Annotated in this window: 50 protein-coding genes; 47 read left to right on the top strand and 3 right to left on the bottom strand. The window is 47.3% G+C overall.

Annotated features, from left to right (window positions below; all coding sequences use genetic code 11):
* The first annotated feature begins 46 nt into the window (after positions 1 to 46).
* Positions 47 to 1,486: an extracellular solute-binding protein gene (locus KIK04_RS03070; RefSeq protein ID WP_232276869.1), complete on the top strand. Its 1,440-nt coding sequence runs from the start codon at positions 47 to 49 to the stop codon at positions 1,484 to 1,486.
* A gap of 82 nt (positions 1,487 to 1,568) precedes the next feature.
* Here the strand turns inward: KIK04_RS03070 and KIK04_RS03065 are convergent, their stop codons facing one another.
* A complete protein-coding gene (locus KIK04_RS03065) occupies positions 1,569 to 2,681 on the bottom strand; it encodes a hypothetical protein (RefSeq protein ID WP_232276868.1) in 1,113 nt (370 codons plus the stop codon).
* 97 nt (positions 2,682 to 2,778) lie between these two features.
* Between KIK04_RS03065 and KIK04_RS03060 the strand changes: the two genes are divergently transcribed.
* A complete protein-coding gene (locus KIK04_RS03060; protein ID WP_232276867.1) occupies positions 2,779 to 3,885 on the top strand; it encodes a class I SAM-dependent methyltransferase in 1,107 nt (368 codons plus the stop codon).
* A 154-nt stretch (positions 3,886 to 4,039) separates the two neighbouring features.
* Here KIK04_RS03060 and KIK04_RS03055 read toward each other — a convergent pair whose 3' ends face one another.
* Positions 4,040 to 4,276: a DUF2626 domain-containing protein gene (locus KIK04_RS03055; protein WP_232276866.1), complete on the bottom strand. Its 237-nt coding sequence runs from the start codon at positions 4,274 to 4,276 to the stop codon at positions 4,040 to 4,042.
* Positions 4,277 to 4,620: 344 nt separating this feature from the next.
* On the opposite strand from KIK04_RS03055, the gene KIK04_RS03050 reads away from it, so the two are divergent.
* The 34 genes from KIK04_RS03050 (at position 4,621) to KIK04_RS02885 (ending at position 42,697) form a co-directional block, all read left to right on the top strand.
* Positions 4,621 to 5,265 (top strand): RsfA family transcriptional regulator, encoded by a 645-nt coding sequence (locus KIK04_RS03050; RefSeq protein WP_232276865.1) that lies wholly within the window; start codon positions 4,621 to 4,623, stop codon positions 5,263 to 5,265.
* A gap of 176 nt (positions 5,266 to 5,441) precedes the next feature.
* The gene (locus KIK04_RS03045) at positions 5,442 to 6,440 is read left to right on the top strand and encodes a ketopantoate reductase family protein (RefSeq protein ID WP_232276864.1); all 999 of its coding nucleotides are present in this window, start codon (positions 5,442 to 5,444) and stop codon (positions 6,438 to 6,440) included.
* A 73-nt stretch (positions 6,441 to 6,513) separates the two neighbouring features.
* Positions 6,514 to 6,900, top strand: a complete 387-nt coding sequence (locus tag KIK04_RS03040) for a DUF3397 domain-containing protein (protein WP_232276863.1) — start codon at positions 6,514 to 6,516, stop codon at positions 6,898 to 6,900.
* Between the two features lie 87 nt (positions 6,901 to 6,987).
* Entirely contained in the window at positions 6,988 to 8,616 is a 1,629-nt protein-coding gene (gene bshC / locus KIK04_RS03035; protein ID WP_232276862.1) for a bacillithiol biosynthesis cysteine-adding enzyme BshC, read from the top strand.
* Positions 8,617 to 8,733: 117 nt separating this feature from the next.
* Positions 8,734 to 10,008, top strand: coding sequence for an adenosylhomocysteinase (locus KIK04_RS03030; protein WP_232276861.1), 1,275 nt, complete (start codon positions 8,734 to 8,736; stop codon positions 10,006 to 10,008).
* A 312-nt stretch (positions 10,009 to 10,320) separates the two neighbouring features.
* The gene (locus tag KIK04_RS03025; protein ID WP_232276860.1) at positions 10,321 to 11,487 is read left to right on the top strand and encodes a DUF4349 domain-containing protein; all 1,167 of its coding nucleotides are present in this window, start codon (positions 10,321 to 10,323) and stop codon (positions 11,485 to 11,487) included.
* A 137-nt stretch (positions 11,488 to 11,624) separates the two neighbouring features.
* Entirely contained in the window at positions 11,625 to 12,056 is a 432-nt protein-coding gene (mraZ, locus tag KIK04_RS03020) for a division/cell wall cluster transcriptional repressor MraZ (RefSeq protein ID WP_232278575.1), read from the top strand.
* Positions 12,057 to 12,139: 83 nt separating this feature from the next.
* Complete coding sequence (gene rsmH, locus KIK04_RS03015) at positions 12,140 to 13,090, top strand: 16S rRNA (cytosine(1402)-N(4))-methyltransferase RsmH (RefSeq protein WP_232276859.1); 951 nt, start codon at positions 12,140 to 12,142, stop codon at positions 13,088 to 13,090.
* 42 nt (positions 13,091 to 13,132) lie between these two features.
* Complete coding sequence (gene ftsL2, locus KIK04_RS03010) at positions 13,133 to 13,525, top strand: cell division protein FtsL (protein WP_232276858.1); 393 nt, start codon at positions 13,133 to 13,135, stop codon at positions 13,523 to 13,525.
* Between the two features lie 13 nt (positions 13,526 to 13,538).
* Positions 13,539 to 15,725: a penicillin-binding transpeptidase domain-containing protein gene (locus KIK04_RS03005; protein WP_232276857.1), complete on the top strand. Its 2,187-nt coding sequence runs from the start codon at positions 13,539 to 13,541 to the stop codon at positions 15,723 to 15,725.
* Positions 15,726 to 15,794: 69 nt separating this feature from the next.
* On the top strand, positions 15,795 to 17,723 hold the full coding sequence (locus tag KIK04_RS03000) for a stage V sporulation protein D (protein WP_232276856.1): 1,929 nt from the start codon (positions 15,795 to 15,797) through the stop codon (positions 17,721 to 17,723).
* 11 nt (positions 17,724 to 17,734) lie between these two features.
* The gene (locus KIK04_RS02995; RefSeq protein WP_332330014.1) at positions 17,735 to 19,219 is read left to right on the top strand and encodes a UDP-N-acetylmuramoyl-L-alanyl-D-glutamate--2,6-diaminopimelate ligase; all 1,485 of its coding nucleotides are present in this window, start codon (positions 17,735 to 17,737) and stop codon (positions 19,217 to 19,219) included.
* Positions 19,219 to 20,622, top strand: coding sequence for a UDP-N-acetylmuramoyl-tripeptide--D-alanyl-D-alanine ligase (locus KIK04_RS02990; RefSeq protein WP_232276854.1), 1,404 nt, complete (start codon positions 19,219 to 19,221; stop codon positions 20,620 to 20,622). The genes KIK04_RS02995 and KIK04_RS02990 overlap by 1 nt, the downstream gene beginning before the upstream one ends.
* Positions 20,623 to 20,651: 29 nt before the next feature.
* Positions 20,652 to 21,614 carry a phospho-N-acetylmuramoyl-pentapeptide-transferase gene (gene mraY / locus KIK04_RS02985; protein WP_232276853.1) on the top strand — a complete coding sequence of 321 codons (963 nt, stop codon included), beginning with the start codon at positions 20,652 to 20,654 and terminating at the stop codon, positions 21,612 to 21,614.
* A gap of 4 nt (positions 21,615 to 21,618) precedes the next feature.
* Positions 21,619 to 23,040 (top strand): UDP-N-acetylmuramoyl-L-alanine--D-glutamate ligase, encoded by a 1,422-nt coding sequence (gene murD, locus KIK04_RS02980; RefSeq protein WP_232276852.1) that lies wholly within the window; start codon positions 21,619 to 21,621, stop codon positions 23,038 to 23,040.
* Between the two features lie 45 nt (positions 23,041 to 23,085).
* Complete coding sequence (gene spoVE, locus KIK04_RS02975) at positions 23,086 to 24,183, top strand: stage V sporulation protein E (protein ID WP_232276851.1); 1,098 nt, start codon at positions 23,086 to 23,088, stop codon at positions 24,181 to 24,183.
* Between the two features lie 5 nt (positions 24,184 to 24,188).
* Complete coding sequence (gene murG, locus KIK04_RS02970; protein WP_232276850.1) at positions 24,189 to 25,295, top strand: undecaprenyldiphospho-muramoylpentapeptide beta-N-acetylglucosaminyltransferase; 1,107 nt, start codon at positions 24,189 to 24,191, stop codon at positions 25,293 to 25,295.
* Between the two features lie 336 nt (positions 25,296 to 25,631).
* On the top strand, positions 25,632 to 26,540 hold the full coding sequence (murB, locus tag KIK04_RS02965) for a UDP-N-acetylmuramate dehydrogenase (protein ID WP_232276849.1): 909 nt from the start codon (positions 25,632 to 25,634) through the stop codon (positions 26,538 to 26,540).
* Positions 26,541 to 26,556: 16 nt separating this feature from the next.
* Positions 26,557 to 27,840: a UDP-N-acetylglucosamine 1-carboxyvinyltransferase gene (gene murA / locus KIK04_RS02960; RefSeq protein WP_232276848.1), complete on the top strand. Its 1,284-nt coding sequence runs from the start codon at positions 26,557 to 26,559 to the stop codon at positions 27,838 to 27,840.
* Positions 27,841 to 27,914: 74 nt separating this feature from the next.
* Positions 27,915 to 28,697, top strand: coding sequence for a cell division protein FtsQ/DivIB (locus tag KIK04_RS02955; RefSeq protein ID WP_232276847.1), 783 nt, complete (start codon positions 27,915 to 27,917; stop codon positions 28,695 to 28,697).
* A 205-nt stretch (positions 28,698 to 28,902) separates the two neighbouring features.
* Positions 28,903 to 30,150, top strand: a complete 1,248-nt coding sequence (gene ftsA / locus KIK04_RS02950) for a cell division protein FtsA (protein ID WP_232276846.1) — start codon at positions 28,903 to 28,905, stop codon at positions 30,148 to 30,150.
* Between the two features lie 100 nt (positions 30,151 to 30,250).
* On the top strand, positions 30,251 to 31,363 hold the full coding sequence (ftsZ, locus tag KIK04_RS02945) for a cell division protein FtsZ (protein ID WP_232276845.1): 1,113 nt from the start codon (positions 30,251 to 30,253) through the stop codon (positions 31,361 to 31,363).
* 208 nt (positions 31,364 to 31,571) lie between these two features.
* Entirely contained in the window at positions 31,572 to 32,582 is a 1,011-nt protein-coding gene (locus KIK04_RS02940; protein ID WP_232276844.1) for a sigma-E processing peptidase SpoIIGA, read from the top strand.
* Between the two features lie 63 nt (positions 32,583 to 32,645).
* Positions 32,646 to 33,368, top strand: a complete 723-nt coding sequence (gene sigE, locus KIK04_RS02935; RefSeq protein WP_232278574.1) for an RNA polymerase sporulation sigma factor SigE — start codon at positions 32,646 to 32,648, stop codon at positions 33,366 to 33,368.
* 82 nt (positions 33,369 to 33,450) lie between these two features.
* Positions 33,451 to 34,233 (top strand): RNA polymerase sporulation sigma factor SigG, encoded by a 783-nt coding sequence (sigG, locus tag KIK04_RS02930; protein WP_232276843.1) that lies wholly within the window; start codon positions 33,451 to 33,453, stop codon positions 34,231 to 34,233.
* Positions 34,234 to 34,498: 265 nt separating this feature from the next.
* The gene (locus KIK04_RS02925; protein WP_232278573.1) at positions 34,499 to 34,798 is read left to right on the top strand and encodes a YlmC/YmxH family sporulation protein; all 300 of its coding nucleotides are present in this window, start codon (positions 34,499 to 34,501) and stop codon (positions 34,796 to 34,798) included.
* Between the two features lie 47 nt (positions 34,799 to 34,845).
* Positions 34,846 to 35,697 (top strand): peptidoglycan editing factor PgeF, encoded by an 852-nt coding sequence (pgeF, locus tag KIK04_RS02920; protein WP_232276842.1) that lies wholly within the window; start codon positions 34,846 to 34,848, stop codon positions 35,695 to 35,697.
* A gap of 5 nt (positions 35,698 to 35,702) precedes the next feature.
* Positions 35,703 to 36,389 (top strand): YggS family pyridoxal phosphate-dependent enzyme, encoded by a 687-nt coding sequence (locus KIK04_RS02915; protein ID WP_232276841.1) that lies wholly within the window; start codon positions 35,703 to 35,705, stop codon positions 36,387 to 36,389.
* Entirely contained in the window at positions 36,389 to 36,844 is a 456-nt protein-coding gene (locus KIK04_RS02910; protein WP_232276840.1) for a cell division protein SepF, read from the top strand. Before KIK04_RS02915 ends, KIK04_RS02910 begins: the two co-directional genes overlap by 1 nt.
* A 7-nt stretch (positions 36,845 to 36,851) precedes the next feature.
* Positions 36,852 to 37,127, top strand: a complete 276-nt coding sequence (locus KIK04_RS02905; protein ID WP_232276839.1) for a YggT family protein — start codon at positions 36,852 to 36,854, stop codon at positions 37,125 to 37,127.
* A gap of 24 nt (positions 37,128 to 37,151) precedes the next feature.
* On the top strand, positions 37,152 to 37,940 hold the full coding sequence (locus KIK04_RS02900) for a YlmH family RNA-binding protein (protein ID WP_232276838.1): 789 nt from the start codon (positions 37,152 to 37,154) through the stop codon (positions 37,938 to 37,940).
* 40 nt (positions 37,941 to 37,980) lie between these two features.
* A complete protein-coding gene (locus KIK04_RS02895; protein ID WP_232276837.1) occupies positions 37,981 to 38,463 on the top strand; it encodes a DivIVA domain-containing protein in 483 nt (160 codons plus the stop codon).
* A gap of 525 nt (positions 38,464 to 38,988) precedes the next feature.
* On the top strand, positions 38,989 to 42,084 hold the full coding sequence (ileS, locus tag KIK04_RS02890) for an isoleucine--tRNA ligase (protein WP_232276836.1): 3,096 nt from the start codon (positions 38,989 to 38,991) through the stop codon (positions 42,082 to 42,084).
* 313 nt (positions 42,085 to 42,397) lie between these two features.
* On the top strand, positions 42,398 to 42,697 hold the full coding sequence (locus KIK04_RS02885; RefSeq protein WP_232278572.1) for a DUF5665 domain-containing protein: 300 nt from the start codon (positions 42,398 to 42,400) through the stop codon (positions 42,695 to 42,697).
* Here KIK04_RS02885 and KIK04_RS02880 read toward each other — a convergent pair whose 3' ends face one another.
* Positions 42,698 to 43,462, bottom strand: coding sequence for a TraR/DksA C4-type zinc finger protein (locus tag KIK04_RS02880; protein WP_232276835.1), 765 nt, complete (start codon positions 43,460 to 43,462; stop codon positions 42,698 to 42,700).
* A 233-nt stretch (positions 43,463 to 43,695) separates the two neighbouring features.
* Between KIK04_RS02880 and lspA the strand changes: the two genes are divergently transcribed.
* The 11 genes from lspA (at position 43,696) to KIK04_RS02825 (ending at position 57,636) form a co-directional block, all read left to right on the top strand.
* Positions 43,696 to 44,202 carry a signal peptidase II gene (gene lspA / locus KIK04_RS02875; RefSeq protein ID WP_232276834.1) on the top strand — a complete coding sequence of 169 codons (507 nt, stop codon included), beginning with the start codon at positions 43,696 to 43,698 and terminating at the stop codon, positions 44,200 to 44,202.
* Positions 44,203 to 44,223: 21 nt separating this feature from the next.
* Positions 44,224 to 45,180: an RluA family pseudouridine synthase gene (locus tag KIK04_RS02870; RefSeq protein ID WP_232276833.1), complete on the top strand. Its 957-nt coding sequence runs from the start codon at positions 44,224 to 44,226 to the stop codon at positions 45,178 to 45,180.
* A gap of 210 nt (positions 45,181 to 45,390) precedes the next feature.
* Complete coding sequence (locus tag KIK04_RS02865; protein WP_232276832.1) at positions 45,391 to 46,644, top strand: LL-diaminopimelate aminotransferase; 1,254 nt, start codon at positions 45,391 to 45,393, stop codon at positions 46,642 to 46,644.
* Positions 46,645 to 47,092: 448 nt separating this feature from the next.
* Positions 47,093 to 47,635 (top strand): bifunctional pyr operon transcriptional regulator/uracil phosphoribosyltransferase PyrR, encoded by a 543-nt coding sequence (gene pyrR / locus KIK04_RS02860; protein WP_269670990.1) that lies wholly within the window; start codon positions 47,093 to 47,095, stop codon positions 47,633 to 47,635.
* A gap of 12 nt (positions 47,636 to 47,647) precedes the next feature.
* Positions 47,648 to 48,553, top strand: a complete 906-nt coding sequence (locus tag KIK04_RS02855; protein WP_442951156.1) for an aspartate carbamoyltransferase catalytic subunit — start codon at positions 47,648 to 47,650, stop codon at positions 48,551 to 48,553.
* Between the two features lie 67 nt (positions 48,554 to 48,620).
* Positions 48,621 to 49,925 carry a dihydroorotase gene (locus tag KIK04_RS02850; protein ID WP_442951155.1) on the top strand — a complete coding sequence of 435 codons (1,305 nt, stop codon included), beginning with the start codon at positions 48,621 to 48,623 and terminating at the stop codon, positions 49,923 to 49,925.
* Between the two features lie 183 nt (positions 49,926 to 50,108).
* Entirely contained in the window at positions 50,109 to 51,239 is a 1,131-nt protein-coding gene (gene carA, locus KIK04_RS02845; RefSeq protein WP_232276828.1) for a glutamine-hydrolyzing carbamoyl-phosphate synthase small subunit, read from the top strand.
* 1 nt (position 51,240) lies between these two features.
* Positions 51,241 to 54,459 carry a carbamoyl-phosphate synthase large subunit gene (gene carB, locus KIK04_RS02840; protein ID WP_232276827.1) on the top strand — a complete coding sequence of 1,073 codons (3,219 nt, stop codon included), beginning with the start codon at positions 51,241 to 51,243 and terminating at the stop codon, positions 54,457 to 54,459.
* A 251-nt stretch (positions 54,460 to 54,710) separates the two neighbouring features.
* Positions 54,711 to 55,445 carry an orotidine-5'-phosphate decarboxylase gene (gene pyrF / locus KIK04_RS02835; protein ID WP_232278571.1) on the top strand — a complete coding sequence of 245 codons (735 nt, stop codon included), beginning with the start codon at positions 54,711 to 54,713 and terminating at the stop codon, positions 55,443 to 55,445.
* On the top strand, positions 55,442 to 56,080 hold the full coding sequence (gene pyrE / locus KIK04_RS02830; protein ID WP_232276826.1) for an orotate phosphoribosyltransferase: 639 nt from the start codon (positions 55,442 to 55,444) through the stop codon (positions 56,078 to 56,080). Before pyrF ends, pyrE begins: the two co-directional genes overlap by 4 nt.
* A 194-nt stretch (positions 56,081 to 56,274) precedes the next feature.
* On the top strand, positions 56,275 to 57,636 hold the full coding sequence (locus KIK04_RS02825) for an MFS transporter (protein ID WP_232276825.1): 1,362 nt from the start codon (positions 56,275 to 56,277) through the stop codon (positions 57,634 to 57,636).
* The last annotated feature ends 35 nt before the right edge of the window (positions 57,637 to 57,671 follow it).

Genomic DNA, 57,671 nt, shown 5'->3' with positions numbered 1-57,671 from the left:
GTTGATTCCTGCTTCACCAAGCTAGGCACGACGAAGGGAGAGTTCGATGCCGAAATTAAAACACACCGTTACGGTAATCATTATGGTCGCCATCTCATTCGTTCTGTTGGTTCAATTTATGGGGATCGCCCCTAACGATGTAGAACGCCCTTTAGCGGTCGACAACACGACAACAGAACCGACAGTCGATGATCAAGCTGCAAATAGCGAGAAGCGTCTTACCGTCGCTGTCAGCTTATCTCCTGTGGCATATGATGAATTGCAGCGCTTAACCAAATCGTTTAGCGAAGAGACGCGCATTGCTGTTGATCTGGTTCATGTTGCAGAAAAAGAAGAAGCTGCGACGTGGACGAATCAATTGACATTGCGAGAAGGCGCGGATGTGCTACTTATCGATAGTAAAGATGTACAGGCTTATGCCAAACGGGGCTGGTTGTTACCAGTAGATTCGTTATCAAGTGGTGGCGAATCATGGCCAGATTGGTTAGGAAGTCAAGTGAAGTGGAACGGTGTCACGTGGGCAATTCCTGCTTACCTTGATCCTTATGTGCTTGTGTGGAATAAGGAAGCGTTAAAGCGTACGTTTGGGAAAGAACGGCCTCCAAATACTTCAAATGAATGGCAGAATTGGCTCGCAGCATTAGCAGGCCAGTCGCAAGTAAGCCAACCGCAAGCAGGCCAATCGCAGTCACACGTGGGCAAATCTATGCAACAAGTTAACAGGCCTGCATGGCAGCTTGCCCTGCACACGAATGAGCAGCCAAGCACGGCTGTACGGCCACCAGATCATTGGTTTGCATGGAACGAGGAAGATGAGTGGGCACTTATGTCGCTGTTATGGCGACTTGGCGCGCTGCATCCTGAGCAAGAGAACATTGTAAACACGCTCACGAATTGGCGGGGCGAGAAGCGAACCAGCCATACAGAAGCGGTCGTATGGACACAGAACATGTCCCAACTGGAAGCTTTTAGACCGCATATGCGTCCGTGGGCGCCGACTTTGAACGCCGCTGATAAATGGAGCCGACTAAAGTCAGGACAAGTGTTATTTACGGTAGTCCGCTATTCAGAAGCGATAGCTGAAGTGAATGCGGCGTTGATGATCGAGCCGCCTATGTATTCTAATTCGGCCGTTGCCCAGTGGGTCATTAGCCCAAGCTATGCGATTGCTGCCCACTCTGAGCGCACAGAGGAAGCGAAGCGCTGGATTACATATATGAATCAGGTGCATGTCCAACGACAATGGCTTGATGCGAGATCACTGTTGCCCGTTCATAAACAAGCGTACAGCGCTACCCATGCACCTGACTGGGCAGCACGCTTTATCGAGCGTGAGAAGAGTCGTATGTCGTATATCGTAAAGGACAACGCTACGTTGTTAGTAGGCATAGGTCTATTACGTCAGTGGCTGGATGGGACGATTCCGCTTGAACAACTGAATGTGCAGTGGAAAACAGTATGGGACCCGGTGCGCAACCGACAATAGGGAAGCATGGAACTAGATTGTGCCCAAGCTTCCTGCGTACCATTTCTCGCTTCCCTAATCGGAATCAAGCCTCAATAATGGTTTACAAATTTGTAGTTAGCTTAACGGTAATCTCGCCTTTGTCTACGGTTACTTCTTTTGCCACGATAAAAGACACGAGCTGCTGCGGATAAAAGCCAAGATCGAACTGGTCTTCTAAATCTTGAATCGTCGACTGTGGCAGCTCTAATCCGTTGAATTTCAAACGTTGAACATGGAAGCGGATAACATTTTGCGGCTCCGTTTCAATCGTATAGTTGCCCGCAATTAATACGCGCAGACCGTCACGCTCTCCTTCTGCAACAATGAGATCATCTTCAAATCGGAAGGCGAACGGTTTGAAGATTTCATTTTCCTGCCGCAAAAATTCGTTTAGTTGCTCGTCTTTAATTCGTACCGTGTAATTGAAGCCATCGATAGACATGTTGCCTTCTTTTTTAATGAACTGCGGTAAGTTGTGCATAGCTGATGCCATTGCCCGAAAATAATAACGAACCTCGTATAGGCCTACACTTTTCCAATATACGGTGAACTCATCAATCAGCTTGCTCATCGCCTCTGGATTACCGCTGCTTGCTAAATCTTTATCAAACTGTCGCTGCAACGATGCTACTCGATCTCGCTGTGCGACGAGTTGACTGCGCACACTGTTTAGTTCACGCTCACTTTTTTCATGTGTCACTTTTAACTCTTTTAAATGTTTCATTTGGTTATTATAGGCTTGTAGCACTTTGTGATCGGATTCGAAAAATAAATGAAAATAGTCAAATAAAGCTAACATGTCCTGCCATTGCTTGGCGGACAGCATCGCTTGCAACAGCATGTCCCGCTCACCTATGTAATAGCTGCGCAGTACGCGTCCTGCGCGTTCACGCTGCTTGGCAGCGAGCTGTTCATGCTCGATTAATTGTTGCTCAGTCGTACGTTTTTTATCTGAAGCCCCGCGCTCTCGTTGCCCGATGCGCTCGATTTCTTTATCTAACTCGGTGAGCGACAAGCTTTGTTGCAGCAATTTCAACTCTTCTGGTGAGGGCTGTTCGCTGCCCAAAAATGGAATAGTAGGTTGAGCTCGCATCGCACCCGGAATAATCGTGATTATGATGGAAGTGATCAACAGGGTAAGCAATGTGCGGGTTATCCGCTTCCCTCTAAACATAAGGACCTCCTTAACGCGTGTTGCATATTCATAGTCTTTGATTTGGCTGGACAAGCCATAACAAGTTGAAACAAAAGAGACGGAAAGGAAGAGTCCCATGTCCCATTATCAATTGAATAGGCCATTGGTTCAACACTTAATTTACCAAATGAATGAATCACCTCTTGGGGCGCTCTCATTTTCTACTTATATGGACGCTTGTCTGTACCACCCCACACATGGTTACTATATGAGCGATCGCTCCAAAGTAGGACGCGACGGTGACTTTTACACGAGTGCGTATATCGGGTCCATTATGGCAGATATGATAGGCAACTATGTGCAGCGAACGCTTCAAGCACGGGGATGGTCGGCAACGAACTTGACCGTTGTGGAATGGGGTGCAGGTACGGGGAGGCTTGCTGTACAGCTGAATGAAAGGCTCCAGCAATTGCAAATTCCTATCGGACAATATGCGATTGTTGAAACGAGCCCGTATCATCGTGCTCAAGCAGAGGCTGCATTGTGCCAACGGGGCTTTGCAGCCGCTTTTTGGGATGAACGCAACTATTTGCAATTTGTAGCGCATAACCCTGTAATTGTGATCGCGAATGAACTGCTAGATGCCTTTCCCGTAGAGAGGATTCGGTTTCGGAATCGTCAATTGGAACAGTGCTACGTCGTATGGAATGAGGACTGCGCGCAATTTCAAGCGATGTGGCGGCCGGCTTCTGCCCCATTACTGCGCTGGGTTGAAGAACAACAGCTATCATTGGCAGACAACCTTATTTACGAAGCAAGTGTCGTCATGAGCAATTGGCTGCAACAAATGGTCGCAGCGTCCACGCAAGCCGAATTCGTGTTCATTGATTACGGAGATACGACCGAGCATTTGACCGCCTCCTATAGGATGGAGGGCACTTTAATGTGCTATTACCGTCATCAAGCGCATGATGACCCGTTTAGTTACATAGGTGAACAAGATATAACCTCGATGGTGGACTTTGACATCAGTCAACGGGCTGCCCGTTTAGCAGGTGCAGCCACTGTCAATTTGATGACGCAGAAGCAGTTTTTGCTGGAGCAAGGCATTTTACAGGAGCTGCAAGCACATACCGAAAAGGACCCGTTTAGCGACAAGGCTCGGCGAAACCGATCCATTCGTCAACTGCTCTTGAGCGATCAAATGAGCGAACGTTTTCATGTGCTTACCGTGTCCAAGTAACTTCATGTGTAGCTCTGTAGCTCTGTGGCTCTGTGGCTCTGTGAAGGGTATTCAGCTTGATTCCCCATAAATTTAAAATGACCGATGTCAAATGACATCGGTCGTTACTGCGTTGAAATGTTAAGTTTACTCTTACTCGTGCTCAATCCGTTCATTAATAAGGCTTGCCCATAACGAAAACGGACCAGTACGAAAATCCAGTAAAGCAGACTACCATGTACCCCCAGAACAGGAGTATATATGTACGCTCGGTCAATTTCAAATAGCCCAAACCTACAAAGAAAGCAGTTTGCATGAAGAAGAGCAGCGCCATTTCAACCATGTGTCCTGCAAAAGCCATCAGGCCGAAGACTAATGTCCAGAAACCGAGTACGCGATACATCCGTGCCACGATTCATCCCCCTCTCGTTACAAACGGTGCAACCAACATTTTCTAAAGCCATTATAGCCTTCGTGTCACATGGTGTAAACTGCCAACCGTGACTAAATATCAAACATTTTGTGTACAACATCGTTATTGTGACATTGCGTATGGACATTAGCACGTATTTTTCCTAGGAAAAATGGATATACATTTTAGTATCCAATAGATTCTATGAACTCTACCATGGGCATAGAAATGGAATATGCGGTTTATAACCGACAGGTATCCCTGTTCGATTGATTCGGTTGCAATCGTTCAGAGGTGCTGTTCACAACCGGAACGAATGATGGATGTAGTTAGGAGGTTATCGTATGACGGCAATCAGACAAGATGCTTGGACAGCGGACGACGATTTAATTTTGGCAGAGGTGACATTACGACATATTCGCGAAGGAAGTACGCAACTAGCTGCTTTTGAAGAGGTTGGTGAAAAAATAGGGCGGACTTCTGCTGCATGCGGTTTTCGATGGAACAGTTTTGTGCGTAAAAAATATGAGGCAGCCATCCAACTAGCAAAAGCGCAAAGACAAAAACGCAATTTTATAAAAAAGCAGCCACTTGGTGCTCAAGTAGCGTCAATTGCATTGACAGACGGAGAAGATTTAGGTGTGAAGGTGGACGCCATAACGGAGGATTCACTGTCCTTAGACATGGTCATCCGGTTTTTACGGCAATGGCGTAATAGCTATCAAGATTTGGCACGTTACGTGAAGCAAATCGAAAAAGAGTTGCAAGACAAAGAGGAACAAATGTCACGTTTACAGGCAGAGAACAATGTGCTATCCAAGCAAGTAAATGAAGTGCAGAGCGACTACAGAACAGTAAATGATGATTACAAAGCGCTTATTCAAATTATGGATCGCGCACGCCGCTTAGCTATTTTAAGTGAAGAAGAGGAAGAAAATAAAACCCGCTTTCGTATGGATGCAAACGGCAATCTGGAACGAATAGAGTAGTCAATAGATGCTTTACCATATTCACATCTTGCCATCATGACCAATCCAGAAAATGTAGGGGACGTGAAAAGCGCCTTGCAAGCAGAAGCTTGTATAGGTGCTTTTTTGTGTTTTTGCAGCTTGTTTGTTATAAATGTAGGTACGTCTAAGTTGTAATGAAGTAAGGAGGAAGAAGTGTGAAGGTGGACATTATAGGGGCGGGCTCATTAGGCTTGTTGTTCACATCCAAGCTGCTGCTGGCCTTGAATGCAGATAACGAATCGAACGCCATGAGTGAAGCGGGTAAGTCTCTCGATCATGACACCCAAATTAGCGGGGTCCGGCTGTGGACACGAACGGAGGAACAAGCCCGAATCATTAGAGAAGAAGGTATTCGTATCGTGTCGTTGGAAGGTGAAGAGCGGACTGTATCGTGTCCAGAGACGTACTCATTTCAAACGGCTAAAGAACGGCTTATTTCCATGAATGAAAAAGTAGAGTGCCTATGGTTATTCGTCAAGCAAACGCATCTGGACGAGTCGTTTATGAAACAATTGGTTGAATGGCCACGTTATGCTAGTAAGGAAACGCTAGTATGTTTTCAAAATGGTGTTGGGCATTTGGAACGTTTGCGTAAGGAATGGCCACTTGTATTGGCCGCGGTCACAACAGAGGCGGCCAAAAGAGAAGGATCCAACGTTGTGCGCAGGACGGGTACGGGGACGACGTTTATCGGTGAAACGAGTGTTTCGGATGAAAAGGTAAGTGGATTTGTGAAAAATATGCTGAATTTGGCAGGATTTCAGGTATTTTTGTCGAACAACATCGAAGATATGATGTTTCGAAAATTAGTCGTTAACGCCGTAATCAATCCGCTGACGACAGTGTTAAGTATACAAAATGGGGAACTGTTAGCTACTGAGGAACGTATACAGCTAATGAAACTCATTTTGGCAGAAGTCGTCGCCGTCTTCACAGCTGCTCAGATTCCTATCAAGGAACACGAAGCTTGGGAGCAAATTGTGACGGTTTGCGAGCGAACGGCACGCAATACATCATCTATGCTTCAGGATCGCATAGCGGGAAACAAGACAGAAATAGATGCCATCACTGGCGCAATTTTGCGTATGGCGGCACAACATCATGTGCAAGTGCCGATGCAGCAAGCGCTATATCGTATCATCCAAGCGATGTAACGGTTCAAGTTTGCGCTTTGCACGCATTGAACAGCACTTGCGACATTTCGGGAGAGGAGCGTGCCTAGATACAATGTGGCAATTGTTATCTAACTCATTTGTACTTTTTTCGGTGTTGCCGTTTTTTCCTTTTATTATTGCATGGTTTATAGCTTCTTATTTTGTTCGACCACGGAAAAAAGCGTTTATGGTTGCGATGGACGTTACGACCGCGTTTCTTATTGCATCTGTATCGGGATTGTATAACGTTATATTTAACTCTCAGCTCGGTCTATATTGGTTTTTACTGTTGCTGCTCGTCTCGGGAGGACTATTAGGAAGTTTGCAGCAGCGTAAATACGGAAAAGTAGATATGCCTAAATTGTTGCGTACGATTTGGCGTATTTCATTTTTTGCATTTACTGTGCTATATCTTGTGTTGATGCCAATCGGTGTAATTAAATACATATCTACCATGTAATGATTTATGTATCGAGAACTTCGCTTTGACGGGTCCAAGCCGCATTGTGTACAATCAATACGAAACAGAAATGGAGGGCGGCTTATCATGAATTGGCCCGTGATGAACATTCCGGTACAGCAAGCATTAGTTCAACAATACATAGAACGTTCAACGTCTATTGTTCATAATTTATACGAATTCCATCCTGATGAAGATTGGGAACAGCGTGTGCAGTGGTTGCAGGATGCCGACCATTTGCGTGCAGATCGCGCTAGCTTGGTGGAGACGCTTAGAAACTACAACAAGGTATATAATGATCATCCTCGTGTTATGCAATCGCTAGATCGATTGGCTAACGAAGAAGCGGTAGTTGTCGTAGGTGGGCAGCAAGGTGGATTGTTTACGGGACCGCTGCTCGTTGTTCATAAAGCGATTTCGATTATCCGTATGGCGCAGGAGGCAGAGGAAAAGCTCGGCCGACCTGTAATCCCTGTATTTTGGATCGCTGGCGAAGATCATGATTACGATGAAGTTAACCATGCCTACCTGCTTTCAGCCGAACCGGCATTACAGCGAGTACGGTTGGAGAAGCCGACGGAGCTGCGAGCGCCAGTCAGCCGTATTAAGCTGACAGAGTCGGATTGGGAGCAAGTGCTGACTGCAGCGGAAGAATGGTTGCCAGCTACCGAGTTCAAGCCGGATTTGATGGAGCGAATGCGCCAAACGGCGCGTCGTTCGACTTCGCTGACAGATGCCTTCGCACATATGCTAAGCGACTGGTTCGGCCCATACGGTCTTGTCTTGCTTGATTCCGATGACCCAGCGTTACGGCGTCTGGAGAAACCGATGTTTCAATCGCTGATCCAAGGTAACGAGTGTTTGGAGCAGGCATTGTTGGCAAGTGAGCAGGATATTGCAGCACAAGGATTCGCTATTCAGGCAGAACGCGGTAGAAACAGTGCCAACTTATTCGTTGTACACGAAGGGGAACGGCGCTTGCTATATAAAGAAGGTGACCTCTTTCAGGATCGCAGCGGTACGGTAAGCTGGGATAAGGAACAGCTGCTGCTGCATTTGGATCAGCACCCTGAGCAATTTAGCAACAATGTACTTACGCGTCCATTGATGCAAGAATATTTATTCCCTGTGCTCGCGACTGTACTTGGCCCAGGTGAACTGGCCTACTGGGCGCAGACGAAGCGTGCGTTTCATGCGTTCCGCATGCGCATGCCAATGCTATGGTCACGCATGAGCTTTACGTGCATGGAAGGCACGCTGAATAAGCTGCTTACCAAGTACGAGCTAACGGCTGAAGATATTTGCAGCCGTTACGCGGAGAAGCGCGCTGAGTGGCTTACAGCGCAAGATGAATTGCGCCTAGATGAGAGATTCGCGGCGATGAAAGCAAATGTGGATGCTCAGTATGGTGAATTGCTAGATGCGTTATCCACCACGCTGCCTAGTCTCGGCAAACTAGGTGATACGAATCGTGCTAAAGTGCTGGAGCAGATCGACTTCTTGCGCAATCGTGCGCACGATGCACTGCACAAACAGCATGAGTCTGGTTTGCGGCAATGGGAGCGACTGAAACTAGCGTTGTGGCCGCTCGACAAACCGCAGGAGCGGGTATTGAACCCACTCATGTACGAATGTCGTTATGGAAAAGACTGGTTTAAGCCCCTGATGGAGGCTCCGGTCGTATGGCAAGGGGAACATCGTCTCGTACTGCTGTAACAGTCATGGACTATCATAGCAGCATGATCATACACCATGAATGAGCACAAATGACACGATACGGCGAAGCGAGATGTCCATATAATCTTTTGCAATGTGGGAAGGATGGTTCAGTAAATGAGTCAGTCAACAAAAGCAGCGCAAGACAGCATTATTCACGACATATCTTTAGCCCCAGAAGGTCACTTGAAAATTGATTGGGTTCAGGCGCATATGCCTGTATTGAATCGGATTCGCGAGCAATTTGAGCGCGAGCAGCCATTTAAAGGGTTGAAAGTTACGATTTCACTACACTTGGAAGCAAAGACAGCTTATTTGGCGAAAGTTGTGCAAGCCGGTGGTGCAGAAGTTACGATCACAGGCAGCAACCCGTTATCTACGCAAGATGACGTATGTGCGGCATTGGTGGAAGATGGCGTTACCGTGTTCGCAAAATATAACCCAGAACCTGAAGAGTATAAGCAATTGCTCATTCGTGCGTTGGAGAATAAGCCTGATCTCATTATTGATGATGGCGGCGATTTGATTTCCATTCTTCATACCGAGCGCCCCGATTTGCGGGTTAACGTTCGCGGTGGTGCAGAAGAGACGACAACAGGCATTTTGCGCCTGAAGGCGATGGAAAAGGACGGCACGCTTACATTCCCGATGGTTGCCGTTAACGACGCACAGTGCAAATATTTGTTTGATAACCGTTATGGAACAGGACAGTCCGTCTGGGACGGTATTAACCGGACGACGAACTTGGTTGTCGCTGGAAAAACAGTTGTCGTAGTCGGTTACGGCTGGTGTGGCAAAGGCGTTGCACTTCGTGCAAAAGGACTCGGGGCGAACGTTGTCGTCACCGAAATCGACGCGGTTAAAGGCGTTGAAGCTTACATGGATGGCTTTGCTGTGCTTCCGATGTCGGAAGCTGCGCGTGTCGGCGACATCTTCGTTACAGTAACGGGGAATCGCGACGTTATACGCGGCGAGCATTATGATGTGATGAAGGACGGGGCAATCTTGTCCAACGCGGGTCACTTTGACGTTGAGGTAAACAAGCTGGAGCTTGCAGAGCGCGCGACTAGCGTTCGTAGAGTACGCCACAACATTGAGGAGTACAGCCTCCAAGATGGACGCAGCATCTATTTACTTGCTGAAGGTCGTCTCGTTAATTTGGCGGCTGGTGATGGTCATCCTGCGGAAATTATGGATATGACGTTTGCCTTGCAAGCGATGTCCTTGAAGTATGTAAATGACCAACATGAGCAGATCGGCAATAAGGTTGTGAACGTGCCTTATGAGCTGGATGAGCAAGTTGCTCGTTATAAGCTTGAGTCGCTTGGGATCACGATTGACAAGTTAAGTGCGGAGCAAAGTGCCTACTTAGATAGCTGGCAGGAGCACTAAGCTCGAAGTTCTTAACAAGCTAACAAGCTAAAGAGCTACCAGAGCATCTAAGCCCATAAGCACGGTGTGGACTGATCTAATCCTATGCAATCGATATTGAATAGAGGCGTTTACGACTATGGTCGTGAGCGCCTTTTTTTTGCGCCTACGTTTCTATTTGAAATTAATCACAATGTTGTAACGATCTTATTTTTTAGCAACAAATGGGTTCGTTTGACCGTTATATGAAGTACAGCTCAGATTTGCATGATGATTAGAACTCATGACTAGAACTCATGGCTCATAAGAATGTAATAGAAAGAAGGGGTCAATATGAAAAAAGAAGTGAGAACGGCCACGTCATCGTCGTCGTTACTTGTAAGCCGCAAAGGGCGGCGCAACATCTGGACATCTATGCTATGGCTGGCGGCACTCTTCATCATTGGAGCGTGCAGCTCATCTCAGGGCAGTTCAAGCAATGCACAAAAAACGGAGGGGATAACCGCAACCGTACAAGAATCAGCTGCCAAAGCTGATGTAGAGGCCAAAGGACAACCTGGTATGAACAAAAGTAGCGTATCGCCTGTCGCCAAGCCGGAACGGAAATTAATTTATGAAGCGAACCTTTCGATGGAAGTTAAAGATTATGAGGCAACGAAACAACAAATGAATCGTTTGATCGAATTATCTGGTGGATATGTTTTGAAATTCGAGGATGAGCGTTCGGACTTTGAGCATGGTGGAAGCTACGAGATTAAGGTGCCCGCCCAAGGCTTTCATTCTTTTTTAGATAAGTTAGGGTCATGGGAGTATGTTAATTTTGATCGCAAGTATGCAGCGAATGATGTCACTGAAGAATACGTGGATCTAACGGCGCGCCTTAAAGCACGCAAAGTGGTTGAAGAACGTTTATTGTCATACATGGAAAATGCCAAAACGTCACAAGATCTCATTAAATTTTCGGATGAACTTGGAAAAGTCCAGTTGGAAATTGAACAGTTAACAGGCCGGATGCGTTATTTAGATAACAACGTGGCGATGTCCACCATTCATATCCGCCTGTATCAAATCATTAAACAAGTTCCTAAAGATGTGATTCAAGATGCATTTGGGACACAGATAGGAGATACATTAAAAGCAAGCTGGAGCGCACTTACTGCTGTCTTGAGATATACGATACTCCTTATTGTAGCTCTGCTACCATTTGCGATTGTGGGGGCTATTATTTGGATGCCTATATGGTACGTGATCAAAAAGGGGAGGCAAGTAAGAGGTGGAAAGCAGTATGGTGGTGGGAAGGCAGCCAATCCAGAGCGACAAAAGTCCTTGGATGTCTTGAATGCGAAGATTCAAGAAGTGGGAGCTAAAATAAAGGCAGGCGAAGTCAAAGAAAATGACCCAAAAGATGAACATCCAAATATGGATTCAACTAGTGAAAAAGTCATTGATTCTACCCAGAGTAGTGTAAAAGATGCCAAAAATGTGAACAAAGACAAATAAAAACTGGAAAAAAACTAGACGGTTTTGTAAAAATCCTGCCACAGTAGCAGGATTTTTTGTTTTTTTGGCGAAATTATATTGCGTTGGTGGTGGAAAGTGGAGTGAAGTGGTGAATGACTAAGGGGAGTGGTGGCAGGATGTTCATGGGCGAGTTTCAACATAGCATCGATGACAAGGGCCGCCTCATTGTTCCTGTTAAATTTCGTGATTCACTAGGCTCCATTTTTGTACTGACGCGTGGTCTGGATCAATGTTTGTTTGTATACCCGATGGATGAATGGGGACTTTTGGAGCAGAAATTAAAGGCTCTGCCCTTAATGAAGGCAGACGCGCGAGCGTTTACGCGCTTTTTCTTTTCAGGTGCTTCTGAATGTGAGTGGGACAAACAGGGACGAATTAACATTCCTCAACATCTGCGGCAGTATGCTAAGCTGGATAAGGAATGTATGGTTATCGGAGTTCAGAACCGAGTTGAGATTTGGAGTAAGGACGCATGGGAACAATATGTACTGCAATCAGAATCAGCGTTTAACGAGATTGCGGAAACGTTGGTTGACTTTGACTTCTAAACATCTCACTGGTCGCGAGAGAAGACGCGCGCCATATATACGCATCACAGATGGAAACGAATAGGTATAGGAGGGAATTGACGTTGTTTCATCACGTAACCGTGCTAAAAGAAGAGTCGGTCGATAGCTTAAACGTTCAACCAGAAGGCATTTACGTCGACTGCACACTGGGGGGCGCGGGTCATAGCGAACTTATTGCGTCGAAGTTGTCGGATGCAGGAAGACTAATTGGACTCGATCAAGATGATTGGGCGCTCGACAACGCGCAACAACGGCTAGCTCCGTATATGCAGCGTGTAACCTTAATAAAGACCAATTTTCGTCATTTAAAAGAGGCGCTGCTACAAGCAGGTGTGCCGCAACAGGACGGCTTTCCGCAAGTTGACGGTATTTTATTTGATTTAGGTGTATCCTCACCGCAATTGGATGAGGCTGAGCGTGGGTTCAGCTATAACCATGATGCACCGCTTGATATGCGCATGGATCAGCAAGGGGCGTTAACGGCTTATGACATTGTTAACGAATGGTCAGAAGCGGAAATTGCCCGTATTTTGTTCGAATACGGGGAAGAGAAATTTTCCCGCCGAATTGCCAAAGGCATCATCGAAGCGCGGGCTAAGCAGCCTGTTCGCACGACAGGTGAATTGGCCGAGCTTGTTAAGGCAGGCATTCCAGCGGCAGCGCGCCGCACAGGTGGACACCCTGCCAAGCGCAGCTTTCAAGCGCTCCGCATTGCTGTCAACGATGAGCTGGGAGCGGTTGAAGAGGCTCTGCATGAAGCGATTCGCTGCTTAAAGCCAGGCGGACGCGTCTCGGTCATCACGTTTCACTCGTTGGAAGACCGTATTTGCAAGCGAATTTTTAGCAGCTATGTAGCACGCTGCCAGTGCCCGCCTAATTTGCCGATGTGTGCCTGTGGTACTGTAGGGGTCGTCAAATTAATCAATCGCAAACCGATTGTACCAAGCGAGGCAGAGCTGGAGCACAATTTGCGTGCGCGCTCGTCCAAGCTGCGTGTTGCGGAGAAGCTGTAAAGAACGAACTAGCGGGTAACCGCATTGAAGGAGGCGCAGAACATGGCCTATAATCGGGGGAACCTAGCAGTGAAGAAACCCGAGAAGCGTCGGCGACAGCAAACTCAGTTCCGTGAAACAACAAAGAAGCTGACGCGTAAAGCAGCACTTCCGATGAGGGAAAAGATGCTCTACCTGTTTACAGTGGTAGTTTGTTCTGCAGTAGCGATGTTTTTGATTGGACGTTATGCTGAAATCTATGAATTAAACCGAAACATAGAAGCAATGAAGCGTGATACAGAGGATTTGAAAAAACAAGCATCCGTGCTACATGTAGAGAAAGAAAGGCTATCTGATTGGGATCGCATCGGAAGTGTGGCAAGTGAGAACGGCCTAACAAGACCGACCACGCCAGAGCAAATAAACGTATACAAGGAAAAAGTAGGAAACAATTAAACGAGGGATGAAGATGGTCAAACGAATTAAGCTGCGTACGTTGGCAATCGGGGGCTTATTCACCCTCCTTTTTATTGTCATCATAAGTCGATTGATTTGGTATCAGGTTGTGAATCAAGAGGAATGGATGAAGCGGGCTAAAAGTTCTTGGTCGACAGTTCAGAATTTGCCAGCAGAAAGGGGCACCATTTATGACCAGCATGGAGAGGTGCTGGCGATGGACGCCCCTGCTTACATTGTCGCTGTTAGCCCGCGAACCATTCAGGAACTGAAACAAAATGCAAGCCTCATTAAAGAAGGAATTGACGTCGAACGGGAAATCGTCGAGTTTTTGCATAAAGCGTTAGGGAAGCCTGAACACGAATTGTATGATATCGTCCGGAGTAAGGATAAAGGGGTATATCGGATACATCGAGAAGTGCGTAAAGAAGGCTTCAAGATCGAAGAAGATAAAGCGAAGGAAATTCGCGCGTTTACGAAAGAGTTAAAGACGAAGACGGATGCGTATGACGTCGGTTTGCATTTGATGGATGAATCGAAGCGATTTTATGCGAAAAATAACTTAGCTACTCATGTACTCGGCTATATTAATAAAGAGGATAAACCCGTTATGGGAGTTGAGACTTCGCTCAATCATTTATTGCAAGGGACTCCTGGTAAACTTCAATATGAGAAGGATCTACGCGGTAATAAATTGCCGACTGCGTCTGAAATTTATACACCTGCTCGTGATGGGAAAAACGTATACTTAACGATTGACCATACGATTCAGCAGTACATTGATGAGGCGATGCGCGAAGTATACTTAGAGCAAGGCCCACGCAGTATGACGGTTATTGCAGCCGATCCGAAGACGGGTAATATTTTGGGAATGGAAAATATGCCGAACTTCAACCCAAATAAATATTGGGAAATGGAAGAAGGGGCTACGCGTAACCCAGCCATCCAAGCCCTTTACGAGCCAGGTTCAACGTTTAAAATTATTACGTTGGCTGCGGCCGTGCAAGAAGGCATTTTCGATCCGGACGCTACGTTTATGTCAGGTAAGATTTATGCCGGCGGTCGCCCAATTGGTGACCATAACAGTGGCAGAGGATGGGGGCGCATTAGCTACTTGACAGGGTTAAAACGGTCGAGTAACGTTGCCTTCGTTAAGCTGGGCTTTGAACAGCTGAAGGAAGAAAAGTTCACGAAATATATTCGAGATTTCGGGTTTAACGATTTAACAGGTATTACTTTGCCAAGTGAAAAAAGTAGCAACATCAAGTTTGAGTATCCTGCCGATTTGGCAGCTGCAACGTACGGTCATGGTAAAGTATTGGTGACTCCGATCCAGCAAATTATGGCGGTGTCTGCTGTGGCAAACGGCGGCAAGCTGATGAAGCCGAATTTAATTAAAAAAACGGTCGATCCGATGACAGGCGAAGTGTTTGAGCCTAAGCCGGAAGTCGTTCGTGAAGTCATTTCGCAAGGTACAGCGAAGCAGGTCAGTCAGTACTTGGAGCAAGTTGTTTCTGACCAAGAAATAGGTACAGGTAAGCATGCTTATATCGATGGATACCGTGTTGCAGGGAAGACAGGTACAGCTATTAAAGTTGTAAATGGAGAGTATAGCTCCAAGCACGTTGTCGCTTCCTTTATTGGCTACGCGCCTGTAGAGGACCCGCGCATTGCGGTTATCGTTGTTGTCGATGAGCCTGAACAGTATCTTGCTTCTAGTAGTATTACATCGGGCGTGTTTAAAAAAATCGTCAGCCAGTCGCTTAGCTATATGGGCGTACCGATGTCGAATGACGGCAAGGTAGCTAAAAATGAAAATGGCAAAGATGCTCCAGCTGTAAAAGGTTCAAAAAAAGCGCCGAATGTTCAGGGTGTAGGTTTGAAGGATGCGAAGCAGCGCTTGGCGGAGAATGGGATTGCCTTTGAAACGATCGGTTCGACGGCGAAGGTGAAGCAGCAGTATCCAGCACCAGGAGATTGGTTAGCACCAGGGCAGCGCATGTACTTGTTAACGGATGACCCTAGTAAAATGAGTTTACCGTCGCTGGTAGGCAAATCGCTGCGTGATGTGATGGAAATTGCCTCGCTTCTCAAATGGGAAGTTCGTGCTGAGGGAGAAGGTTACGTCACGGAACAGAAGACGATAACCGAAAAAGGTAAACGTATTGTACAAGTTAAATTAGCGCCAAAGGCTAACTAGCTTGTTCTATCCCTAGTTTGTCCCGAATAGGTTTGTTATGAACCGATGTCGGACTAGGGAGGGATAGATGTGAAAGTTTCCGGCGTAACGCTTCGCAGACGGATTATGATCGGCAGCATATTAGTATCGCTTGGCTTCATGGCGCTTATCACACGGTTAGCTTACGTTCAGTTGTGGGAGGGCAGTCAGTTAAGTGCAAAAGCGGAAGAATCATGGCGTCGCAACATTCCGGTTACGGCGAAGCGAGGAGAAGTATGGGACCGTAATGGTGAACGACTAGCTTACAATATCAGCTCGCCTACTATAGTGGCGGTCCCTGCCCAAATCAAAGATGCGGCATCAACTGCGAGTCAGTTGGCACCGCTTCTTGGCATGAAAACAGAAGATGTACAGAGAATGATTACCGTAAGGAAGTCTAGCGTGTACCTAAAGCCCGGAGGACGCAAAATATCGCTCGAAACGGCCCAAAAAGTACGACAGCTCCACTTGCCTGGTATCGTTGTGGCAGAGGATAATAAAAGATATTACCCATTTGGCGATTTAGCTGCCCATATTTTAGGCTTCACTGGTATCGAAAATCAAGGACTTACTGGAATTGAGCAGAAGTATGATTCGGCCTTGAGTGGGCTGCGAGGAAGCGTATCTTATTTAGCTGATGCGCGTGGCAGACAAATGCCGAATTCGACAGAAAAGTTTGTCCAGCCACGAGATGGATTAAATTTGCAATTGACGATTGACAAACAGTTGCAGACAATTATGGAGCGGGAACTTGATCGCGCCATGACAGAACTTAGACCTAAACAAATCGTATCCATTGCGATGGATCCGAATTCAGGTGAAATTTTGGCGATGGCAAGTCGTCCGAATTATGACCCGGGAAATTATAAAAATGTCGCATCAGAAATATATAACCGCAATTTGCCGATTTGGATGACGTACGAGCCTGGTTCCACCTTCAAAATTATTACGCTGGCTGCGGCATTAGAAGAAGGAAAAGTCAATTTGCACCATGAACATTTCTTTGATCCTGGGCGAGTAGAAGTCGGCGGCGCACGCTTGCGTTGCTGGAAAAAAGGTGGTCACGGTAGCCAGACGTTTCTCGAAGTTGTTGAGAACTCATGCAACCCTGGCTTTGTGGCGCTCGGACAGCGGCTTGGCAAAGAGAAGCTATTTGGGTACATACGTGATTTTGGCTTCGGCAAAAAGACGGGTATCGATTTAAGTGGAGAAGCGAGCGGTATTTTATTTAAATTGAATCGTGTCGGTCCCGTAGAGTTGGCCACAACAGCTTTTGGTCAAGGGGTTTCAGTGACGCCGATTCAACAAATTACAGCGGTGTCCGCTGCTATTAATGGCGGAAAGCTTTTTAAACCACACGTAGCCAAATCGTTTGTTCAACCGGAAACAGGGCTAGTGGTGGACGATGTGCAACCAGAACTTATACGTCAAGTGATATCACCTGAAACGTCACGCAAAGTCCGTGAGGCGTTAGAGCACGTCGTTGCGCAGGGGACAGGTAAAAATGCGTTTATTGACGGCTATCGTGTCGGTGGCAAAACGGGAACGGCGCAAAAAGTTATTAACGGTCGTTATTCGACTGACGAGCACATTGTGTCATTTATCGGATTTGCTCCGGCTGACGATCCTAAGCTCGTCATTTATACGGCAGTAGACGATCCGCAAGGGATTCAATTTGGCGGACTAGTTGCTGCTCCGATCGTAAAGCGGATCATGGAAGATTCGCTGCACTATATGGGTGTTGAGCCTAGGCAAAAACAAGTTGCACGCAAGTACAAGTACGGGGAAACGCCGGTTGTAGTCGTGCCTAACTTAGTAGGCAAATCGCTATCAGATATTTACGAAGATATGAATACGAATTTTCAATTATCGACATCGGGTACGGGGAAAGTAATCATTCATCAAGCCCCGAAGCCGGGCACACGATTAGAGCGCGGATCGACGATCCGTATCTACTTGGGTGAGGAGACGGAGGAATAATCATGCAATCCATACAACTATCCGAACTAGCTTCACGACTCATCTCTGCGAAATTGCAAGGCGAAGGCCAAACAGAGATTCGTGGATTGGTAGTAGATTCTCGCAAAGTAACAGCAGGTGCTTTGTTTGTCTGTATTTCAGGCAATGCCTTAGATGGGCATCAATATGCGGAGCAAGCGATTGCTCAAGGCGCAGCAGCGCTCGTCGTTGAACGCTTGCTTCCTGTGCAAGCTCCACAAATCATCGTGAAGGATGCACGTCATGCGTTAGCTGTACTTGCGGATGCATTTTATGAATCGCCGAGCCAAGAGCTAAGCTTGATCGGCGTTACAGGTACGAACGGCAAGACGACGACGACCTATTTGATTGAAAAAATATTAAACGATGCCAACAAGCGCGCAGGCGTTATCGGCACAATTGAAACACGCTATAATGGCCAGTCGTTCCCGATGTCAGGTACGACGCCAAATGCGTTGGAATTACAGCACTCTTTGCGTAATATGGTAAACGAGGGCGTGCAGGCGGTGGCGATGGAAGTATCGTCTCACGCGCTTGTACAAGGGCGTGTAAAGGGCTGTCGTTTCCGTGCGGCCGTATTTACGAACTTGACGCAGGACCATTTGGATTACCATGGCTCGATGGAATCGTATCGTGAGGCCAAAGGGCTGTTCTTTTCACGCTTAGGTAATACGTTTGCAGCCAATGAAGCAGAGCGCTCCTATGCGGTATTGAACGCTGACGATGCGGCTGCGGCACCGTTTGATGAGATGACAGCTGCGGAGACGATCACTTATGGATTGTCCGAGCAAGCAGACATTTATGCGGACAACATTCGGATTACAGCTAAGGGCACAAGCTTTACGGTTCACACGTTTAAAGGGAGCACGTCCATTCAATTGCGTATGGTCGGCAAATTTAATGTATATAACGCGCTTGCAGCTATTGCTGTTGGCTTGATTGAAGGCGTAGAGCTAGAGCAAATTCGTAACAGCTTGGAAGAGGTTCCAGGTGTTGACGGTCGAGTGGAGCCTGTAGAGGCAGGCCAACCTTTCTCGGTCATCGTCGATTATGCGCATACGCCGGATGGCTTAGAGAACGTATTGTCTACCGTCAAAGAATTTGCGGAAGGACGCGTGCTGTGTGTCTTCGGCTGCGGTGGAGATCGCGACCGGACGAAGCGCCCGCTTATGGGTAAAATTTCGGCCCGCTATGCGGACTACTCGTTTGTTACGTCCGATAACCCACGGACTGAGGAGCCAAACGGCATTTTGCTCGATATTGAAGCAGGTTTGCAAGAATTAGGGATCGATCAGAATCGTTACGAGTTGATCGTTGATCGTCGTGCAGCGATTACGAAGGCTATTGAAATGGCAAGCCCTAAAGATGTAGTATTGATTGCGGGGAAAGGCCATGAGACTTACCAATTGATTGGTAAAGAAACGTTCGATTTTGATGATCGGATCGTGGCGAAAGAAGCGATAAGGGGATTATTGTAGTGATTCAAAACACTTTAGACCAAATAGCACGTATGTGCGGTGGAAAGCTGAAGGACGCACAACACGGCGCTCGTATCGTACGTGGAGTGAATACGAATTCGCGTATGTCGATGCCAGGTTCGTTGTTTGTACCGATTGTGGGTGAACGGTTCGACGGACATGCTTACGTTGAACAGGCATTGCAAGATGGTGCAATGGCTGCCTTTTGGCAGGCTGACCATGAGAACGCGCCGGAAGATGCGCCGCTCATTGTCGTCAAAAATACGCTTAAAGCGCTCCAAAAGCTTGCCGCAGCTTACCGCCAAGAGCATCCGCTTAAAGTAGTTGCTGTGACAGGCAGCAGCGGCAAGACGACGACGAAAGATTTGATTTCGTCTGTGCTTGCGCAGCAATACGAAGTTCATAAGACGGACGGGAATTTTAATAACCACCTCGGACTTCCGCTTACGATATTGGCTATGCCAGAAACGACAGAAGTGCTCGTCGTCGAGCTCGGCATGAGCGGTCGCGGCGAAATTGCGCTGCTGTCCCAATTGGCAGAGCCGGACGTAGCGGTCGTCACGAATATTGGTGACGCTCATTTGCTTCAGCTTGGTTCACGGGAAGAGATTGCTCGTGCGAAGTTGGAAATCACGTGCGCACTGCCTTACGCAGGCGTGTTAATCTGTGATGGTGACGAGCCGCTGATCGACCAAGTGTTGGCGGAAGCGGAAACCGTTCGCCCTGAAGAGATGGATATCGTACGCTACGGTCATGGCGACAATTGTAGCTTGCGTCCACAACAGGTGACGTACCATGAAGACGGCATGTCGTTCACACTTGCGAACGCAGCTAGTGATCGAACGTATCGCTTGCCGATACTAGGTGAGCATAACGTACTGAATGCACTTGCGGCGATTGCAGTTGGCCGCCGTTTTGGCATTAAAGAAGAGCGGATCGCGCAGGGTTTGGAACAGGCACGCATTAGTGGCATGCGCTTTGAACGTTTCCAAACGACAGGCGGCTGGACGATTCTCAACGATGCATACAATGCGAATCCACATGCGATGAAAGCAGCTTTGCATGTACTTGCCAACATCGCTTGCGTAGGCAAGCGTATTGCAGTGCTTGGAGATATGTTGGAACTCGGGCCTACAGAGGCTGAGTTGCATGAAGAGGTAGGAACGTCGATTACACCAGACAAGGTTGACCTTTTACTCACGTACGGCCGACTTGGACGCGACATTGCACGTGGTGCGCGGCAACATTATCCAGAAAATAACGTCTATTCGTTTGACGATAAAGAAGAGCTTAAAGCTCGTTTGCTAAGCGAAGTTAGCGCTGGAGATGTCGTCTTAATTAAAGCATCGCGAGGAATGAAAATCGAAGAGATTGTCAATGAATGGATAAGTGTCGAGCATTAGTCGGTTCGTTGTAACGGGAGGTGAAAGGAATGGACTTCAAGTTGATGTTAATGACAATCGGTGTATCTTTTATCTTAGCCGTCATATTGGGCCCGTTATGCATCCCGATTCTTAAGCGGTTGAAATTTGGTCAGCAAGTTCGAGAGGATGGGCCACAATCCCATTTGAAAAAATCAGGCACGCCTACGATGGGCGGCGTCATTATTTTGCTCGCCTTCACGCTCGCATTTTTGAAATTTTCAGTGATGGACACTGATTTTTATGTGATGCTGTTTGCGACGCTCGGATTTGGTTTGATTGGCTTTTTAGATGACTACATCAAAATTATTTTTAAACGTTCGTTAGGCTTAACTGCGATGCAGAAGCTGTTCGGGCAATTGTTTTTTGCTATTGTTATTTGTGTTATTTTGGCGCAATCCGGTCATAGTGAGGTCATCTCTATTCCGGGGACATCATTGAGCTTGGATTTAGGCTTCTTCTACTATCCGTTTATTATTTTTATGTTTCTTGCGATCACGAACGCAGTGAACTTTACGGATGGTGTGGATGGATTGTTGTCTGGAACGAGTTCGATCGCTTTTGCGGGATTCGCTATTATTGCGTTGCAAATGTCTGAAATTTCTGCAGCAGTAGGCGCAGCGGCTATGATTGGGGCCGTACTCGGCTTTCTTGTATACAATGCCCATCCCGCTAAAGTATTTATGGGTGACGCCGGCTCGCTCGGCATTGGTGGCGCGATTGCTGCTGTCGCCATTTTGACGAAGACCGAGCTATTGTTTCTCGTTATTGGTGGTATTTTTGTAATCGAAATATTGTCCGTCATTATTCAAGTCGTCTCCTTTAAAACACGTGGTAAACGCGTCTTTAAAATGAGCCCGATTCACCACCATTTTGAGTTGACGGGCTGGTCGGAATGGCGTGTCGTCATTACGTTTTGGACAGTAGGTATTTTATTGGCAGGACTTGGACTTTGGATTAATAAGGGGTTGTAATCGCTTGAATCATCCTAACACATATAAAGGTCGGCACGTCGTCGTGCTCGGCCTTGCCAAGAGCGGCGTTCATGTGGCAAAACTGTTTCATGAACGCGGCGCAATCGTAACCGTAAACGATAAAAAGGAACGCCATTTGTGTCCCGAAGCTTCAGAATTAGAAGCTTTGGGCATTTGTGTTGTATGCGGCAGTCATCCGGCAGATCTTGTTCATGATGATGTGTCTTTACTTGTCAAAAATCCAGGTATTCCTTACACTTCACCACCTGTGCAGCAAGCGCTCGCTAAAGGGATTGACGTGGTAACAGAAGTTGAGGTTGCTTCATGGATTTGCCCAGCACCGATTATCGGTATTACAGGAAGCAACGGCAAGACGACTACGACAACTTGGGTAGGTCGGATGTTGGACGCAGCCGGACTGAACCCGATTGTGGCTGGAAATATCGGCACGCCGCTATGTCAGGCCGCAGAAGAAGCGACAGCAGATAACATGATGGTTGTAGAGTTAAGTAGCTTCCAGTTGAAAGGAACCGATCAGTTCCGACCACGTGTAGCAAGCTTGCTTAACATCGCTGAAACACATCTTGATTATCATGGATCGATGGACGATTATGTCGATTCTAAAGCGCGTATGTTCGCGAATATGACGGCGGAAGATGTTGCCGTACTAAATGCAGATGATGAGTCATGTGTGCACATCGCGCGGCATATCGAAGCTCGTCAGATGTGGTTTTCTTCGACAAAGCGGATCGTCGGGAACGGTGTATTTGTAGAACCGCCGTTCGGTGAGGGCGACGACGCTGTCGAGCGCAGCGTTGTATACCGCGATGAACAAGGCGACGTACATACCCTTATTGCGGTTCACGAGCTTGGTTTGCCTGGCCGTTACAATGTGGACAACGCGCTTGCTGCAAGTGCGATTTCCTTGGCAGCCGGTGCTGAACCCGCATCGCTTTATGAGCCGCTGCGCAGCTTCAAGGGAGTGGAGCATCGTCTAGAGTATGTCCTTGAACGTGAAGGGGTCACTTATTACAATAACTCCAAAGCAACGAACACGATTGCAACGCGTATGGCGTTGGAAGCGTTCGACGGCAATATTGTCCTCATCGCAGGTGGTCTCGATCGTGGTCTCGATTTCCGTGAGCTTGTTCCCGTCCTGCGTGAACGTGCAAAGGCGGTCGTTACACTTGGCGAAACGCGTAACATTATGGCTAACATGGCGCGTGAAGCAGGTTTAGCCAACATTGTTATCGTCGACAATGTGGATAATGCCACCGAAGCTGTGCAGCAAGCTGTAGCTGAGGCCTCACAGTTGGCCGAGGCTGGAGATGTTGTGCTGTTGTCACCAGCTTGTGCAAGCTGGGATATGTTCCCTTCCTATGAAGAACGGGGACGCATTTTTAAAGCAGCGGTGCATAGTCTGTAGTAGGGGGGTGTTCAAGCCCCTACATTGTCTGATGAGGTGTACCGCATGGTCAAAGCACGAACCGCGCCCGATTTGTGGCTGATCGTCTCCATTGTATCGCTGTTAGCTATCGGCATCGTGATGGTATACAGCGCTGGCTCCGTGCTGGCGTTTCATGATTATGGCGATTCCTATTATTTTGTTAAACGTCAATTATTGTTTGCCGTTCTCGGCTTGGCAGCGATGTTTTTCACGATGAACGTAGACTATAACGTATGGAGAAGCTACGCTAAGATTGGCCTAATCGCCTGCTTTGCGCTGCTCGTTGTTGTACTTATTCCTGGGATAGGCGACGTGCGCGGTGGGGCGCGAAGCTGGCTTGGCATAGGTTCCTTCGGTATACAACCGTCGGAGTTTATGAAGCTCGCGATGATCGTGTTCTTGGCTAAATTATTATCGGACGGACAAGCGCGTATTACATCCTTTGCGACTGGCTTGCTTCCGGCGTTGTCCATTATGGGGCTTGCCTTTGGTATGATTATGCTGCAACCGGATCTCGGTACAGGTACCGTTATGGTTGGGGCGTCGTTGCTGCTTATTTTTACATCAGGTGCAAGTATGAAGCATTTAATGTCGCTGGCTTTAGTCGGACTAGCAGGCTTCGTTGCACTCGTAGCTGCTGCCCCGTACCGCTTGGCGCGTATTACAGCGTTTCTCAACCCTTGGGAGGACCCGTTAGGTGCTGGTTATCAATCCATTCAATCGTTATATGCGATTGGACCTGGTGGCTTGGTCGGACTTGGACTCGGTGCAAGTCGACAAAAATATAGCTACGTACCAGAACCGCAAACGGATTTTATTTTTTCTATTTTAGCCGAAGAGCTCGGCTTTATTGGCGGTCTTACAGTCCTTTTGCTCTTTTTATTGTTAGTTTGGCGCGGTATGCGCATAGCGTTGACCGCTCCTGATACGTTCGGTAGCCTGCTAGCAGTAGGCATCGTCGGTATAGTGGCCATCCAAGTTATTATTAATATTGGTGTTGTTATTGGAATGATGCCCGTTACAGGCATTACGCTTCCACTGATCAGTTATGGAGGCTCATCTTTGACGCTCATGCTAACCGCGCTCGGAATATTATTAAACATATCACGTTTTGCGAGGTGAAAGACATGCGCGTCGTGCTAAGCGGCGGCGGAACGGGTGGACATATTTACCCTGCGCTAGCCATCGCACGGGAGATTGAAAAACGTTATCCCGATTGCGCTTTTTTATATATAGGAACAGAACGTGGATTGGAAAGTAAGCTCGTCCCTGAAGAAGGGCTTCCATTCGCTTCGATAAATATTACCGGATTTAGACGCAAGTTGTCTTTTGAAAATGTAAAAACCGTTATGCGTTTTATTCGTGGCGTAAGACAAGCGAAGCAAATGTTGAAAAAATTTAAGCCTGACGTTGTCGTAGGAACAGGCGGTTATGTGTGTGGCCCAGTCCTTTATGCCGCAGCAAAGCTGGGCATTCCGACACTGGTACACGAACAGAATGCCATTCCAGGCTTAACGAACAAATTTTTGAGCCGATATGTGGATACGGTCGCGGTCAGCTTTGAGCAATCGACAACCTTTTTTGCTCAAGCGAAGCGCGTTCAATATACGGGTAATCCGCGAGCTACAGCTGTCGTGGAAGCGAATCGCGACCGTGGCTTTGCGTCGCTCGGTCTTCCTCAAGACAGTCGCATCGTGCTTGTTATGGGCGGAAGCCGCGGGGCTCAGGCCGTAAACGACGCGATGATTGGCATGGTGCCGCTGCTCAAGCAGCTGCCGGATATTCATTTTGTATACGTGACAGGTCAGACTTATTATGAAAAGACACGTGCTGCGGTGCTTAAGGCGAGCGAAGGTGTGCGCAACCACTTGCACATCTTGCCGTATATCGCCAATATGCCGGAGGTACTTGCTGCTACCACGCTAACTGTCAGTCGTGCAGGTGCATCCTCGTTAGCAGAATTAACGGCGCTTGGCATACCGTCTATCCTGATTCCGTCGCCAAACGTCACGAACAATCACCAGGAAGCGAATGCTCGTTCCTTGGATGACGCGGGAGCAGCTGTCATGCTGACAGAGAAGCAACTGTCTGCACAGACGCTGTTTGGCCACATTGAAGCGCTGATGACCAACGAGCAGCAGCGTCAGACGATGTCTCAACATGCTAAAGATTACGGGCAACCGGACGCAGCAATGCGCGTTGTAACTGAAATGGAACGATTAGCGGGCAAGTAACACTTGCCCGATTTTTCATTTTCCTTCTAGAAATGGTGTACATCCTACGCTACTTTTCCAGCTATCATTGCCGCTAATGAGTTCTCTACTTCAACGATTCAGCCCTCTTCGGATTACGTATTTGTAACTATTGTTGATGAATGTCAAATGTGTGCCGCGACGTTTTTATTTCAGTCATTTTCAAGTGCTTGGTAGGCGTCTGTCACACAACGGGTTGCACTATCATAAGATACTGTATAATCGTGACCGTCTCCTATAGCTATTACCAAACATAAGCGTAAAGCCTTACACGGATTTCTGCCTGCGACGGTTGTCAGGGTAAAGGAGGATTATCGTATGCTCCAGCCATTTATATCTCAATATAAGGCACAGCAACTAGGAACCTACCAAACAGATGAGCCATTAGCTTCTTATACGACGTGGAAAATTGGTGGAAGCGCAGACCTTCTCATCGAACCGCTCGGCAAAGAGCAACTTGCACTCACTGTAAAATTGCTGCATGAGCATCAAATTCCTTGGATGACAATTGGGCGCGGCTCGAATCTACTCGTAGCTGACACAGGATTTCGCGGCGCTGTCATCCTACTGGGGACAGAACTCGATTACGTACATTTTGAAGAAAGTATTGTACGTGCGGGTGGGCGTTACTCCTTGATCAAGCTTTCGATTATGGCTGGGAAAAAGGGACTAACGGGACTTGAGTTTGCTGGTGGTATTCCAGGCACGGTTGGCGGGGCCGTGTACATGAATGCTGGCGCACTAGGGTCCGACGTGTCGCGTATATTTGAATCTGCTGAGATTGTACTGGAAACAGGGGAATTGGTGCGTTACAGCAAGGAAGATATGCAGTTTGCTTATCGTCATTCCGTGCTGCATGACGTAAAAGGGATTGTATTGGAAGCGACGTTCCGCTTGGAATGTGGGGATCGGAATCAAATTGCGACTACGATGTCAGCGAATAAAGAGCATCGTTTACGTACACAGCCACTACAGACGGCATGTGCAGGTAGCGTTTTCCGCAATCCATCAGGCGACTACGCGGCGCGGCTTATTCAAGAAGCCGGCTTAAAAGGTTATCGCATTGGCGGAGCCGAAGTTTCCACACAGCATGCCAATTTCATTGTAAACACCGGGCAAGCGACAGCGTCAGACGTGCTCACCCTGATTGAGCGCATTCAACAGACGATCCGAGATCGGTTTGGAGTCGCGTTGGTGCCGGAAGTGTTGTTGGTGGGTGAGCGGTAATCACGGAGGTGATACATTGGACAAATTGGTGATTGAGGGTGGAAAGCCTCTTTCGGGAACCATTCGTATCCAAGGAGCTAAAAATGCCGCTTTACCAATTCTTGCAGCCTCGATTCTGGCCGATGGCGTCGTGCAGCTCGATAACGTGCCGCAATTGTTAGATATTGAGGTCATGCTTCAAATTTTGCGGCGACTTGGTTGTAATGCTGTGCAGGACGGCCGTACAGTTACTTTGGATACGACGGGTACTCGATCCGCTCACGTGCCAGAAGATTTGATGCGTCAAATGCGCTCCTCTATCTTTTTAATGGGACCGTTGCTTGCGCGATTTAAAGAAGTGCACATTTACCAGCCTGGTGGATGTGCAATCGGAGAGCGTAAAATCGATTTGCACTTGCGCGGACTGCAAGCGTTAGGAGCAGAGTTGGAGCAGTGTGGGGGTCGTGTAACGTGCCGTGCAGAGCGGCTCGTTGGAACGGATGTTCACCTTGACTTTCCTAGCGTAGGCGCTACAGAAAATATTATGATGGCAGCCGTGCTTGCAGAAGGAACAACCGTGTTGACGAATGCTGCTCGCGAGCCAGAAATTGTGGATTTGCAAAATTTTCTTAACCAGATGGGTGCCAACATTATAGGTGCGGGCACAGATACCATCACGATCGAAGGGGTCAACCAGCTCATTGGCAAGCGATATGAAATTATTCCAGATCGGATCGTGGCTGGCACGTTGATGATAGCTGCCGCAGCTACGCGCGGCGCGGTTACATTGACAAACGCACATGCCGGACACTTGACAAGTTTAATTCATATATTGCGACGTGCTGGTGTTCAGATTGCAACAAGTGATGGTATAATTAATGTAACATGTTTCGGGCGACCAAGAGCGGTCGAGCGAATTGTGACATCACCGTACCCAGCGTTTCCGACAGATTTGCAATCTCAACTAATGGTTATGTTATCATTATGTGATGGTTTCAGTGTGATGAAAGAAACGATCTTTGAAGGCAGATTCAAACATGTCGAAGAATTAGCACGTATGGGCGCGGACATTCGCGTGGACTTAAGTACGGCATTTATTAAAGGGGTTACTCGCTTATATGGTGCGACAGTAGAAGCGACAGATTTGCGTGCAGGTGCTGCATTAGTCATTGCAGGCTTGGCTGCGCAAGGCCGCACCGTTATTGAGCAGGTTCATCATATTGATAGAGGCTACGATCAAATTGAACATATATTTAGCCGCCTTGGTGCACGTATTGAGCGTTATTCACCTGTATCGCGGTTGGATTTTGCAAATGGTTAAATACACGATTTCCCCTCCTGTACACGTGGAGGGGAAATATGTGATTTCAAATGGGAATTAAGGGGTTGAACAGATTGCAGAGAAGGACAATTCCCCCTTTGCCAGATAAGCCTGCGAGCAAGCGCAGAGGATCAAAAATAGTTTGGCTCTTGTTAATTCTATTTCTCGTATTGTTGGGTGTATTGTTTTTTCGCTCACCACTTAGTAAGGTGACTGAGATTCATTACAGTGGACATCCATTTATTACCGTTGCGGAGCTGAGTGACACGACGGGGCTTCGTGTTGGAATGCCTTTTTTCGGTACGAGTTCAGCGGCGATTTCCGAGAGGATTAAAGCGAAATATCCATTCGTTCAAGCTGTACAAGTGGACAAGCAGTTTCCTGGGGCAATTCATGTCGAACTACAACAATTTAAAGTCGTTGCCTATGAGTTGACGGGAGATGGTCGTGTCGTTGCATGTTTGGAAAATGGGACGGAAGTAGCTATTAACCAGCAGACGATGCCTGTCATTGAAAAGCCTTTGCTAACACAGTGGTCAGGGAAAAAAGAACTAAAAGGTAAACTATCTGTGCAGTTAGCTCGCATCTCGCAAGGGCTGCTAGCCGATATTTCGGAGATTCGTTCGTTTCCTTCAGACTCTTATCCTGATCGAATCAAGATGTATACGCGGTCAGGCTTTGAAGTCATTTCGAGCATCACACTGCTGCCAGAAAAAATGACGTATTTAAACGGAGTTATCCAAACACAGGAACCGGGACAAATTACGATGCTGAAGGCGGATTCATATATTCCGTTTACGAGCCTACAACAAGAGAGTGAGCAAAATGTGGAGCCGGAAAAAAACTCTACTCAATAATCGGAAAAAATGCTAGAATAAAGCTTATTGGTTTCCTTAGACCTCCTTCTTTTTTCTTTACATTTTTTGATGAACCTATCATGTTGATTGCAAGTTTAAAAAATCTCTAGAAAAAAGAGGGAATGATTAAACTTTGTTGAATACAATACAAAGTGTCAGGGGAACAAGACATACCAATTGACTTGGAAGTGGGAGGTGCCACGGGTTGAGCAGCAATGACATCATTGTGAGTTTGGACATCGGTACATCCAAGGTGCGCGCTATCATCGGGGAAATTAACAACGGAACGCTGCAAATTATCGGCGTTGGATCTGCTGACTCAGAAGGAATTCGCAAAGGTGCGATTGTAGATATTGATCAAACTGTGAAATCGATTCGCAGTGCCGTAGAACATGCAGAACGCATGGTCGGCATTGAGATTTCGGAAGTTTACGTAGGGATATTAGGCAACCATATCGGATTGCAATCGAGCCACGGCGTAGTTGCCGTATCTAACGAAGACCGTGAAATTGGCGAAGAAGATATTGAGCGTGTTCTTAAAGCGGCAGAAGTTATCGCTTTGCCGCCTGAACGGGAAATTATCGATGTCGTTGCGAAAGAATATATCGTTGACGGCTTGGAAGATATTCATGATCCTCGCGGTATGATTGGCGTTCGTCTTGAGGTGGACGCAACTATTATTACGGGTGCAAAGACTGCCATACATAACTTAATGCGTTGCGTTGAGAAAGCGGATTTGCATGTTAAAGATCTAGTGTTAATGTCGCTAGCCGGAGGACAATTGGCTTTGTCGAAAGACGAGAAGCTGATGGGCTCTGTGCTCGTTGACGTTGGTGCTGGTGCTACAACGATTTCCGTTTTCCAAGAAGGGACACTCGTTGCTACATCCACGCTTCCAATCGGTGGCGATTTTGTAACTAATGATATTGCATACGGTTTACGCACGATGTCCGATCATGCAGAAAAAGTAAAGCTTAAGTTCGGCTGCGCTTGGATTGAAGACGCTGCTGAAGATCAAGTGTTCAAAGTGACGCGTATCGGCAGCAACGTTGAAAAAGAATTTGATCAAGTTTATTTAGCGAATATTATTGAGCCGCGAGTGCTGGAAATATTCCAACTCGTTAAAAATGAGGTTAAACGCCTTGGGTATACGGACTTGCCTGGTGGATACATTTTGTCAGGTGGGACAGTATCGATGCCAGGAGTACTTAAAGCAGCTCAAGCAGAGCTGCAAACTTCAGTTCGTATAGCGGTGCCTGACTTTATTGGCGTACGAGATCCTGGTTTCGTTAGTGGTGTTGGTGTTCTGCATCATGTGATGCGTTCTTTCCGCACACGTAATCCGGGTGGCGGTGCTAAGAAGGCGTCAGCACGCAAGTCGACTCCTACGGAATCGACGAACAACCCAGGCTTTATGGAACGAATAAAGAAAATGTTTAGTGAATTTATTTAAATACGCTGTCATTGTTGAATTCGGTGCACGAAGACGAGAATGACGGTTTACTCGTTGACTTCATGCCATCCATGCACAATGAAGGGGAGATGGAGGACTAATGTTGGAATTCGAATTCGAGATGGAACAATTAGCCCAAATAAAGGTCATTGGTGTCGGCGGGGGCGGCAGTAACGCAGTCAACCGGATGATCGAAAGTGGAGTCAAAGGCGTTGAGTTTATTACGGTAAACACTGACGCACAGGCACTTCACTTTGCCAAATCAGAACATAAATTGCAAATCGGGGACAAGCTTACGCGCGGACTTGGCGCGGGCGCAAACCCTGATGTTGGTAAGAAAGCGGCGGAGGAGTCCCGCGAGCTAATTGCAAACACATTAAAAGGCGCGGACATGGTATTCGTTACTGCAGGTATGGGTGGCGGTACAGGTACGGGTGCAGCTCCGGTTATCGCGGAAATTGCACGCGAGTGTGGAGCGCTGACAGTCGGTGTCGTTACGCGTCCGTTTTCTTTTGAAGGTCGTAAACGCTCGATGCAAGCAGAAATGGGAATTGAAGCGTTAAAAGAGAAAGTTGACACGCTAATCGTTATTCCTAATGACCGCTTGCTAGAAATCGTAGACAAGAAGACGCCGATGCTAGAAGCTTTCCGTGGCGCTGATAACGTACTTCGTCAAGCTGTACAAGGTATTTCCGACCTTATCGCAGTGCCAGGTCTGATTAACTTGGACTTTGCTGACGTGAAGACTATTATGACAGAACGTGGTTCTGCCTTGATGGGTATCGGTATTGCAACGGGTGAAGATCGTGCTGCTGAAGCTGCACGCAAAGCGATTATGAGTCCACTACTGGAAACATCTATCGACGGCGCGCGTGGCGTTATTATGAACATTACAGGTGGCTCTAACTTGTCCTTGTACGAAGTGAACGAGGCAGCTGAAATTGTAATCGCAGCATCTGATCCTGAAGTTAACATGATCTTCGGTGCGATTATTGATGAAGGTATGAAAGAAGACATCAAAGTTACAGTTATCGCAACAGGCTTTGAACACAAACCGGCTCCGCCGCTTGCCGTACGCCGTCCAGTGCCTACTGCAACGAGTGAAGCGCAAGATTTGCGTTCGCCTTCGTTACGACCTTTCGGTAACCAGACACCTTCTGACCAATTGGACATACCGACATTTTTACGGAACCGTCCACGTAATAACGACTAGAACATAAAATGCTGTAAATACACGCATGAGATTAAAGCACTTGACTACGGTCAAGTGCTTTTTTGCGTTCAATTACTTGCTATTTTTGTGCAACCTCGACAAAAAAAGTGCCGATACTCGCCCAGTATTAGACAGACTTCGGAAGGTTGCCTCTTTATACTAAATAGTAACTTCTCAACTAGCTGGCGGCGAAGAAGGGGGGAGGCGCTTGACCGTCATCTATGCCGATCTTTTGCTCGGCTTTAATTTCATATTGGATTTGACGCTGCTGCAAACAACGGCTTGGATGCGAGGCATTCGCCCTATTCGCTGGAAGATGTTCATAGCTGCGGGAATAGGGACTCTGTACGCATCGATTTTATTTATGCCAACCTTTCCTATCTTGTATACCATTCTAGGAAAAGTTGGCGTGTCTATAGCTATGCTGTTAATTGCATTTGGTTTCCACAACGTAGGGTATATGTTGCGAAATGTCGGCGTTTTTTACTTTGTAGCTTTCACGCTGGCTGGAGGAGCGTTCGGCATTCAATATTTATGGCATGATGCGAGTCAATGGGCATTATATGAATCGGCCCGCTCGCTATGGAAAGATCCACAACTCCAAATGGGAGCAGCGTTTTTAGTATGCGCATTAGCCGCCTCTGTTGCTTTATTACGCACAGTTTGGAAGGCAAAGCATAAGCAAGAGATCGTTACAAACTGTATCGTACGGCTAGAAATAGGGATTGGGGACACGAAAGTGACGTGTTCAGGCTTAATAGATACAGGAAATCAGTTGAGTGACCCGTTATCGGGTGCTCCAGTTGTTGTCGCGGAGTCGGGTTTATGGAAAGACCTCTTGCCAGAAGAATGGATAAACAACTTGCAGCGTGCGCAATCTGGCGATGTATGGCAATGGATCGGAGAGCATCATAACGAATTGCGGATTGATGAAAGTCGTTTGCGGATTATACCTTATCGGGGTGTGAATCATAGCAGCACGATGCAGTGGATGATCGGTATAAAGCCCGATTATATACGGATAGAACAAGCAGAACACGTATACCTTTGCACGAAGGTTATTATCGGCCTTGACGGAGGTGTGTTGTCTCACGATGGACGCTATCAAGTGATCGTGCATCCCGATCTATTACAAAGTACGAATCGTACAACGATCATGCATGGAGGAGACAAGTCTTCAGGTGAAGCGGAAGCGTCTTCAACGTCAAAAGCTTCATAGATCATACGATTGATCATTCGATTATACACGGCTCTTCTATCACATGATGTAGGAGGATTGATGATGCGGTTAAAATGGAAACTGACGATGCAGCTCTATTACTATCGGTTGTTGTTCTGGCTCGGACTGAAACGTGATGAGATTTACTATATTGGTGGTAGTGAAGCGCTTCCGCCTCCACTGACGCGAGAGGAAGAGGAATTTTTATTAGGAAGATTGAACACGGGAGATGCAGCTATACGAGCGATGCTGATTGAGCGCAATTTGCGATTAGTCGTCTATATCGCCCGCAAGTTTGAAAATACAGGAATTCATATTGAAGACCTCGTATCTATCGGAGCCATCGGACTCATTAAAGCTGTGAATACATTTGATCCGGAAAAAAAAATAAAGCTAGCTACTTACGCGTCGCGCTGTATTGAGAACGAAATCTTGATGTATTTGCGACGTAACAGCAAGACACGAACCGAAGTTTCGTTTGACGAACCGCTCAATATTGATTGGGATGGCAATGAATTGTTGCTATCTGACGTGCTTGGAACGGAAAACGACACCATTTACCGCAATATTGAGGAGCAGGTTGACCGTAAGCTGCTGCACAAAGCGCTCGATAAACTAAGCGAACGGGAACGTATCATCATGGAGCTGCGCTTTGGTTTAAGTGATGGTGAAGAAAAAACACAAAAAGATGTTGCCGATCTGCTCGGCATTTCACAGTCTTACATTTCGCGGCTAGAAAAACGAATTATTAAGCGGCTGCGTAAGGAATTCAATAAAATGGTTTAACAAGGGTTGCTTCGTCAGGAATAAAATTGCACCCCGGGGAGATAATGTACATTAATGTTTCACCCCTGGGAGGTATTCACGAATGACCCGAAACAAAGTCGAAATTTGCGGTGTCGATACATCAAAGTTACCTGTGCTCACCAACGCCGAAATGAGAGAATTGTTCGTGGCTCTACAGGAACGAAACGACCGTTCCGCTAGGGAGAAGCTGGTAAACGGCAACTTGCGGCTCGTGCTCAGCGTAATTCAACGCTTCAACAATCGAGGCGAGTTTGTAGATGATTTGTTCCAAGTCGGTTGTATTGGCTTGATGAAAGCGATAGACAACTTCGATTTGGGGCAAAATGTAAAATTCTCCACATACGCCGTACCGATGATTATCGGCGAAATTCGGCGCTACTTGCGGGATAACAACCCGATTCGGGTATCCCGTAGCTTACGCGACATTGCGTATAAAGCGTTGCAAGTACGCGATTCGCTGACGAATCAAAATGCGCGTGAGCCGACGATTCTCGAAATTTCCGAAGCACTAAATGTGCCGAAGGAAGATGTTGTCTTTGCGTTAGACGCGATTCAAGACCCGGTCTCATTGTTTGAACCTATATACCATGACGGTGGCGACCCGATTTACGTCATGGATCAGATTAGTGACGACAAAAACAAGGACGTATCGTGGATCGAAGAAATTGCACTGCGCGAGGCGATGCGCAAGCTGAATGAGCGCGAAAAAATGATTTTGTCCATGCGATTTTTCGAAGGCAAGACGCAAATGGAAGTGGCCGATGAAATCGGCATTTCGCAAGCTCAAGTCTCACGCTTGGAAAAGTCAGCTATCAATCAAATGCAGAAGCATGTTCGCACGTAATAAGCGAACGTTTGGCCGTCCGCGTACTACGCGGCGGCTTTTTTTTCCATATATAAAATTTATGATTTCCCCCTTCCTTATCTACATCAAATTTTATATTGGCGATAAAAACAACCTTTAAAACGCGGTCGCTCATCCCCGAAGGACTTCGATAGGAGTTTTTCTCACCGTTTAGGTAGGTTAGAGGACATTTTGCCCATCGTTCACATATACTTAACTATAATCAATGGCCCGAACTAAAATTCGAACTGATGTGGTGAGAGCGATGAAAATATCGGATTTCCAAACGAAAGACGTTATCAACATTGTGGACGGAAAAAAGCTAGGTCAGATTAGCGATTTAGAGCTTGATCTAAAGCACGGGCGAATAGATGCAATCGTCGTCCCGAACTACAGCAAATTTCTCGGCATGTTCGGCGGTGGAACGGAACTCATCATTCCGTGGCGGAACATCATCAAGATCGGCGCTGATGTGGTCTTAGTCAAGATGGAGGAAGTCAAAACGGTTCGGACTGAATCGCGGGTCGAGCATTATGATGATGCTTCCATCCAACATAAAGCATAGGCGTCATCGGCGGCATTGTGGTAAAATGGACGTTGAGGTGAAAGTTGATGGAACCTTTTGTACTTCAACGTCCTAACGACGTTAATGAGCCAACTTTGCTGGTACTGGAACAATGGACTCATACGATGCCTGGATTGTCAGCAGGCTTTACGACAAGGCTAGGCGGGGTAAGTGATGGGGCATGTACTTCGCTTAATTGTGCCTTACATGTGCATGATGATCCCGCCGCTGTCATCAATAATCGCAAACGGGTTGCTACTGCTTGTGGGTTGCCGTTTGAAGCGTGGACATGTGCGGAGCAAGTGCACGGCAATCACGTTTATCCAGTAACCTTAGAAGACCGAGGTAAAGGGAGAGCCGTACGAGAACAGGCGATTCAAGACGCGGATGCACTTATAACGGATTTGGCTGACGTGATGCTAACTTCCTTTTATGCCGATTGTGTACCGCTGCTCTTCGTTGATCCGGTGACACGTGTGACCGGTCTTGCTCATGCTGGTTGGAAGGGAACTGTGTCGCAGATTGCAGCGCGTACTGTTCAACAGATGCAAGACGTTTATGGATGCAACCCGGACCATATTCATGCTGCGATTGGGCCGTCTATCGGGTCATGTTGTTACGAAGTGGACGAGCGGGTAATAAAGGAAGTATGCCATGTACTTGGACATGCAAATGAGTCTGTACATGCTTCTGTCCTACAGCCTACGACGACCGGCCACGCCATGTTGGATTTAAGAGAACTCAATCGACATTTGTTGATAGAAGCAGGAATTTTAGCTATAAACATCGAATGTACTAAGTTGTGCACGGGTTGTCGTACTGATTTGTTTTTCTCGCACCGCGTGGAGAACGGCAATACGGGCAGAATGATGAGCTGGATTGGTTGGCAGAAGGGATGACTAACATGACGTTGCAACATCGAATCGAGGACGTAACACGACGCATCGAAGCCGCTTGCATGCGCAGCAATAGACGCTCTGAGGATGTGCAAGTAATTGCCGTTACCAAATACGTATCACTTGAAGCAACAGGAGCAGCGATACGTGCTGGATTAACGCATATTGGTGAGAATCGTTGGCAGGATGCGGCGGCCAAATGGGACGCATTCGGTTCGGAAGCGACGTGGCATTTTATTGGTTCCTTACAGACACGTAAAGTTAGAGATGTTGTGGGCAAATGCGCCTACATCCATTCACTGGACCGTCTGTCATTAGCACAGGAAATCGAAAAGCGTGCATCCGCACAAGGACAAGTGGTGCGATGCTTTATTCAAGTTAACGTATCAGGTGAGGCAACGAAACAAGGCTTGGAGCCCGAACAGGTTAAGACGTTTCTTGAACAACTTCGCACACTCCCACATGTTAAGCCGATTGGCTACATGACGATGGCTCCATTTGAAGCAGAGCCTGAGGAGACTAGGCCTGTTTTTCAGCGGTTGCGTCAGTTGCGCGATGAATTAAATGCGACGTTGCCTGAACCGTTACATGAATTATCCATGGGTATGTCAAACGATTTTGATATCGCCATCGAAGAAGGAGCAACTTGGATTCGACTCGGATCTATCCTGGTGGGGAAAGAAGGGATATCATAATGGGTGTAATGAATCGTTTTATGAATTTTATTGGGATGCAAGAAGAGGAAGAGATTGTGGAACGTGAGCGTATCCCGGAGGCTGACGAAGACCAAGAGTTGGAAGCAACCGTCTTTGATCAACGCAGAAACTCCGCGAAAGGAGCGAACATCGTTAGCATTCACTCGCAGAAGGCGGCAAAGGTCGTGCTGTATGAGCCGAGATCGTACGATGAAGCTCAAGAAATTGCTGACCACTTGCGAACGCGCCGATCGGTCGTCGTCAACTTGCAGCGTGTGCGCAACGATCAAGCGCTGCGCATTATTGATTTTTTAAGCGGTACCGTGTATGCACTTAGTGGCAACATATCGAAGATTGGGAGCAACATTTTTATTTGCACGCCTGAACATGTTGAGATTCAAGGTGCCATCACAGAGATGTTCGCAGAAGAGCTTGATTACAAACAAATGAGGTGACCTGAATTTGTCTGCTGTTTATGAATACTTACAAATATTTTTCCAAATTTACTCGTGGCTCATCATTATTTATGTGTTGATGTCATGGTTGCCTAACGTGCGAGAGAGCTTTATTGGTGAGTTTTTAAGCAAGATTGTTGAGCCTTACTTAGCGCCGTTCCGTCGCTTTATCCCGCCGATTGGCGGCATGATCGACATTTCTCCAATTGTTGCATTGTTCACGCTTCGTTTTGTAGAAGTAGGTTTATTTGCAGTAATTGAATTTATTATGAAGCAAATTTGAAGTTAACCATAACGGAGAACAGCTATGAGTACACAAGATCACATTTATGCCCACTTTCATCCGGACGAGCGTGCATTCGTTGATCGAGCATGGGAGTGGGTGCTACGGGCAGCCGAAGCACATGAACAACGTCGCACAGACTTTCTTGACCCGAGACAAGCCTTTATTTTAACGACATTGGCTAATCGCCACCCTGATGTTCAAGTGCGGCTTGATGGCGGCTATACAGGTGCAGAGCGTTGTCGAGCGTATATTGCGCCTGATTATGCGTATATCTCGGATGAAGAGATGGGGATACTTGTCTTGTCCGTAAGCTCGCCTGATCGCAAGTGGATTGAACTGGAGCATGGCGATTTTTTAGGAGCTGTGTTAGGGCTTGGAATTAAACGCGATAAGATTGGCGATATTCACGTCGCAGACGATGGCTGTCATATGCTTGTGACAGAGGATATTGCTTCTTACTTGGATGTTCATTTTCGGCAAGTACATCGTGTTCCAGTCTTGACCCAATTACTTCCGGTAACGCAACTGCAACCCACACAAGTAGAACTTAAACCGATGAGCTTTACCGTAGCGTCCTTACGTTTGGATGGTATTGTGAGCGACGTCTTTCGCCTAAGTAGGACTAAAATATTAGCCCCCATTAAGGCAGGGCGTTGTAAAGTGAATTGGAAAGTGGAAGAAAACCCTGCTGCGCAGTTGAAAGCCGGCGATGTCATTTCGCTGCAAGGGTTTGGACGCTTTAAAGTGCTTGAAGTGGAAGGCGTAACTAAAAAAGGACGGACACGCGTGACAGTCGGCATTTATGCGTAATGTCTAAATCGAGATCGTATTTTTATGGGAGGTGCACATCATGCCATTGACGCCACTTGATATACATAATAAGGAGTTCAGCCGTAAATTACGGGGCTATGATGAAGATGAAGTCAACGAGTTTCTTGACCAAATCATTAAAGATTACGAAGCCATAATTCGTGAAAATAAAGAATTGCAAAACCATGCAGCAGGGTTGCAGGAGAAATTAAATCATTTTTCTACGCTCGAAGAGACGCTTAGTAAAACGATTATCGTAGCCCAAGAAGCAGCTGACGAAGTGAAGAACAATTCGAAAAAAGAAGCGCAGCTCATCGTTAAAGAGGCTGAGAAAAATGCGGATCGCATCGTCAATGACGCGCTTTCTAAATCACGTAAAGTTGCCATTGAAGTGGAAGAGCTGAAAAAGCAGGCTTCCATTTACCGCACTCGTTTCCGTACACTCGTGGAAGCACAGCTTGAGCTATTGAATCAAGATGGCTGGGAAGCGCTGGATCGCGCTGAAGTAAAGGAATTGTACTAGCATAACGAAACGGCCGCACTTCATGTGTAGCCGATTGACTTTTTTGTCATTTCAAGTTATAACTATGTATTATTCGATAACGATTAGTCATTAGTGAATACTGCATATTCGTTGACGGGAACGCGCCGTTACGCCCTTGTTCTGCAGAGAGTCGGATTAGGTGAGAGCCGATGAGCAAGCCGTAATGAGACATCATCCCTGAGAAGTGAAGCTGAATTTGTTGCCAAGTGACACGCTAGGATGTACAGCGGTCGCGATAACATCAATGTAGGCTGAGCCGGAGCCCTTCCGTTAACGAGGGCACGTATATTGTCTGGTAGTGACAATTAACCCTGATCGATCAGGATTAGTTGTTAGCGCCGTATGCGTGACAGAGTGTCGCCCATGAATGGATTGTGATTGATCAGGGCGGAACAAGGGTGGTAACGCGAGTACGTCTCGTCCCTTTTTTGGGGCGGGGCTTTTTTTATTTTTAACCGTGTTATGGGTCTACATGAGATGAACAGATAGAGAGGATGAGCAGACGTGAAAAAAGTAGATGTAAGAGAACATGCCCGCGTACGCGAGCAGCGCGTATTAGCCAAGTGGAACGCAGAGAACACGTTTAAAAAATCGATGGAATCCCGTGAAGGAAGCCAAAACTTCGTGTTCTACGAAGGGCCGCCGACAGCAAACGGAGCTCCTCATATTGGGCACGTGTTGGGACGCGTCATTAAAGACTTCATCGGCCGTTACAAGACGATGGCGGGTTACCGTGTCGTACGTAAAGCTGGTTGGGATACACACGGATTGCCGGTTGAACTGGGCGTCGAGAAAGCGCTTGGTATTTCTGGTAAGCAAGAAATTGAGAAATTTGGCGTCGAGAAGTTTATTGAAAAATGTAAAGACAGCGTATTTACGTACGAGAAACAATGGCGCGAGCTGACAGAAGCAATCGGTTATTGGACCGATCTGGACAATCCGTACATTACGTTGGATAACAAATATATCGAGAGCGTATGGCACATTTTGTCCACGATTCATGGTAAAGGTTTGCTGTATCGCGGACACCGCGTAAGCCCGTACTGCCCTTGCTGCCAAACGACGCTTAGCTCGCACGAGGTTGCGCAAGGTTACGAAACGGTTAAAGATTTGTCCGCTACAGCTAAATTCAAGCTGGACAACAGCGGCGACTACGTGTTGGCGTGGACGACAACGCCTTGGACGCTACCATCGCACGCAGCGCTTGCGATGAACCCGAACATGGACTATGTTCGTGTGAAGCAAGAAGACGGCGTGTACATCGTCGCTAAAAATCTCGTCTCAGACGTGATGAAAGGCGAATACGAGATCGTGTCCGAGCATAAAGGATCGGAGTTTATTGGTCAAACGTACGAAGCACCTTTCTTGTATGTGAAGCCTGAAGACGCACATAAAATTGTTGCTGCGGACTTCGTCACAGATACGAGTGGTACAGGTATCGTTCATATGGCGCCTGCACACGGTGAAGATGACTACAAGAGCTGCCGTGAGAACGGCATTACGTTCTTCAGCGTTGTAAATGGCCAAGGTCGTTACACAGATGAAGTAACCGATTTTGCGGGTCGCTTCGTTAAAGATTGCGATATTGACATTGTAAGAATGATGTCTGAGCGTGGAACATTGTACAGCAAGGAAAAATATGAGCACAGCTATCCATTCTGCTGGCGCTGTAAGTCGCCTTTGCTCTACTACGCGACAGATTCTTGGTTTATTAAGACGACTGCGGTTAAAGAGCAATTGATCGAAAATAACAGCAAAGTAGACTGGTACCCAGGTCATATCCGTGAAGGCCGTTTCGGTAAATTCTTGGAAGATCTCGTGGACTGGAACATTAGCCGTAACCGTTACTGGGGTACGCCGCTGAACGTGTGGGTATGTACGTCTTGTCACGGCGAACATGCACCGCACAGCCATGCAGACTTGCGTGCGCGCGCTACAACGCCTATCAGCGAGGATTTAGAGCTGCATAAGCCATATGTAGACGAAGTGAAGCTCAACTGCTCACATTGTGAAGGTGGCGTCATGGAGCGTACGTCCGAAGTGATCGACGTATGGTTTGACAGCGGTTCGATGCCGTTTGCACAGCAGCATTACCCGTTTGGCGATGAGAAGACGTTTAACGAACAGTATCCGGCAGACATCATTTGCGAAGGTATTGACCAAACGCGTGGCTGGTTCTTCAGCTTGATGGCGATCTCGACGTTGTTCAACGGCAAAGCGCCGTATAAAGCGGTTATTTCCACAGGTTTTGTATTGGATGAAAATGGTCAAAAAATGTCCAAGTCGAAAGGTAACGTTATCGACCCTTGGGATATTATTAACGAGTTCGGTACAGATGCTTTCCGTTGGGCGCTCTTGTCTGATAGTGCTCCTTGGAACTCGAAGCGCTTCTCGAAGCAAATCGTTGCGGAAGCGAAGTCCAAAGTAATTGATACGCTTGTGAATACACATGCCTTTATGGCTTTGTACGCAACGATCGATAATTATGATTACAAGGCATATGCAGAGCGTCCTTCGAACAATAAGTTGGATCGTTGGATTTTGTCCCGCTTGCATACGCTTGTAGCGTCTGTGAACAAAGGTTTGCAAACGAACGACTTCTTAAATCCAGCAAAAGCAATTGAGCTGTATGTAGACGAGCTTAGCAACTGGTACATCCGTCGCTCGCGTGACCGTTTCTGGGGCAGCGAAATGACAGAAGATAAGCTATCCGCTTACCAAACGCTACGCAGTGTGTTGTTGACGTTGTCGAAGCTTATCGCGCCATTTGCGCCGATGATTGCCGAAGACATTTATGGCAACCTTGGTGGTAAGTGCGAGAGCGTGCACTTGGACAGCTATCCGCAAGCAGATGCAGCCTTAATCGACGCAGACTTGGAGCGCGATATGGAAACGGCACGCCAAATCGTTGAACTTGCACGCAACGTGCGTAACGAAACGGGCATCAAAACACGCCAACCATTGTCAGAGCTTATCGTGTCGATGGATCGTGAATTTGATCTTGGTGGCTATGAAGAAGTTATTAAAGACGAGATCAACGTGAAGCAAATTCGCATCGAAACGAGCGATAACGGCTTCGTCGACTTTACGCTGAAGCTAAACTTGAAAGTAGCAGGCAAAAAGTTTGGCAAAAACGTCGGGCCGATGCAAAATGCGTTGAAATTGATGACGGTTGAAGAAGCGCGTCAAGTGGTCGAGCAAGGGGAATGGAACTTCTCTAGCCCAGACGGTGAATCGTTGACGGTTACACGTGACGAGTTGCTTGTTGAAAAGCAAGCGAAATCAGGTTTTGCTTCTGCTTCTGGTTATCAGTTGACGGTGGCGTTGAACACAGACATTACACCAGAGCTTGAGCAAGAGGGTTGGGTACGTGAAGTTGTACGTGCGATCCAAGATACACGTAAAAAGCACGACTTCCCAATCGAGAAGCGCGTTCATATCGTAATCGCGGTTGATGACGAATTAAAAGCAGCTATTCAAGCCTTTGAAACGACACTGCGTGATAATGTACTTGTTGCAAGCTTGAGCTTTGAAGCAACAGCAGAGATGGAGCAAATCGATCTCGGAACGAAGACGATTGGTCTAGCGCTTTCCATTTAAGCACGAAACCGTGAGTCATGTTAACCGTGAGTCATGTTAATCGCACGAATCAGACCGGAATGGGAAAGCTTGCTATAGGCTACACTACCCTATAAGACGGAAAGGGCTACACGTTGCATGCAGGGTACGCTGTAAGGCGTATCCATATATTCATGCAACGTGTAGCCTCAGTTCCGCAAGCAGGCCGAACATATGACAGGAGAGCGTCGATCTCGCCCAAGCAAATGTAAAGGCGAGGGGCGCTCTCTTTACCTTTTTACCGGAAAGAGGAGTCGATAATATGTCGATGCAAGAAGATGAAACGAAACGTGAAATGGGCCATCTCGTTGAACAAATTCATGAATATACGGTGCAGATGGCGCAGCAATTGGAAAAGTCACGTATCGCTGAATATACCGAACTGCTATTTAAGCCAAGCAAGCTGTTATGGGTGAATTTGCTTGCTGGCACAGCGCGCGGCGTCGGCATAGCGATCGGATTCACCATTTTCACGGCGCTAATCGTGTACTTACTGCAAGTGCTGGGAGCGTTGAATTTGCCTATTATCGGTGATTTTATTGCCGATATTGTGCGAATCGTGCAACGACAGCTCGATACAAAATTGTATTATTAACTATTCGTACACGCTGTTTCGATCGTCCAAATCATCCACATTTGCGTATACGTCTGGCTCAAGTAAAGGCTCGCCTTCACCAGCAGACATATAGCGCTTGTACGTTTTGTTGCGAATAACAGAGACATGCCGGCCTGTGAGATCGGTTGCGATAAAGCTTTCAAACGGCTCAACAAAGCCGTCAAGCTCTTCGGAAGCCTCGATATACATGCGATCGTAGCTATCGATATCGTTTCCTTCCTGCATGGCAGGGGTATTAGATGTGCCCCAAGCTTCAACAATTTGCCAAGCATCTTCACCGTCAAAACCATTTTGCGTTTCTACCTCATCAAAACTTGTACGCCCAAATGGTGGTTGAAGAACCTGTTCTTCAACTGGACGACCGTGAGATACAAAATGTTCAGGGTAATCCTTGATGCAATACATGGTCGATGGAATGGCTTCCAAGCGCTCGAATGGGATCGGTTGACCACATACGACACAAATGCCGTAAGTGCCGCGTTCCATTTGCTGCAAGGCAGTGTCAATACGTTCCAACAATATTTCGTCGTGTTCGTTAAGGGAGATGTCTTTTTCACGTTCATATAGCTCGGAAGCTATATCTGCAGGGTGATTATCAATACCGGACAATTCGCCGGTGTTGTCACGCAGTGAGTGTCCAAGACCATAATGATCAGCTTGCTGCAACCGTTGTTCCACGCTTTGCTTCGAGCGAAGCAGTTGATCTTTAAGCGCTGCTTGCTGCTGCGATGTAAGATTCGACATTGCGGACACACCTTTCTGTCGGTTGAACTGTAGGTATAGGTTGTGCGTTGGCACGAAAAAAACATCGTGGTAAATGCAACAGGGGTTGGATTGGATTGGACGAAAAAAAATCGTATATGTTACAATGAGCGATGCAGACATGTCATGGCGAGCTTATTGCGAACGGTCCGTTCGTAGTCAAGTCATCCGTCTACATACACGTCTACATACTAAAAATGAGGTGACAGCAATCCATGTGGTACTATATCCTCGCAGTCATTGTGTTGCTTCTTGATCAAGGAACAAAATGGCTCGTTGCGACTCGAATGGAATTAGGTGAACAAATTCCGGTAATAGGCGACTTTTTTGCATTTTATTCACATCGCAATCGCGGAGCTGCTTTCGGAATTTTACAAGATCAACGCTGGTTTTTTATCGTAACGACGATAATTGTAGTAATTGGTATCATCTGGTACATGCGTAAAGTTCGCCATCAGCCAGGATTTGCGCTTCCACTAGGATTAAGCCTCATTCTTGGCGGAGCGATTGGTAATTTTATTGATCGTTTATTGACGGGGGAAGTCGTCGATTTCTTTCGTTTTAATTTCGGATCGTATACGTTCCCGATCTTTAATGTGGCCGATATCGCGATTTGTGTAGGTGTGGCCTTCGTCATGCTGGATGCGATACTGGAAATAAAGCGTGAGCGGGAAATGGAAAAACAGATTGACGGCTCTAAGTCATCAGACGGTGAGCAATAAGGAAGAAGGTTAGGATGTCACATGAACGAACAACATAAACAACATGGCCTCGAAGAGGAAACAGACGCTTTAGAGTGGGTTGTTGCACCCGAACAGGCGAAGGAACGTATTGATAAATTTGTGACGGAATCATTGGAGGAAGATGTGTCCCGTTCTCAAGTGCAGCTGTGGATTCGTGACGGCCACGTTAAAGTGAACGGCGCAGCCGTTAAGACTAACCACAAATGTGCAGTTGGTGACGTCATTCGTCTTGTCACGCCTGAAGCAACCTCGGTAAACATTGAAGCGCAACCTATTCCGCTTGACGTTTATTATGAAGATGCAGATGTGATCGTCATCAATAAGCCGCGCGGCATGGTCGTTCACCCTGCACCAGGACATACGTCTGGTACGGTCGTGAACGCACTTATGCACCATTGTACAGACTTGTCAGGTATAAATGGCGAGCTGCGTCCGGGTATTGTGCATCGTATCGATAAGGATACGTCAGGCTTGCTTATGGCCGCTAAAAATGATCGTGCGCACGTCTCGCTTGCGCAGCAGTTGAAAGATCATACGGTGACGCGTAAATATTTAGCGCTCGTACATGGCAATATTCCGCATGACCAAGGTACAGTTGATGCGCCGATTGGTCGCGATGCGGCTGACCGTAAAATGTATACGGTCACGGAACGCAACAGTAAGCACGCGGTGACGCATTTCCGAGTGCTTGAGCGCTTTGGCAATGCGACCTTTGTGGAGCTGAAGCTGGAGACAGGGCGGACGCATCAGATTCGCGTCCATCTGAAGTTTATCGGACATCCGCTTGTCGGGGATCCGATGTACAGTCGCGGTACGCGCGGAATTACGATGGACGGGCAAGCGCTGCACGCTGCAACGCTCGGCTTTGTGCATCCGGCGACAGGTGAGTCGTTAGAATTTACCGCCCCGTTGCCAGAGGATATGGAACTGTTGCTTGCTTCATTGCGCACCCGCTAAGTGCGGTTGGCTAGGGCGTAGTAAGCTGTTCGCTGTTCACCATCAATTGGAATTCAAATAGGAATCAATCGGAACCCTATTAGCCATTAGGCTAGGCAACGTGCAAAAATGCAACAAGTACAAATGTTTTCATTATTCGTCCATTCCAAATAAGATGCGATTCACGCATAGTTATTGAAGGATTTGAAGTTGAGAGGAGATGCAATCATCATGACAATACAACAATATCAAGACACTTATATTCAACAAAACTTTGCAAACCGCATCGGTGGAGAAAATTACGGTAAAGACACAAACATTTATAAGTTTGAAAAGATTAAACGTGCTAAAGCTGCTGCCAAAGCTGCTCATCCTGACGTTGAGCTTATCGATATGGGTGTTGGCGAGCCGGACGAGATGGCAGATGCGGGTATCGTAGCTAAATTGGCAGAAGAAGCGGCAAAGCCGGAGAACCGTGGCTATGCAGACAACGGTATTCAAGATTTCAAGGAAGCAGCAGCTCAATACTTGAAAGATGTATTTAACGTTGACGGTATTGATGCCAATACGGAAGTTGTGCATTCAATCGGTTCTAAGCCGGCTTTGGCTATGTTGCCATCTTGCTTTATTAACCCAGGCGACGTCACGATTATGACGGTTCCAGGCTATCCGGTACTTGGCACGCACACGAAATACTTGGGTGGCGAAGTGTTCAACGTGCAGTTGACTAAAGAGAATAACTTCTTGCCTGACTTGAGCAGCATTCCTGAAGACATTTGCAAACGTGCGAAGTTGCTCTACTTGAACTACCCGAACAATCCGACAGGTGCAGCGGCAACAGCAGCATTTTTTGAGGAAGTCGTTGCATGGGCAAAGCAACACGAAGTGATCGTCGTTCACGATGCTCCGTACGCTGCATTGACGTATGACGGTGTTAAGCCGCTCAGCTTCTTGAGCGTTCCAGGTGCTAAAGACGTGGGCGTTGAGCTTCATTCCTTGTCCAAATCGTACAATATGACAGGCTGGCGGATTGGTTTCGTTGCGGGTAACCCATTGATCGTAAAAGCGTTCAGTGATGTGAAAGACAACAATGATTCCGGTCAATTTATCGCGATTCAAAAAGCAGCTGCATACGGTTTGGCTCGTCCAGAAATCACAGAAAAAATTGCGGAGAAATATTCTCGTCGTCACAACTTGCTCGTATCTGCGTTGAACGAAATCGGCTTTAAAGCAGAGAAGCCAAAAGGATCTTTCTTCTTGTATGTAGAAGCTCCTAAAGGTGTGAAAAATGGAATCGAGTTCACTTCTGGTGAAGATTTCTCTCAATATCTGATTCGTGAAAAATTAATTTCCACAGTGCCTTGGGATGATGCAGGACGTTTTGTTCGTTTCTCCGTTACGTTCCAAGCGAGTGGTGAAGCGGAAGAAGCGCGCGTTATTGCTGATTTGAAGCGCCGTCTTACAGATGTTGAATTTGTATTTTAAAAATTAGTTGCCGATTAGTCATTGACATTGGTATGGTTTAATGGCATAATCCTGTTAGTTGAATATGAACCTTTAAATCAGTCCCGAGAGACTGGCAAGGTAACGCTCGAATGAACTGTCGAGCGTGTGATGAGAGCGGTGCATGGGCATTGTTAACCAACAGAGAGTGGTGGCAATGCGACGATGAGCATTGTGTCTATCTACACGCGTCACTAGACCACAGTTTATGTAATTTCGTATGCATACAACTCCTTGCCTTTGGGCAAGGAGTTTTTTTGTACCTTTTTTAGGAAATAACAAAAGTTATAGCGCAACGAAAGCAGTAGCATACTGGAGCAAGCTGGGTGACATGCGGCTACGATAATCCGCTAGAACAGAGCGGGGAGCAGATGCACAGCATGGCCTGAAGCGGAAGCTTCTGATTCAACAAGGCAACCTGAGGAGGACTATGAGTTTGAAAGAGCATAACGTCATTATGGATGAAGCGGCTATCCGCCGCGCATTGACGCGCATCGCCCACGAAATTATCGAGCGCAACAAGGGTGTTGAGGATTGTGTTCTCGTAGGAATACGAACACGAGGCATTTACTTGGCAGAGCGTATCGCGGAACGCATTCATCAAATTGAAAATGAGAGCGTGCCCGTTGGTGAGCTAGATATTACGCACTATCGGGATGACAAGAAAGAGGATATCCAAGTCTCGAGCAACGAAAGCGGAACGTTCCAAATACACGATAAGAAAATTATTTTGTGCGACGATGTCCTTTATACAGGCAGAACGATTCGTGCAGCAATGGACGCTTTGATGGACCAAGGACGGCCGAAAATGATTCAGCTGGCCGTACTCGTAGACAGAGGACATCGCGAATTGCCGATACGCCCTGACTACGTCGGCAAGAACGTGCCAACATCGAGTACAGAGGAGATAGAAGCGGCGCTTGTAGAAGTTGACGGTACCGACGAAGTGAAAATCGTTCATAACAGGGGGTAACATGAGATGGCAATCATGAACATACAGCATACAACAAAGGAACGAAGCTTGCTTGGCCTACAGCACTTAAGTAGGCAGGAAATCGAATCAATTTTGGACCGAGCCCAACATTGGGAGCGGCAGCCGCAAAAAGTGAGCAAGGTGCTGGATGGGAAATTTGTCACGAACATGTTCTTCGAGAACAGTACGCGTACCCGCTGTTCGTTCGAGGTGGCACAGAAACGGCTTGGTGCGGAGGTCATCAACTTCTCCGCGGTTGCATCCAGCGTCGAGAAAGGCGAATCGATTTACGATACGGTTCGCACGCTGGAATCGATGGGAATGGATGCAGGAGTCATTCGCTTGAAGCCGGTAGGTCTCTTGGAACAAATTGCGGAACGTGTGCGCATGCCGCTCGTCAATGCTGGTGACGGCAACAATGAACACCCGACTCAAGCGCTGTTGGATATGTATACGATGCGCAAACATTTCGGGGAGCTGAAAGGGCTGAACGTCGTCATCGTCGGTGACGTTCAGCACAGCCGAGTTGCACGCTCTAACTATTGGGGTCTCACTAAGTTTGGAGCCAACGTAAGCTTCTGCGCTCCCGACAAGATGAGGGCAGCGGATCTGAATGTCCGCTACGTGAACATGGAAGAAGCGCTGCAAGCAGACGTTGTCATGCTACTACGTGTACAGTTAGAGCGCCACGCTGGCAGCGTTATGAGTTCGGCGGAACAGTATCGCGCCGAGTTCGGCATGACGGTTGAACGCGCCGCCAAGCTTAAGTCAAACAGCATCATTATGCATCCGGCACCGTTCAATCGCAATGTAGAAATTGACGATAACGTTGTTGAGTGCGACAAAGCACGTATTTTTGACCAGATGGGGAACGGAGTACCTGTTCGGATGGCAGTAATGGAGCGAGCGCTCCTGTAAGTTTGTGTGAGCTTGAGCTTGAAAGAAACGAATGGACAACTGGCTTTCGAGAGGGGACGAAATGAACATGCTTATATTGAAAAATGCAAAGGTGCTAAACGAAGACGGACAATTGACAGCAGCAAACGTCTGGGTGGAGGACGGAATTATTCGCCGCATCACGGATGCGAATGAACCCATTGAGGCAGCAGATGCAGACATCCACGACGTTAACGGGAAATTCGTTTCTCCCGGCTTTATCGATATGCACGTTCATTTACGTGAACCGGGGTTTGAATATAAAGAAACGATTGCAACAGGTACACAGTCAGCAGCTAAGGGCGGATTTACTACGATTGCATGTATGCCGAATACGCGCCCTGTAATCGATACACCAGAGACGGTGGAACGGATACTAGAGAAGGCAAAGACGGAGGGCGCAGTTAAAGTGTTGCCGTATGGAGCCATCACGAAGAGCGAGCTTGGACGTGAGCTTACGGATTTTGAAGCTTTGAAGGCAGCGGGAGTTATCGGCTTTACCGATGATGGTGTCGGCGTGCAAAATGCGCAAATGATGAAGGATGCGATGAGTCGGGCTCACGAGCTTGATATGCCAGTCATCGCGCACTGTGAAGACGATTCGCTCGTCAAAGGTGCAGCGGTTACTGACGGTGAGTTTGCTCGCAAGCACGGCCTAAAAGGTATCCCTAATGAATCTGAAGCGATTCATGTCGGTCGCGACATTTTGCTTGCTGAAGCAACAGGCGTGCACTACCATGTATGCCACGTCAGCACAGAGCAGTCGATTCGCCTTATCCGCCAAGCGAAGCAGCTAGGTATTCGGGTTACGGCGGAAATTTGCCCGCACCATCTGTTGCTGTCAGATGAAGACATCCCAGGATTGGATGCAAACTGGAAAATGAACCCGCCGCTTCGTTCGCCACGCGACGTAGCAGCATGCATCGAGGCACTTGAGGATGGCACGATCGACATTATCGTAACGGATCATGCGCCACATAGCGAAGAAGAGAAGGCAAAAGGAATGGAACTGGCACCGTTCGGAATCGTCGGTTTGGAAACGGCATTCCCACTGCTGTACACGAAGTTTGTTGCGACAGGCAAATGGACACTTTCCATGCTTGTGCAGCGAATGACAGCAGACCCAGCGCGCATTTTTAGACTAAATACAGGACAATTGCTTGAAGGCATGCCAGCAGATTTGACGGTTATCGACCTAGAGACAGAGCGTGAGGTTGACCCAAGCACCTTCTTGACAAAAGGACGCAATACGCCATTTACAGGCTGGAAGCTGACAGGATGGTCTGTGATGACACTCGTTGATGGACGAATCGTATGGACAGAGCAGCACGCTCAACAGCCCGTATCACCATAAACGCGTAGCTGGCTGATGAAAATACGAATGATTAAATAATAAAGTGCACGTTATAGGGGTAATACATTGACGGGCAGCACTATTGCACAATTCAACTCATTAACACATTAATGTATAAATTCGTTAACGCACTAATTCGGGAAATAAAAAAATGATAGACAGAGAGAGCGAGGAGTGAAGAATATGCAAGCAAAATTGTTGTTGGAAGATGGGACCTTGTTTACAGGCGTCGGATTTGGAGCAGATGGTGAATCGGTCGGTGAAGTTGTATTTAATACGGGTATTACCGGATATCAAGAGGTGCTATCAGACCCTTCGTATTGCGGGCAAATAGTGACGATGACGTATCCACTTATCGGTAACTACGGGATTGCGCGCGATGACTTTGAATCCATTCGCCCTTACGTGAATGGTTTCGTCGTACGCCGTCACGAACCAGTTCCAAGTAACTGGCGTGCAGAATATAACGTAGACCGTCTCCTTAAAGAGTATGGCATCGTCGGAATTAGCGGAATTGACACACGGATGCTGACACGAAAAATTCGTCACTTCGGAACGATGAAAGGTATCTTGACGACAGGTAGCAAGTCCGTAGAGGAACTGCAAGAGATGCTTGGCATTCATGAAATGGTGCGTGACCAAGTGGCGCGGACATCGACCAAGCAGCGCTACACAAGCCCTGGCGCTGGCGAGCGAATCGTGCTCGTCGACTTCGGAGCAAAGAGTGGTATCCTGCGCGAGTTGACGGATCGCGGCTGCGATGTAGTCGTAGTTCCACACGATACGACAGCAGAAGAAATTCGTCGCTTGCATCCAGATGGAATTCAATTGTCTAACGGTCCTGGGGACCCGAAAGATGTGCCACAAGCGGTTGAGATGATACAGCAATTACTCGGTGAGGTGCCTATTTTCGGAATTTGCTTAGGCCACCAATTGTTTGCCCTCGCATGCGGTGCAGATACAGGGAAGTTGAAGTTCGGTCACCGTGGTGGTAACCACCCTGTGAAGGAGTTGGCTACGAACCGTTGCTACATTACGTCGCAGAATCACGGTTACACGGTTATCGATGAGTCTGTAATAGGAACGGATTTGGAAGTTACACACATTAACAATAACGACAAAACGATTGAAGGCTTGAAGCATAAATCATATCCGGCATTTTCGGTGCAATACCATCCAGAGGCAGCACCAGGGCCGCATGACAGTGGTTATTTGTTCGACCAATTTATTGACATGATTCGCAATCATAAACGCAACCATCCGAAAGCGCCGCGTCAAGCGGAACTCGTAGCACAATTGAAAGGGGTACTGTAATATGCCGAAAAATAATGACCTCAAGAAAATTCTCGTAATCGGCTCTGGCCCAATCGTCATCGGTCAGGCAGCAGAATTCGACTATGCGGGAACGCAAGCGTGCCAAGCTCTTAAAGAGGAAGGCATGGAAGTCGTACTTATCAACAGTAACCCAGCTACGATTATGACGGATACAAATATGGCCGATAAAGTTTACATCGAGCCGATTACACTGGAATATGTAACTCAAATTATTAGACAAGAGCGCCCTGATGGTCTATTGCCTACACTTGGCGGACAAACGGGCTTGAATATGGCGGTTGAACTAGCGCGTGCAGGAGTGCTGGAGCAAGAGAACGTACGCTTGCTCGGTACCCAACTGCAAGCGATTGAAAAAGCAGAGGATCGCGACTTGTTCCGCGATTTGATGCGTGAGCTGGAACAGCCTGTTCCAGAGAGTGTTATTGTTACAACGGTACAAGAAGCAGTAGACTTTGCTAACGAAATCGGCTATCCAATCATCGTGCGCCCAGCTTACACGCTTGGCGGTACAGGCGGCGGTATTTGTGACACGGAAGCAGAACTGCTTGAAATTGTGGCATCTGGTATTCGCTACAGCCCGATCGGCCAATGCTTGATCGAGAAGAGCATTGCAGGTATGAAAGAGGTTGAGTACGAAGTTATGCGCGATGCGAACGATAACTGCATCGTTGTGTGTAACATGGAGAACTTCGACCCAGTAGGTGTACACACAGGAGACAGTATTGTAGTCGCGCCGAGCCAGACACTGTCTGACCGCGAATATCAAATGCTGCGCTCAGCATCACTCAAAATTATTCGTGCCTTGAATATCGAAGGCGGATGTAACGTGCAGTTCGCACTTGACCCGCATAGCTATCAATACTATGTCATCGAAGTTAACCCGCGCGTTAGCCGCTCATCGGCGCTAGCGTCGAAAGCAACGGGCTACCCGATTGCGAAGATGGCAGCAAAAATCGCAATTGGCTACACACTGGATGAGATTGTTAACCCAGTAACTGGCCAAACGTACGCTTGCTTTGAGCCTACACTCGATTACATCGTTTCCAAAATTCCGCGCTGGCCATTTGATAAGTTTACGTCAGCTAACCGTAAGCTGGGGACGCAAATGAAAGCGACAGGCGAAGTTATGGCTATCGGCCGTACATTCGAAGAGTCGATGCACAAAGCGATTCGCTCGCTTGAAATCGGTGTACACCGCTTGTACTTGAAAGGGACAGAGCAGCTCGACAAAGAGACGCTGGAAGCACGTCTCAAGACACCTGATGATGAGCGTATGTTCTTGCTTGCAGAAGCATTCCGCCGCGGTTATACGCTGCAACAGTTGCAAGAGATTACGAAAATCGACTGGTGGTTCCTTGATAAGCTGGAAGGTATGGTGAAATTCGAAGACCGTATCCGTTCGGAACAATTGCTTACATCTGAAACTTTGTACGAAGCGAAGCGCATGGGCTTCACAGACCGTGCAATCGCTGAATTGCGTGCAGAAGGTCATCCAGATGCAGAATACACAACAGAACATGAAATACGAGAGCTTCGTAAAGCTCAGAACTTGCAACCTGTCTACAAAATGGTTGATACGTGCGCGGCTGAATTTGAGGCGACAACACCTTACTACTACTCGACGTACGAGACAGAGAACGAAGTGCTCGAATCGACAAAAGAAAAAGTTATCGTGCTCGGTTCCGGTCCAATCCGGATCGGTCAAGGTATCGAATTTGACTACTCGACTGTGCATGCGGTCTGGGCGATTCAAAGTGCAGGTTACGAAGCAGTCATTATAAATAACAATCCAGAGACCGTCTCGACGGACTTTAATACATCGGATCGACTTTACTTTGAACCGCTCTTCTTCGAAGACGTTATGAACGTCATTGAGCAAGAGAATCCAATCGGGGTCATCGTCCAATTTGGTGGACAGACAGCTATCAACTTAGCTGCACCGTTATCCAAAGCAGGCGTGCGCATCTTAGGCTCTAGCTTAGAGAGCATCGACGAAGCGGAAGACCGCAAAAAGTTTGAAGCGCTCTTGTCCCGATTGAACATTGCTCAACCAAAGGGCAAAACGGTTACTACGGTGGATGATGCAGTAGAAACAGCGCAAAGCCTTGGTTATCCGGTGCTCGTTCGTCCGTCCTACGTACTGGGTGGCCGCGCGATGGAAATCGTGTACTCGGACGAAGAATTGCTGAGCTACATGGAGCAAGCCGTCAAAATTAATCCGGAGCATCCGGTACTTATCGACCGCTACATGCTTGGTAAAGAAGTAGAAGTCGATGCGATTTGCGACGGTGAGACTGTGCTCATCCCAGGTATTATGGAGCATATCGAACGCGCTGGAGTTCACTCTGGTGACTCGATTGCGGTATATCCACCGCAGCACTTAAAGCCAGAACTAAAACAGCAAGTCGTCGACATCACGATTCGCATCGCAAAAGAGTTAAAAACAATCGGATTAATTAACATCCAATTCGTCATCTTCCAAGACCAAGTGTACGTCATCGAGGTGAACCCGCGTTCATCCCGTACAGTACCATTCTTGAGCAAAGTGACGAACGTACCGATGGCTAACGTTGCGACGAAGCTTATCTTAGGTACGAAGCTAAGCGAGCTTGGCTACCAAGAAGGACTGTGGCCAGAAGACAATTATGTGTCCGTAAAAGTACCGGTATTCTCCTTCGCTAAGCTGCGTCGCGTAGAGCCGACACTTGGACCGGAAATGAAATCGACGGGCGAAGTTATGGGCCGCGACTTCCAATACGCGAAGGCGTTGTATAAAGGACTTATCGGATCAGGAATGAAGATCCCGACTACGGGAGCGATTATTTGCACGGTTGCAGATAAAGACAAGGATGAAGCGGTACAATTAATGCGCGGCTTCGTGAATCTGGGCTACAAAATTATCGCAACAGGCGGTACGGCAGCTGCGCTTGAAGAAGCTGGCTTGAATGTCATGCATGTGAAAAAGCTGACTGAAGGCTCGCCGAACATTCTCGACCTAATCCGCAATGGCAGCGCACACTTTGTGGTCAACACGTTGACCAAAGGCAAAACGCCAGAGCGCGACGGCTTCCGCATTCGCCGTGAAGCTGTAGAGAACGGCATCGTATGTATGACATCGCTTGATACGGTAAGTGCAATGCTCGACATGCTTGAGCATATTAACTTCTCTTCCCGTCCGATGCCAATCGCACACAACTAGCACAACTAACCGTTGAGACATCAACTTTAATTTACGAATTCGCGCACAACTTATTAACGAATTCACTCATTCACGAACAACCGAGGGGGCCGAGAGGCCTCCTCGGGTTACGATTAGCGAAGATTTGAAGTTGGATCGATTTCATATGTAGTTGCATGGGTTTGAATATAGACATAACAATTCAGTCAGAGGAGTGGGTCATGATGACACGGAGTAGCTTAACAGAGAACGAGTTGGCTCTGAAAGAGTCGATGTTAGCTGGCAACGATGCAGCAAGCCGAATTATGGTTGCGCTAGATTATCCGGATGTCGATGCGGCGCGTGTGTTAGTACGTCAATTAGAAGGCATCCCGTGTTACATGAAGGTAGGCATGCAGCTATTTTACGCGGCTGGGCCAGAGTTCGTGAAGGAACTAAAGCAGCATGGCTATCGCGTGTTCCTCGATGTGAAAATGCACGACATTCCGAATACGGTAAAAGGCGGAGCCAATAGTGTAACGAAGCTAGGTGTCGATATGTTCAACATTCACGCTGCAGGTGGCGTCAACATGATGCAGGCTGCATTGGAAGGCGTTGAAGCCGCGCTGCGAGACAACCCCGAGTTGACACGGCCCACGGTAATTGCGGTTACGCAGTTGACGAGCACTGATGGGCGTACGATGAATGAAGAAATCGGTATTCAAGGACCGGTTGAGGAAGCGGTCGTACGGTATGCTCGCTTCGCACAACAGGCTGGATTGGATGGCGTCGTAGCATCGCCACAAGAAGTCATCCGCATTAAAGCAGCTTGCGGAGAGTCGTTCCAAACGGTGACACCGGGCATTCGCCCAGCTGGCAGTGAATTACTTGACCAATCGCGTGTAATGACACCGCAAGAGGCATTCGCTCAAGGAACCGACTACATCGTCATTGGCCGTCCTATTACGGGGGCAAAGGATCCACGCGCTGCCATACTAGCTATTATTGAGGAGCTGACAAACAAATGACAACGACAACACTTGAAAAAACAATTGCCCAGCACCTGCTTAACATTCAGGCTGTAGCGCTTCGACCGAACGAGCCATTTACGTGGACATCTGGCATTAAGTCGCCTATTTATTGCGACAACCGCCTAACGATGGGGTATCCCGAAATCCGCAGCACGATTGCGGAAGGCTTCGCATCGTTAGTCAAGCAATATGCGCCTGACGCAGAAGTCATTGCAGGGACGGCAACCGCAGGTATTCCGCATGCTGCATGGGTGGCCGATAAGCTAGGCTTGCCGATGGCGTACATTCGCGATAAGGCGAAAGGACACGGCAAGCAAAATCTAATCGAAGGCCAAATTCGTCCAGGTCAAAAAGTCGTTGTCATTGAAGACTTGATTTCAACCGGCGGAAGCTCGCTTAAAGCGGCACAGGCAGTGCGCGAAGTGGGTGCAGAGCCGCTCGCTGTACTCGCCATTTTTAGCTACCAGTTTGACAAGGCGACGAACATTTTTGCGGAAGCGGGCATTCCATTCCACACGTTGTCGAACTATACAGCGCTTGTGGACACGGCGCTTGAACTCGGAACGATTCAACCTGCTGATGTTGAAGTGCTGCAAGCATTCCGCAGCAACCCAACATCTTGGGGTGTATAATCATATTTAACGCATAACATGAAAGACCGTAAATCATCGAAGCAAAGCCGATGATCTACGGTCTTTTTCATGCTCACATCGGTCTGTGGAACGATATGAATCTCATTTTACAGCACGTTGGGAAGGGCGAATTCGATTGCTACAATAAGAACAAAACTAGATTGTACCATCGCATTTTTCAAGGGGGAATCAGCTTGTTCAACTTATTGGGGAATTCGGAATTTGCTAAGCTGTTTTGGGGACGTGTCGTAGCTAATTTAGGTGATAGCTTTTATATGATTGCTGCGATGTGGCTCGTATATGATCTTGGAGGCTCTACCTTTTATACAGGTTTGGCTGTGTTTTTAATAAGCATCCCGTGTTTGTTTCAATTTTTGCTGGGACCACTCATTGACTACTGGCCTTTACGGCGCATGCTCGCTGTGTCGCAAATCTGTCAAGCTGTCTTATTACTTATGATTCCAGTCGCGTATGCGTTTCAATTTTTATCGGTCACATTCGTCTTGACGATTATGCCGATTATCGCGCTACTCAATCAACTTGTCTACCCTGCTCAATCTAGTGCGCTCCCTAAGTTACTTTCTAAAGAGGATTTAACAAAGGGCAACTCCTTGTTTATGGTCGCCAATCAAGGGAGTGATGCTGCTTTTAACGCATTAGCAGGTGTGCTCGTAGGCTTAATCGGTGCGATCAGCTTGTTCTATATGAATGCCGTCGTCTTTGTCGTTTCAGCACTTATTTTTGCTTCATTAAAGGTCGTATCGACAGTAGTAACCTCACATACAAGCGTGAACTCAGAATCTAACGCTAACTTTAGCGATACAACATCGTCAGCTGACGAAAAGTATTCGAAGCCAGCAAGCTCTAGCCTGTCACAAATGTTACGTACATATGGCCTCCAATTAAAAGAAGGTATAACGATTCTTTTAAATCCGTATATCATTAGAATCATGTTTGGCGTACTCGTCATCAATTTCGCGGGTGGAGCCATATTTGCGATATTACCCCAGTTCGGCGCAAGTCCAAATCATTATGGGTTCTTACTGTCTGCAATAGGCATAGGCAGTATAATCGGCTACTTGATTGCGCCTCGGTTCAACATGGAGAAGTATAAGCTAGGTATGCTTTACGTGGTTGCCTTCCTCGTGTGTGGTCTCGCATGGATAGTGTCTGCGCAAATTTCGATTGCATGGCTATCTATCTTGGTGTTTGGCCTCGGTTGGGTGCCAGGTGGAGTAACGAACATTGTCGCCAATGTATTTTTACAGACGATTGTGCCTGAACATTTAATGGGACGTGTCTATGCGGCTACAGCTAGCTTTGGTGGACTGGCTACGCCATTAGGCTCCTTAGCGGGTGGATATGTGGGTCAAATGTTCAGTAGCCATGTTGTCGTTATGCTGGGTGGATTGCTTATTGTGCTTGTTTCACTCTATTGGCTTATAGATCCGGTTATTCGGCGTATGCCGGCTGCGACACAGTTTGATGCTACTATGTTAATAGAAGCAGGGGTACATCACAGCGATTCTATCGGTAAAATCGCCAAGCAAGCCTAATAGATTGGAGACGCAACGTAGGTTGATACTTATTC

It is taken from the genome of Paenibacillus sp. 481 (assembly GCF_021223605.1).
In the GTDB taxonomy this organism is placed as follows: Bacteria; Bacillota; Bacilli; order Paenibacillales; family Paenibacillaceae; genus Paenibacillus_B.
Note: the sequence above shows the minus strand (reverse complement) of the source record. Positions and strands in the feature narration are given on the sequence as shown.

What these genes read in the sequence shown, in the direction of transcription:
- KIK04_RS02915 (WP_232276841.1), top strand. Translation starts at nt 35,703, where the DNA reads ATGACGTTGCAACATCGAATCGAGGACGTAACACGACGCATCGAAGCC.
- bshC (WP_232276862.1), top strand. Translation starts at nt 6,988, where the DNA reads ATGAATTGGCCCGTGATGAACATTCCGGTACAGCAAGCATTAGTTCAA.
- mraY (WP_232276853.1), top strand. Translation starts at nt 20,652, where the DNA reads ATGGACTTCAAGTTGATGTTAATGACAATCGGTGTATCTTTTATCTTA.
- KIK04_RS02925 (WP_232278573.1), top strand. Translation starts at nt 34,499, where the DNA reads ATGAAAATATCGGATTTCCAAACGAAAGACGTTATCAACATTGTGGAC.
- KIK04_RS03065 (WP_232276868.1), bottom strand. Translation starts at nt 2,681, where the DNA reads ATGTTTAGAGGGAAGCGGATAACCCGCACATTGCTTACCCTGTTGATC.
- KIK04_RS02900 (WP_232276838.1), top strand. Translation starts at nt 37,152, where the DNA reads ATGAGTACACAAGATCACATTTATGCCCACTTTCATCCGGACGAGCGT.
- KIK04_RS02865 (WP_232276832.1), top strand. Translation starts at nt 45,391, where the DNA reads ATGACAATACAACAATATCAAGACACTTATATTCAACAAAACTTTGCA.
- KIK04_RS02870 (WP_232276833.1), top strand. Translation starts at nt 44,224, where the DNA reads ATGAACGAACAACATAAACAACATGGCCTCGAAGAGGAAACAGACGCT.
- ftsL2 (WP_232276858.1), top strand. Translation starts at nt 13,133, where the DNA reads ATGGCCTATAATCGGGGGAACCTAGCAGTGAAGAAACCCGAGAAGCGT.
- sigE (WP_232278574.1), top strand. Translation starts at nt 32,646, where the DNA reads ATGCGGTTAAAATGGAAACTGACGATGCAGCTCTATTACTATCGGTTG.
- KIK04_RS02895 (WP_232276837.1), top strand. Translation starts at nt 37,981, where the DNA reads ATGCCATTGACGCCACTTGATATACATAATAAGGAGTTCAGCCGTAAA.
- KIK04_RS02850 (WP_442951155.1), top strand. Translation starts at nt 48,621, where the DNA reads ATGCTTATATTGAAAAATGCAAAGGTGCTAAACGAAGACGGACAATTG.
- pyrF (WP_232278571.1), top strand. Translation starts at nt 54,711, where the DNA reads ATGTTAGCTGGCAACGATGCAGCAAGCCGAATTATGGTTGCGCTAGAT.
- KIK04_RS03025 (WP_232276860.1), top strand. Translation starts at nt 10,321, where the DNA reads ATGAAAAAAGAAGTGAGAACGGCCACGTCATCGTCGTCGTTACTTGTA.
- KIK04_RS03005 (WP_232276857.1), top strand. Translation starts at nt 13,539, where the DNA reads ATGGTCAAACGAATTAAGCTGCGTACGTTGGCAATCGGGGGCTTATTC.
- murB (WP_232276849.1), top strand. Translation starts at nt 25,632, where the DNA reads ATGCTCCAGCCATTTATATCTCAATATAAGGCACAGCAACTAGGAACC.
- pyrR (WP_269670990.1), top strand. Translation starts at nt 47,093, where the DNA reads ATGAGTTTGAAAGAGCATAACGTCATTATGGATGAAGCGGCTATCCGC.
- carA (WP_232276828.1), top strand. Translation starts at nt 50,109, where the DNA reads ATGCAAGCAAAATTGTTGTTGGAAGATGGGACCTTGTTTACAGGCGTC.
- pgeF (WP_232276842.1), top strand. Translation starts at nt 34,846, where the DNA reads ATGGAACCTTTTGTACTTCAACGTCCTAACGACGTTAATGAGCCAACT.
- KIK04_RS03070 (WP_232276869.1), top strand. Translation starts at nt 47, where the DNA reads ATGCCGAAATTAAAACACACCGTTACGGTAATCATTATGGTCGCCATC.
- KIK04_RS02880 (WP_232276835.1), bottom strand. Translation starts at nt 43,462, where the DNA reads ATGTCGAATCTTACATCGCAGCAGCAAGCAGCGCTTAAAGATCAACTG.
- carB (WP_232276827.1), top strand. Translation starts at nt 51,241, where the DNA reads ATGCCGAAAAATAATGACCTCAAGAAAATTCTCGTAATCGGCTCTGGC.
- lspA (WP_232276834.1), top strand. Translation starts at nt 43,696, where the DNA reads ATGTGGTACTATATCCTCGCAGTCATTGTGTTGCTTCTTGATCAAGGA.
- KIK04_RS03060 (WP_232276867.1), top strand. Translation starts at nt 2,779, where the DNA reads ATGTCCCATTATCAATTGAATAGGCCATTGGTTCAACACTTAATTTAC.
- KIK04_RS03050 (WP_232276865.1), top strand. Translation starts at nt 4,621, where the DNA reads ATGACGGCAATCAGACAAGATGCTTGGACAGCGGACGACGATTTAATT.
- mraZ (WP_232278575.1), top strand. Translation starts at nt 11,625, where the DNA reads ATGTTCATGGGCGAGTTTCAACATAGCATCGATGACAAGGGCCGCCTC.
- pyrE (WP_232276826.1), top strand. Translation starts at nt 55,442, where the DNA reads ATGACAACGACAACACTTGAAAAAACAATTGCCCAGCACCTGCTTAAC.
- KIK04_RS03030 (WP_232276861.1), top strand. Translation starts at nt 8,734, where the DNA reads ATGAGTCAGTCAACAAAAGCAGCGCAAGACAGCATTATTCACGACATA.
- spoVE (WP_232276851.1), top strand. Translation starts at nt 23,086, where the DNA reads ATGGTCAAAGCACGAACCGCGCCCGATTTGTGGCTGATCGTCTCCATT.
- KIK04_RS03040 (WP_232276863.1), top strand. Translation starts at nt 6,514, where the DNA reads ATGTGGCAATTGTTATCTAACTCATTTGTACTTTTTTCGGTGTTGCCG.
- KIK04_RS02885 (WP_232278572.1), top strand. Translation starts at nt 42,398, where the DNA reads ATGGGCCATCTCGTTGAACAAATTCATGAATATACGGTGCAGATGGCG.
- murG (WP_232276850.1), top strand. Translation starts at nt 24,189, where the DNA reads ATGCGCGTCGTGCTAAGCGGCGGCGGAACGGGTGGACATATTTACCCT.
- ftsZ (WP_232276845.1), top strand. Translation starts at nt 30,251, where the DNA reads ATGTTGGAATTCGAATTCGAGATGGAACAATTAGCCCAAATAAAGGTC.
- sigG (WP_232276843.1), top strand. Translation starts at nt 33,451, where the DNA reads ATGACCCGAAACAAAGTCGAAATTTGCGGTGTCGATACATCAAAGTTA.
- KIK04_RS02910 (WP_232276840.1), top strand. Translation starts at nt 36,389, where the DNA reads ATGGGTGTAATGAATCGTTTTATGAATTTTATTGGGATGCAAGAAGAG.